General features: G+C 64.4%; 50 protein-coding genes (2 of these 50 cut by a window edge). 26 read left to right on the plus strand and 24 right to left on the minus strand.

Annotation, left to right across the window (positions count from 1 at the left end):
* From ACU4IU_RS02025 to ACU4IU_RS02035, 3 genes are all read left to right on the plus strand, one after another.
* On the plus strand, positions 1-1,027 hold the 3' end of the coding sequence (locus tag ACU4IU_RS02025) for a bifunctional acetate--CoA ligase family protein/GNAT family N-acetyltransferase (protein WP_139907458.1). It extends 1,646 nt beyond the left edge of the window; only the last 1,027 of its 2,673 coding nucleotides appear in the window; its start codon lies beyond the left edge, outside the window; the stop codon is at positions 1,025-1,027.
* Positions 1,028-1,304: 277 nt separating this feature from the next.
* Positions 1,305-1,859: a TetR/AcrR family transcriptional regulator gene (locus tag ACU4IU_RS02030; protein ID WP_139470258.1), complete on the plus strand. Its 555-nt coding sequence runs from the start codon at positions 1,305-1,307 to the stop codon at positions 1,857-1,859.
* A 147-nt stretch (positions 1,860-2,006) separates the two neighbouring features.
* Entirely contained in the window at positions 2,007-4,757 is a 2,751-nt protein-coding gene (locus ACU4IU_RS02035; protein WP_139907457.1) for a DNA topoisomerase IV subunit A, read from the plus strand.
* 136 nt (positions 4,758-4,893) lie between these two features.
* On the opposite strand, the gene ACU4IU_RS02040 is transcribed toward ACU4IU_RS02035, so the two are convergent.
* The gene (locus tag ACU4IU_RS02040) at positions 4,894-6,591 is read right to left on the minus strand and encodes an adenylate/guanylate cyclase domain-containing protein (RefSeq protein WP_139907456.1); all 1,698 of its coding nucleotides are present in this window, start codon (positions 6,589-6,591) and stop codon (positions 4,894-4,896) included.
* Positions 6,591-7,463, minus strand: coding sequence for a biotin--[acetyl-CoA-carboxylase] ligase (locus tag ACU4IU_RS02045; protein WP_259356613.1), 873 nt, complete (start codon positions 7,461-7,463; stop codon positions 6,591-6,593). The genes ACU4IU_RS02040 and ACU4IU_RS02045 overlap by 1 nt, the downstream gene beginning before the upstream one ends.
* A 67-nt stretch (positions 7,464-7,530) precedes the next feature.
* On the opposite strand from ACU4IU_RS02045, the gene ACU4IU_RS02050 reads away from it, so the two are divergent.
* Both ACU4IU_RS02050 and ACU4IU_RS02055 read left to right on the plus strand, forming a co-directional pair.
* Positions 7,531-9,111 carry an acyl-CoA carboxylase subunit beta gene (locus ACU4IU_RS02050; RefSeq protein ID WP_139470250.1) on the plus strand — a complete coding sequence of 527 codons (1,581 nt, stop codon included), beginning with the start codon at positions 7,531-7,533 and terminating at the stop codon, positions 9,109-9,111.
* Complete coding sequence (locus ACU4IU_RS02055; protein ID WP_446655759.1) at positions 9,108-9,488, plus strand: hypothetical protein; 381 nt, start codon at positions 9,108-9,110, stop codon at positions 9,486-9,488. The genes ACU4IU_RS02050 and ACU4IU_RS02055 overlap by 4 nt, the downstream gene beginning before the upstream one ends.
* A gap of 46 nt (positions 9,489-9,534) precedes the next feature.
* Here the strand turns inward: ACU4IU_RS02055 and ACU4IU_RS02060 are convergent, their stop codons facing one another.
* From ACU4IU_RS02060 to ACU4IU_RS02070, 3 genes are all read right to left on the minus strand, one after another.
* Entirely contained in the window at positions 9,535-10,230 is a 696-nt protein-coding gene (locus tag ACU4IU_RS02060; RefSeq protein ID WP_139470248.1) for a TetR/AcrR family transcriptional regulator, read from the minus strand.
* A 60-nt stretch (positions 10,231-10,290) separates the two neighbouring features.
* Positions 10,291-11,088 (minus strand): carbon-nitrogen hydrolase family protein, encoded by a 798-nt coding sequence (locus ACU4IU_RS02065; protein WP_172168832.1) that lies wholly within the window; start codon positions 11,086-11,088, stop codon positions 10,291-10,293.
* Between the two features lie 110 nt (positions 11,089-11,198).
* Complete coding sequence (locus tag ACU4IU_RS02070) at positions 11,199-12,395, minus strand: MFS transporter (protein WP_139907453.1); 1,197 nt, start codon at positions 12,393-12,395, stop codon at positions 11,199-11,201.
* A gap of 118 nt (positions 12,396-12,513) precedes the next feature.
* Between ACU4IU_RS02070 and ACU4IU_RS02075 the strand changes: the two genes are divergently transcribed.
* Positions 12,514-14,187, plus strand: a complete 1,674-nt coding sequence (locus ACU4IU_RS02075) for a DUF885 domain-containing protein (RefSeq protein ID WP_446655760.1) — start codon at positions 12,514-12,516, stop codon at positions 14,185-14,187.
* A gap of 13 nt (positions 14,188-14,200) precedes the next feature.
* Positions 14,201-14,980 carry a GntR family transcriptional regulator gene (locus tag ACU4IU_RS02080; protein WP_446655761.1) on the plus strand — a complete coding sequence of 260 codons (780 nt, stop codon included), beginning with the start codon at positions 14,201-14,203 and terminating at the stop codon, positions 14,978-14,980.
* Here ACU4IU_RS02080 and ACU4IU_RS02085 read toward each other — a convergent pair.
* The 6 genes from ACU4IU_RS02085 to ACU4IU_RS02110 all read right to left on the minus strand — a co-directional run bounded on the left by ACU4IU_RS02085 (position 14,866) and on the right by ACU4IU_RS02110 (position 23,307).
* Positions 14,866-15,696: an aspartate/glutamate racemase family protein gene (locus ACU4IU_RS02085; protein ID WP_139469562.1), complete on the minus strand. Its 831-nt coding sequence runs from the start codon at positions 15,694-15,696 to the stop codon at positions 14,866-14,868. The genes ACU4IU_RS02080 and ACU4IU_RS02085 overlap by 115 nt on opposite strands.
* Before the next feature lie 13 nt (positions 15,697-15,709).
* Positions 15,710-17,227, minus strand: a complete 1,518-nt coding sequence (locus tag ACU4IU_RS02090) for an NCS1 family nucleobase:cation symporter-1 (protein ID WP_172168819.1) — start codon at positions 17,225-17,227, stop codon at positions 15,710-15,712.
* 333 nt (positions 17,228-17,560) lie between these two features.
* Entirely contained in the window at positions 17,561-19,051 is a 1,491-nt protein-coding gene (locus ACU4IU_RS02095; protein ID WP_139469564.1) for an MFS transporter, read from the minus strand.
* Between the two features lie 113 nt (positions 19,052-19,164).
* Positions 19,165-20,448 carry an MFS transporter gene (locus tag ACU4IU_RS02100; RefSeq protein WP_446655762.1) on the minus strand — a complete coding sequence of 428 codons (1,284 nt, stop codon included), beginning with the start codon at positions 20,446-20,448 and terminating at the stop codon, positions 19,165-19,167.
* An 89-nt stretch (positions 20,449-20,537) separates the two neighbouring features.
* Entirely contained in the window at positions 20,538-21,917 is a 1,380-nt protein-coding gene (locus ACU4IU_RS02105; RefSeq protein WP_446655763.1) for an LLM class flavin-dependent oxidoreductase, read from the minus strand.
* Positions 21,918-21,975: 58 nt separating this feature from the next.
* Positions 21,976-23,307, minus strand: a complete 1,332-nt coding sequence (locus tag ACU4IU_RS02110) for an MFS transporter (RefSeq protein ID WP_172168810.1) — start codon at positions 23,305-23,307, stop codon at positions 21,976-21,978.
* 312 nt (positions 23,308-23,619) lie between these two features.
* Here ACU4IU_RS02110 and ACU4IU_RS02115 point away from each other — a divergent pair, with 312 nt between their 5' ends.
* The 3 genes from ACU4IU_RS02115 (at position 23,620) to ACU4IU_RS02125 (ending at position 26,057) form a co-directional block, all read left to right on the plus strand.
* Positions 23,620-24,150, plus strand: coding sequence for a flavin reductase family protein (locus tag ACU4IU_RS02115; protein WP_172168807.1), 531 nt, complete (start codon positions 23,620-23,622; stop codon positions 24,148-24,150).
* 61 nt (positions 24,151-24,211) lie between these two features.
* Positions 24,212-25,288 carry an Rv2578c family radical SAM protein gene (locus ACU4IU_RS02120; RefSeq protein ID WP_139907445.1) on the plus strand — a complete coding sequence of 359 codons (1,077 nt, stop codon included), beginning with the start codon at positions 24,212-24,214 and terminating at the stop codon, positions 25,286-25,288.
* Positions 25,289-25,334: 46 nt separating this feature from the next.
* Positions 25,335-26,057 (plus strand): DsbA family oxidoreductase, encoded by a 723-nt coding sequence (locus tag ACU4IU_RS02125; protein WP_446655764.1) that lies wholly within the window; start codon positions 25,335-25,337, stop codon positions 26,055-26,057.
* 109 nt (positions 26,058-26,166) lie between these two features.
* Here the strand turns inward: ACU4IU_RS02125 and ACU4IU_RS02130 are convergent, their stop codons facing one another.
* The gene (locus ACU4IU_RS02130) at positions 26,167-26,823 is read right to left on the minus strand and encodes a TetR/AcrR family transcriptional regulator (RefSeq protein WP_139469571.1); all 657 of its coding nucleotides are present in this window, start codon (positions 26,821-26,823) and stop codon (positions 26,167-26,169) included.
* 133 nt (positions 26,824-26,956) lie between these two features.
* Here ACU4IU_RS02130 and ACU4IU_RS02135 point away from each other — a divergent pair, with 133 nt between their 5' ends.
* Together ACU4IU_RS02135 and ACU4IU_RS02140 are read left to right on the plus strand one after the other, a co-directional pair.
* Entirely contained in the window at positions 26,957-29,353 is a 2,397-nt protein-coding gene (locus ACU4IU_RS02135) for an ABC transporter permease (RefSeq protein ID WP_446655765.1), read from the plus strand.
* A 105-nt stretch (positions 29,354-29,458) separates the two neighbouring features.
* Positions 29,459-30,205, plus strand: a complete 747-nt coding sequence (locus ACU4IU_RS02140; protein ID WP_446655766.1) for an MgtC/SapB family protein — start codon at positions 29,459-29,461, stop codon at positions 30,203-30,205.
* A gap of 13 nt (positions 30,206-30,218) precedes the next feature.
* On the opposite strand, the gene ACU4IU_RS02145 is transcribed toward ACU4IU_RS02140, so the two are convergent.
* Positions 30,219-30,788: a TetR/AcrR family transcriptional regulator gene (locus ACU4IU_RS02145; protein WP_446655767.1), complete on the minus strand. Its 570-nt coding sequence runs from the start codon at positions 30,786-30,788 to the stop codon at positions 30,219-30,221.
* Between the two features lie 124 nt (positions 30,789-30,912).
* Between ACU4IU_RS02145 and ACU4IU_RS02150 the strand changes: the two genes are divergently transcribed.
* Both ACU4IU_RS02150 and ACU4IU_RS02155 read left to right on the plus strand, forming a co-directional pair.
* A complete protein-coding gene (locus tag ACU4IU_RS02150; protein ID WP_446655768.1) occupies positions 30,913-32,097 on the plus strand; it encodes an ABC transporter permease in 1,185 nt (394 codons plus the stop codon).
* A 105-nt stretch (positions 32,098-32,202) separates the two neighbouring features.
* Positions 32,203-33,030 (plus strand): hydrolase, encoded by an 828-nt coding sequence (locus ACU4IU_RS02155; RefSeq protein ID WP_446655769.1) that lies wholly within the window; start codon positions 32,203-32,205, stop codon positions 33,028-33,030.
* A 46-nt stretch (positions 33,031-33,076) separates the two neighbouring features.
* On the opposite strand, the gene ACU4IU_RS02160 is transcribed toward ACU4IU_RS02155, so the two are convergent.
* The 5 genes from ACU4IU_RS02160 to ACU4IU_RS02180 form a co-directional block, all read right to left on the minus strand.
* Positions 33,077-34,234: a fatty acid desaturase family protein gene (locus ACU4IU_RS02160; protein WP_219922145.1), complete on the minus strand. Its 1,158-nt coding sequence runs from the start codon at positions 34,232-34,234 to the stop codon at positions 33,077-33,079.
* Between the two features lie 123 nt (positions 34,235-34,357).
* Positions 34,358-35,008 carry a response regulator gene (locus ACU4IU_RS02165; RefSeq protein ID WP_139469577.1) on the minus strand — a complete coding sequence of 217 codons (651 nt, stop codon included), beginning with the start codon at positions 35,006-35,008 and terminating at the stop codon, positions 34,358-34,360.
* Positions 35,005-36,285, minus strand: a complete 1,281-nt coding sequence (locus tag ACU4IU_RS02170; protein ID WP_446655770.1) for a sensor histidine kinase — start codon at positions 36,283-36,285, stop codon at positions 35,005-35,007. Before ACU4IU_RS02170 ends, ACU4IU_RS02165 begins: the two co-directional genes overlap by 4 nt.
* Before the next feature lie 145 nt (positions 36,286-36,430).
* The gene (locus ACU4IU_RS02175) at positions 36,431-37,720 is read right to left on the minus strand and encodes a purine-cytosine permease family protein (RefSeq protein WP_446657571.1); all 1,290 of its coding nucleotides are present in this window, start codon (positions 37,718-37,720) and stop codon (positions 36,431-36,433) included.
* Between the two features lie 80 nt (positions 37,721-37,800).
* Positions 37,801-38,280 (minus strand): YybH family protein, encoded by a 480-nt coding sequence (locus ACU4IU_RS02180; RefSeq protein ID WP_446655771.1) that lies wholly within the window; start codon positions 38,278-38,280, stop codon positions 37,801-37,803.
* Between the two features lie 311 nt (positions 38,281-38,591).
* On the opposite strand from ACU4IU_RS02180, the gene ACU4IU_RS02185 reads away from it, so the two are divergent.
* Complete coding sequence (locus ACU4IU_RS02185; protein WP_446655772.1) at positions 38,592-39,857, plus strand: SLC13 family permease; 1,266 nt, start codon at positions 38,592-38,594, stop codon at positions 39,855-39,857.
* 39 nt (positions 39,858-39,896) lie between these two features.
* On the opposite strand, the gene ACU4IU_RS02190 is transcribed toward ACU4IU_RS02185, so the two are convergent.
* Positions 39,897-41,402 (minus strand): acetyl-CoA hydrolase/transferase family protein, encoded by a 1,506-nt coding sequence (locus tag ACU4IU_RS02190; protein ID WP_446655773.1) that lies wholly within the window; start codon positions 41,400-41,402, stop codon positions 39,897-39,899.
* Between the two features lie 10 nt (positions 41,403-41,412).
* Positions 41,413-42,762 carry an MFS transporter gene (locus ACU4IU_RS02195; protein WP_446655774.1) on the minus strand — a complete coding sequence of 450 codons (1,350 nt, stop codon included), beginning with the start codon at positions 42,760-42,762 and terminating at the stop codon, positions 41,413-41,415.
* A 175-nt stretch (positions 42,763-42,937) separates the two neighbouring features.
* On the opposite strand from ACU4IU_RS02195, the gene ACU4IU_RS02200 reads away from it, so the two are divergent.
* Entirely contained in the window at positions 42,938-43,870 is a 933-nt protein-coding gene (locus tag ACU4IU_RS02200; protein WP_446655775.1) for a LysR family transcriptional regulator, read from the plus strand.
* A gap of 2 nt (positions 43,871-43,872) precedes the next feature.
* Here the strand turns inward: ACU4IU_RS02200 and ACU4IU_RS02205 are convergent, their stop codons facing one another.
* Positions 43,873-44,865 (minus strand): formylglycine-generating enzyme family protein, encoded by a 993-nt coding sequence (locus ACU4IU_RS02205; protein WP_446657572.1) that lies wholly within the window; start codon positions 44,863-44,865, stop codon positions 43,873-43,875.
* A 121-nt stretch (positions 44,866-44,986) separates the two neighbouring features.
* Positions 44,987-45,130, minus strand: a complete 144-nt coding sequence (locus tag ACU4IU_RS02210) for a GPGG-motif small membrane protein (protein ID WP_172168774.1) — start codon at positions 45,128-45,130, stop codon at positions 44,987-44,989.
* A gap of 219 nt (positions 45,131-45,349) precedes the next feature.
* Between ACU4IU_RS02210 and ACU4IU_RS02215 the strand changes: the two genes are divergently transcribed.
* Both ACU4IU_RS02215 and ACU4IU_RS02220 read left to right on the plus strand, forming a co-directional pair.
* On the plus strand, positions 45,350-46,093 hold the full coding sequence (locus tag ACU4IU_RS02215; RefSeq protein ID WP_446655776.1) for a 3-keto-5-aminohexanoate cleavage protein: 744 nt from the start codon (positions 45,350-45,352) through the stop codon (positions 46,091-46,093).
* Positions 46,094-46,137: 44 nt separating this feature from the next.
* Positions 46,138-46,926 (plus strand): fructosamine kinase family protein, encoded by a 789-nt coding sequence (locus ACU4IU_RS02220; protein WP_446655777.1) that lies wholly within the window; start codon positions 46,138-46,140, stop codon positions 46,924-46,926.
* A gap of 2 nt (positions 46,927-46,928) precedes the next feature.
* Here ACU4IU_RS02220 and ACU4IU_RS02225 read toward each other — a convergent pair whose 3' ends face one another.
* Positions 46,929-47,732, minus strand: coding sequence for a DUF4352 domain-containing protein (locus tag ACU4IU_RS02225; protein WP_446655778.1), 804 nt, complete (start codon positions 47,730-47,732; stop codon positions 46,929-46,931).
* A 159-nt stretch (positions 47,733-47,891) separates the two neighbouring features.
* Here ACU4IU_RS02225 and ACU4IU_RS02230 point away from each other — a divergent pair, with 159 nt between their 5' ends.
* From ACU4IU_RS02230 to ACU4IU_RS02240, 3 genes are all read left to right on the plus strand, one after another.
* Positions 47,892-49,313: a sensor histidine kinase gene (locus tag ACU4IU_RS02230; protein WP_446655779.1), complete on the plus strand. Its 1,422-nt coding sequence runs from the start codon at positions 47,892-47,894 to the stop codon at positions 49,311-49,313.
* Between the two features lie 150 nt (positions 49,314-49,463).
* Positions 49,464-50,129, plus strand: a complete 666-nt coding sequence (locus ACU4IU_RS02235) for a response regulator (protein WP_446655780.1) — start codon at positions 49,464-49,466, stop codon at positions 50,127-50,129.
* A gap of 108 nt (positions 50,130-50,237) precedes the next feature.
* Positions 50,238-50,972: a phosphatase PAP2 family protein gene (locus ACU4IU_RS02240; RefSeq protein WP_446655781.1), complete on the plus strand. Its 735-nt coding sequence runs from the start codon at positions 50,238-50,240 to the stop codon at positions 50,970-50,972.
* A gap of 6 nt (positions 50,973-50,978) precedes the next feature.
* Here the strand turns inward: ACU4IU_RS02240 and ACU4IU_RS02245 are convergent, their stop codons facing one another.
* Entirely contained in the window at positions 50,979-52,835 is a 1,857-nt protein-coding gene (locus ACU4IU_RS02245; protein WP_446655782.1) for an acyl-CoA dehydrogenase, read from the minus strand.
* Between the two features lie 174 nt (positions 52,836-53,009).
* Here ACU4IU_RS02245 and ACU4IU_RS02250 point away from each other — a divergent pair, with 174 nt between their 5' ends.
* The 5 genes from ACU4IU_RS02250 to rraA form a co-directional block, all read left to right on the plus strand.
* Positions 53,010-53,237: a hypothetical protein gene (locus tag ACU4IU_RS02250; protein ID WP_096641259.1), complete on the plus strand. Its 228-nt coding sequence runs from the start codon at positions 53,010-53,012 to the stop codon at positions 53,235-53,237.
* 168 nt (positions 53,238-53,405) lie between these two features.
* Positions 53,406-54,716 (plus strand): dicarboxylate/amino acid:cation symporter, encoded by a 1,311-nt coding sequence (locus ACU4IU_RS02255; RefSeq protein ID WP_446655783.1) that lies wholly within the window; start codon positions 53,406-53,408, stop codon positions 54,714-54,716.
* Between the two features lie 211 nt (positions 54,717-54,927).
* Positions 54,928-55,368, plus strand: coding sequence for a hypothetical protein (locus ACU4IU_RS02260; protein ID WP_446655784.1), 441 nt, complete (start codon positions 54,928-54,930; stop codon positions 55,366-55,368).
* An 83-nt stretch (positions 55,369-55,451) separates the two neighbouring features.
* The gene (locus ACU4IU_RS02265; protein WP_446655785.1) at positions 55,452-56,474 is read left to right on the plus strand and encodes a D-cysteine desulfhydrase; all 1,023 of its coding nucleotides are present in this window, start codon (positions 55,452-55,454) and stop codon (positions 56,472-56,474) included.
* Between the two features lie 38 nt (positions 56,475-56,512).
* A protein-coding gene (rraA, locus tag ACU4IU_RS02270) for a ribonuclease E activity regulator RraA (protein WP_139907421.1) crosses the window boundary here: on the plus strand, positions 56,513-56,843 show its 5' portion. Its footprint extends 137 nt past the window's final position; only the first 331 of its 468 coding nucleotides appear in the window; it begins with the start codon at positions 56,513-56,515; its stop codon lies beyond the right edge, outside the window.

Here is a 56,843-nt window from a genome sequence, read left to right on the forward strand (position 1 = left end):
CACCCCGTCGGCCGGTGCGGAGGAGACGGAGATCGCCGGCCTGCTGTCCGAGTCGGCCGCACGCTCGGGGAAGACCACGGTCGCCTGCTTCCTCGGCATCCACGGTGTCCAAGACGAACTGACCACGTACCTCACCGATGAGGCCGGCAGCCGGGTCTCCCACACCGTCCCCAGCTATATCGGTCCCGAAGATGCTGTGTGGGCTCTGGCCAGGGCCACGGACTATGCCCGGTGGAGGGCCGCCGACCACGGGCGCTACACCGAGCTCGACGACATCGATGACAAGAAGGTGCGGACGATCATCGACGCAGCCCTGGAGGGGGCACAGCCGGGCTCCCCCGTCAGGCTCGAACGCGACGACGCCCGCGACCTGCTCAGCGCCTACGGAATCGAGGTGCTTCCCTACGTCACGGCCTCCTCGGTGGACGAAGGAATCGCCGCGGCTGAGAAGATCGGGTATCCGGTCGCCCTCAAGGCCGTGACCACGGTGCTGCGGCACCGGATGGAGCTCGGCGGTGTGCGCCTGAACATCGACACCCCAGAGGAGCTCGCCGAGGATTTCACCGCGATCCAGGAGACCATCCGGCAGCTGGCCGGTGAGGATGAGCCGCTCGTCGACGTCCAAGCTATGGCCCCGCATGGTGTCCCCTGCGTCCTCCGCGCCGGTGAGGATCCGCTGCTCGGTCCGCTGCTGGCGTTCTCTTTGGCCGGGGACACCACGGAGCTGCTCGGCGATGTCGCTCATCGGGTCGCCCCGATCACCGACAAGGAGGCCGGGGACATGATCCGGTCGATCAAGGCCTCCCCGCGGCTGTTCGGCTATCGCGGTCTGCCGCCGATGAACATCGAACCGCTGCGCAATGTGCTGGAGAGGCTCGCTGTGCTGGTGGAGAACCATCCGCAGATCCTCGAGCTCGTCATCCACCCGATGGTCGCCACAGAGACCGAGTCGCATGTGCTCAGCGCCCACGTCGACCTCCTGCCCGACCCGACTCGGATCGACAGCACCCGTCGACTGCTGAGCTGAGACGGATCGGAGCAGACGCCCGCCCAGCTGAAAGGAGAATCCACACCCGCCGCAGGCCGTCTTCGAATTTCACTGTCACAGCGGCATATTGGCGCGTCCTATACCAATTCGCAGACTTGACGGGTAGTGTCTGTATCCGTTCACCACGAAATGTTATGAATTCGTGTTTTAATGAATGGCCGCTCCGGCGGCCATTGTCTGTGGCCAGTCACTGGTCATCCACCGTCCCAGGCGCCCGCGTTCAGCAGGTGTCCCATGAGAGCGAGGCCTCACAGTCATGATTTCGCGCAGAGACGTCGTCACCGACTCCGCGATCGCCGTAGTCGCCGAACAAGGAGTCCGCGGACTCACCCATCGGGCAGTCGATGCACTGGCCGAACTGCCGGTGGGGTCGACTTCGAATGTCTACCGCACCCGCGATGCCCTGATCACCGGAATCATGGAACGCATCGGAGAGCTCAACTCCCAGCAGCTCGAACGCCTGCCGGAGCTGGTACGTGCTCCGGGCGCTGACCCGATCGAGGTCGCCATCGACTTCTGCATGAACTGGCTGACCACGGACCGCAACCGGTTCTACACGATGATGATGCTCAGCCTGGATCCGGCTCTGCCGCCTGAGGCAGTGATCGCCAAGGAGAAGAACCTCCGCGCGATCAGGGAATTCATCATGCGCTTCGCCGGCATCGACGCCGAATACGCGCAACGGGTCAACAGCTCGGTCGCGGGCATGATGGTCAGCGAACTCGTCGCCGGCACGGCTGAGCGCTCGCATGTCGAGGCATACCTCAAGGAGTTCTTCCAGTGGCTGCGCAGCGGCCGCGACGATGCCTGAGCTCCGACACGAACCCTCCGGGGACGCCCGATTGAGCAGGAGTTCGCAAATCGAACGCTAGAATCGACGGGTGCCCTCCCCCGCTGAGGTCTAGCCTCGGCGCGGGCGGGTGTTCGAATCGAACAGTTCGTGCGTCAAAGGAGTTCCATGCCCGAAGGCAGAGTCATCGAAGTCGACGTCTCCTCAGAGATGGAGAGTTCGTTCCTCGAATATGCGGTCTCGGTCATCCACTCCCGCGCACTGCCCGACGCCAGGGACGGCCTCAAACCCGTCCAGCGGCGCATCGTCTACCAGATGGGCGATATGGGGCTGCGCCCTGACCGCGGACATGTGAAGTCCTCGCGCATCGTCGGCGATGTCATGGGCAAGCTCCACCCGCACGGCGACACCGCGATCTACGACGCCCTCGTGCGCCTCAGCCAGGGCTTCATCATGCGTGTGCCCCTGGTCGACGGCCACGGCAACTTCGGCTCCCTCGACGATGGTCCCGCTGCCCCGCGCTACACCGAGGCTCGACTCACGACCGCGTCGATGCACATGATCGCCGGGCTCGACGAAGACGTCGTCGACTTCGTGCCGAACTACGACAACACACTCACCCAGCCCGAAGTCCTGCCCAGCGCTTTCCCGAATCTGCTCATCAACGGCGCCTCGGGCATCGCCGTCGGCATGGCCACGAACATGGCCCCGCACAATCCCGGCGAGGTCATCGCCGCCTGTGCCCACCTCATCCGCAATCCCGATGCCGGACTCTCGGAGCTCATGCGCTTCATCCCCGGCCCGGATCTGCCCACCGGCGGACGGATCATCGGCCTCGACGGAGTGCGCGAGGCCTATGAGACCGGTCGCGGCACCTTCCGCACCCGCGCCACCGTGTCCATCGAGAACATCAGTGCCCGCCGCAAGGGAATCGTCGTCACCGAACTGCCCTACCTCGTGGGACCGGAGAAGGTCGTGTCGAAGGTCAAGGACGCGGTCGGGGCGAAGAAGCTGTCCGGAATCGCCTCGATCGATGACTATTCGGATCGCAAGAACGGCATGCGTCTGGTCATCGGCGTGAAGAACGGCTTCAACCCCGAGGCGGTGCTGGCGGAGCTCTACCGCCAGACTCCCCTCGAGGAATCGTTCAGCATCAACAACGTCTGCCTCGTCGAGGGACAGCCGCGGACCCTGGGACTGCGCGAGCTGCTCATGGTCTACCTCTCCCATCGCATCGACGTGGTGCGCAGGCGCACGGTCTTCCAGCTGCGCAAGGCCAAGGACCGGCTCCACCTCGTCGAAGGTCTGCTCATTGCGATCCTCGACATCGATGAGGTCATCCAGCTCATCCGCTCCTCGGACGATGCGGCCACGGCCCGCACCCGCCTCATGGACGTCTTCGAGCTCTCCGAGCTGCAGGCGACCTACATCCTCGATCTGCAGCTGCGTCGGCTCACGAAGTTCTCGCGTCTCGAGCTCGAGGCCGAACGCGACGAGCTGAAGAAGACGATCGACTACCTCGAATCGCTGCTCGCCGATGAGGCGAAGCTGCGGGAGCTCGTCGCCTCGGAACTGGAGTCCACGGCCGAGGTCATCGGCTCTCCGCGACGCACCGTCCTCATCGAAGGCTCGATGAAGGAGCTGACGGCCAAGGGCAAAAAGGCTCCGACGAACCTCAAGATCGCCGATTCTCCCTGCCGGGTGCTGCTGTCGACCTCCGGACGCATTGCGCGCACCTCGGATGCCGCTCCGCTGGCACGTGAGGGTCGCCGCTCCAGCCATGATGCGCTGGTCTCGGAGATCGTCACCACCACTCAGGGCAAGGTCGGCGCCATCACCACCACCGGTCGACTGCACATGGTCGACGTCGTCGATCTGCCCGCCCTGCCGCCGGCCGCGGCACGGCCCAATGTCGCCGGCGGTGTGAAGATCGCCGAATATGCGGCGTTGGAGAAGAACGAGAAGATCATCGGTCTGATCGACCTCGACCGGGAATTCGTCCTCGGCACCGCCGACGGCGTCGTCAAACGCGTGTCGGTGGCCGGTCGGCCGAACAAGAACGAGTGGGAAGCCATCACCCTCAAGGGAAAGGACTCCGTCGTCGGGGTCGCCCAACCCGAGGACATCGACGATTCCCTCTCCGTATTCGTGACCTCGAATGCTCAGCTGCTCGCCTTCGACGCCTCCGGTCTGCGTGCACAGGGCTGGAACGCCTCGGGTGTGGCCGGAATCAAGGTGGCCGCCGAGGCGAAGGTGATCTTCTTCGGAATGACTCCGAAGGCGGCGAAGACCGACGAGGACGGTGCCGCGGATGCCGAGCTCGGCAGCTTCGCGGTCGTCACGATCGCCAGCGGTGAGAACTTCTACGGCGCCCCATCGTCGTCGATCAAGGTCAGCGAATTCTCCGAGTTCCCGACCAAAGGGCGAGCCACCTCCGGGGTGCGCGCCCACAAGTTCCTCAAGGGCGAGACCGAACTGTCACTGGCCTGGGTCGGCGACTCTCCGCAGGCTGCTGCCACCGCCGGCGGTGCACGCACGCTTCCGGCCGAATTGTCCCGTCGCGATGGGACGGGATCGCCGTTGGAATCGAAGATCGATGTCATCGGCACCCTGCCCCGCCTCGGCGGTGCCGAATCCGCCGACCGTTCCCCGGCGGCCGACGGCGACGAATCGGCTGAGGCATCAGCCGAAGCTGACGCTGATTCTGCATCCGGCACCGGCGAAGAGAAGCCGAAGTCCGGCGGAAAGCGATCCGCGGGCAAGGAACAGCGGGGACAGCAGGGATTGGCGACGAGTTTCGATGAGCTCGATCTCGACCTCGATGAGGCCAAGGACGAGATCGCGCGGTCGAAGTTCGACACCGAAGGCGCCGTGATCGTCTCCCATGACGACGAGGACGACGACTCCGCCCTGTTCTGAGCTCGGACCGGCCCTGACGGAGGGCCCTGCTCTGGCGAACCACTCGGCCCGTCGGCCGTTTCAGCAGCTGAGCCCAGCACCTCGGTGCTGGGCTCAGCTGTCTGCCGCCTCTGCTGTCAGCGGCCGCTGCAGCCGCTCACTGGTCTGAGTTCTCGGGATCGTCGTCGAGGTCGAGGCGCATCTTGGCGGCGGTGCCGCGCTTCATCTCACCGATGGCGGTCTCGCCGAGTCCGTGCAGCGAAATCGAATCGCGCGGTTCGAAGACGTAGTCGTCCGAGGCCGAGAGCACTCGTGCGGTCTCCTCGTCGGTGAAGATCGTCCCTGGGTCGGCCACGGCCGTCAGGCGGGCGGCGAGGTTCACGCTGGAGCCGAAGATATCGCCGAGGCGGGAGAGCACCCGTCCCCAGACGAAGCCGACGCGCGCCTGGGGCAGGTCCTCGGCGGCGGTCACGCGCTCCATCAGCGTCATGGCGATCTCGGCCCCGGCCAGAGGGGTCGACGCGGCGAAGAACACTTCATCGCCGACGGTCTTGATGACCCGTCCGCCGCCGGTGGCGACGATGTTGTAGGCCATGCCCTGGAACTCCTGGACCATGTCCGCCAGCTGCCGTGGCTCCATCTTCTGCGACAGGCGGGTGAAGGAGACGAGATCGATGAATCCGACGGCGCGGGCCAACGGCATCGAGGAGTCGTACCAGCCCTGCCTGTTGTCCATGGCCAGCCCGTCGGAGACATTGACGTTGAGACGGCCCATGACGTCGGCGAGGTTGCGCCGCCAGGAGTAGGTGAGCATCTTCTGCAGCGGGTCGATCATCTCTTCGACGACGGCCAGGGCATCCCGGCGTGCTTCCGGGTCGGTCAGTCCCTTCTCCTCGGTGAGGAATTCGACAAGGGTCTCCATCTGCCAGACGACGAGGCGGTCCGTCGTCTGGCCGATCGCCCTGGCCAGGGACAGCGCGGTGGTCTGGTCGATGAGACCGTCGGCGACGGGCTTGGCCCAGATCCGCAGGGCGTGCGCATCGCTGACGGTGTAGGCCTTATCCGTCGGCTTCGCCTGGGACATGCCGAGGGCCCGCCACATCTTCCGGGCCGAGACCGTGGAGATCCCGCCGAGTTTCGCGGCCTCCCGTCGGTCGAGGACGCGCTTGCCGTCGAGCAGGATCTCTTCGAGTCGTTCGGCCGCGGTTCGGGTCTCATAGATCGTGTCGTCGAAGTCGGGACCGTCCGCGTCGAGAGCTCCGTCGGCGTCGTCCTCGTCGATGATCGGCAGCGCTGTGGTGCGCGGATCCTCACGCAGTCCGCTGAAGAAGTCCTCATCGACGTCGATGTCCGGGTCGGCCGCATCCGCATCCGCATCGGCAGCATCCGCGGGGGGTGCGCCAGGATCAGCCGTGACCTCGTCGGCGAGCTGCGCGCCGACCTCTCCTGCCTGAGGAGCGGACCCCGTCAGGCCGCCGACAGGCTCGTCATCGCCGTCGACGTCATCATACGGATCGCCCGCACTCGACTCGGCCGCCTCCTCGGGGAGGGTGTCCGGGGAACGATCGTCCGCCTCGGCGGTCGACGAGGTCTCACCGTCGTCCTTCGGCTCCGGGCTCGGCGAAGAATCGGGGGCGGACCGGCTATCCGACTCCGTCCGGGGTACGGCATCGGACTGGGACTGAGCGGTCGGCTGCGATGCGTCGGCGGACCGGGGCGCGTCGCTGTGCGACTGGGTGCCGGCGTCGGCCGGCCGAGTCTCTGCGGAGGTGCCTGCGGCTTCTCCGACCTCGGGTGTGCCCAGCCGTTCCGGTTCGACGATGTCGAATCCGGCGGTGAAGTCCGAAACCGCCATCAGTCTTCGCTCCTCTCCGCAGCGGTCGGGGCCGCGGCCGGACGCAGATGGTGGACGTCTCCGGCGCTTAAGCACACCTGATCGTCGATGATGAGGTCGGCTCCTGCGTCCAGCCCCGTGGCGGTGCCGATGATGTCGGAACCGTCGGGCCTCTCCACTCGAACCCGCGACCCGAGCGTCACCATATGATCACGCACTCTCCGCGCTGTGCGGCTGTCGCGGAAATCCTCATCTCCATAGTCGATCAGCTCTCTGTAGCAGGGGATCAGTGTGCCGAGAATCGAGATTAGCAATGCTTCATGATCAATTTCTGAACCGTCGGCTCCGGTTTCGATCGCAATTGAGCTCGCGTCTTCGCGCGGCAGATCAGCAGGCTCCAACCGGGTGTTCAGCCCCATCCCCAACACGATCCGCGGTCCGCCGGCCAGGGGTTCGACGCGTGCGAGGATCCCGCACAGCTTCCTGCCCTCGGCGGTGAGCACGTCGTTGGGCCATTTGATCGCGGCGGGCACTCCCGCCTCGGTGACAGCGGAGTGCACGGCCTCACCGGCGATGAGCGGGATCCATCCCCATTGGGAGAACCCGGCCGGGGGTGTGAGCAGAATCGACCACGTCAGCGACCGGCGGGCGGGCACCGTCCAGGTCCGGCCCAGTCGGCCGTGTCCGGCGTTCTGGAAGTCGGTGCCGCGGATGGTGAATTCGGCCACGGGCGAACCGGCGTCGGCTCCTTCCCGGACCACTCGCGCAAGTTCGTCATTCGTCGACGTGCAGCTATCGTCCCAGATCAGCGGCGGGAGCGAGAGACCTCGGTCCGCAGCGGTGCGGCGCACTGAGTCGACGTCGACGAGGAGGGAATTGTGTTGGCTGTTCACCAGACCACTCTAGATTCTTTTGGTGAGAGTGCACAACGAAGTCTCACGTCATCGTTATTGTGGAGACATGACGGATACCCCACGGACCACAGCCGAGCGCATCGACGCATTCACCCAGCGCCGAGAAGCAGCCCACACGGGCAATCAGCGCTCGGTGGACAACCAGCACAAGCGCGGCAAACAGACCGCCCGTGAACGCATCGACGCTCTCCTCGACGCCGACTCCTTCCAAGAGATCGACGAATTCGCCCGCCATCACAATCACCAGTTCGGGATGCAGGACAACCGCCCCGACGGTGACGGAGTCGTCTGCGGACTGGGCACGATCGAAGGCAAGACCGTCGCGGTCTTCGCTCACGACTTCACCGTCCTCGGCGGATCCCTCGCCGAAGCCAACGGCCGCAAGATCGTCAAGGTGCAGAAGCTCGCTCTCAAGCTCGGCTGCCCGATCATCGGCATCAACGACTCGGGAGGCGCCCGGATCCAGGAAGGCGTCGGATCGATTGCGCTGTTCGCCGAGATCTTCCGCCTCAATGTCGCCTCGTCCGGAGTGATCCCCCAGATCTCGCTCATCATGGGCCCCTCGGCCGGCGGCGCCGTGTACTCCCCCGCACTGACCGACGTCACGATCATGGTCGATCAGATCAGCCACATGTACATCACCGGCCCCGACGTCATCAAGACCGTCACGGGAGAGTCCGTCGGCCATGAGGAGCTCGGCGGCGGACGGACGAACAACACCGTGTCCGGAAACGCGCACTACCTGGCCTCGGATGAGGACGATGCGCTCAACTATGTGCGCGACCTGCTCTCGTTCCTGCCGCAGAACAACCTCGACCCGGCCGATGCCGACGAATTCGAGTCCGATCTGTCGGTGACTCCCGAGGACGAGGCGCTGGACACGCTCATGCCGGATTCGCCTTCGCAGCCCTACGACATCCTCGACGTCGTCACCACGATCCTCGACGACGGCGACTTCCTGCAGGTCTCCGAGCTCTTCGCTCCGAACGTCGTCACCGGCTTCGGCCGCGTCGAAGGGGTGAGCGTCGGCGTCATCGCCAACCAGCCCATGCAGCTGGCCGGCACCCTCGACATCGACGCCTCGGAGAAGGCCGCACGCTTCGTGCGCCTCTGCGATGCCTTCAACCTGCCGATCCTCACCTTCGTCGATGTGCCCGGGTTCCTGCCGGGCACCGACCAGGAGTACGGCGGCATCATCCGCCGCGGCGCCAAGCTCATCTACGCCTACGGCGAGGCCACCGTTCCGCTCGTCACCCTGATCACCCGCAAGGCCTACGGCGGCGCGTACTGCGTGATGGGGTCGAAGCAGCTCGGTGCCGATATCAATCTCGCCTGGCCGAGCGCGCAGATCGCGGTCATGGGCGCCCAGGGTGCGGCGAACATCGTCTATCGCCGTAAGCTCAAGGCCGTCGAAGAGGCCGGAGAGGACGTCGAAGCGGCGCGTGCCGAACTCATCCAGGACTACGAGGATGCGCTGCTCAACCCGTACCTGGCCGCCGAGGAAGGCTACATCGACGCCGTCATCAAGCCGAGCGAGACCCGCAGCCGGATCGTGCGTTCCCTGCGTGCGCTGAAGAACAAGCACGTCGACGCTCCCGCGCGCAAGCACGGTAACATCCCCCTATGAGCGATGATCTGCAGACCGACGCCGAGGCGGACCTGCCCGGCGAAGTCGACGCCGAGGTGACCGGCCCCGGCGAGGACGCGGCCGCCGAGGAGGGCGAGGCCACAGCCTCAGACGGGGCGCTGCGGGTGCCCTCCGTGGAGGGACGCTCACAGGTGCGCGCCGATGACGGCGAACCGATCAGCGACGAGATGGCCAGTGCGGCGGCTGTGGCCGCGGTCGTGGCGATCCGTCAGGTGGCGATCGCCTATGCGGCCCAGCAGGCCAGCGCGGAGGCCGAGTCCGAAACCCGCAAGGGCGATCGGGCGGGTTTCCGGGCTCCACGCCGCAATGTGCGCAAGCGCCTCCCCCAGACCTGGGACCAGCACCTGGGTCGCTGAGGCCCCGCCGGACCCGGCCCTCGACGGACTCCCGTCTGCTGTTTCTCTAGTCGGCTTCTTCGCGGAAGAGCGCACGCAGTTCGTCGAAGAGTCTGTCGATCACTGGTCCCGGATCTCCGTCGACTCGTCGCATCCGGGTGAACGTCGCCTTGAGCGCCATCATCGCCAAGGCGGCGACGGCTTCGGCTCGCGGGGAGACTTCGATATCGTCGTCGGCATAGTCACCGGAGTGAGCCCCCATGACGTCCACCGGCGCCGAGGAGGTCCCGTCGAGTCGGCGTTGGATGATCTGCCGGAAGAGCCGTTCGTTGTTGCCCATCCGCGACATCTGCAGCGGTATCAGCGACGGGTCCTTTTTCAGCATGAGATGGTACTGGTGCATATCGTCGCGCTTCTCCATCCGAGTGGCGACGATGAATGCGAGCAGATGTTCGAGGTCGGCGACGAGACGCCCGTGGGGTCCCCCGGCTTCGAATTCCTCGATGGCCGGTTGGTCCTCTTCGTCGAAGACGGTGTCCGCGCGACCGAGCAGCGCCTCGTCCTTCGATGAGTAATAGTTGAAGAAGGTTCGTCGGGAGACTCCGCAGCGCTCACAGATGTCTTCGACGGTGACGTTGTGATAGCCCTTCTCCAGGGCCAGGTCGATGGCGGCACGGCGGAGAGCCTGCCCGCGTTCACGCTTCTTGCGTTCGCGCAGTCCCTCGACCGGCGGTGACGTTTGGACCTCTGAACCAGAACTCATGGGAACAGTATTGCAGTCGCTGCATTTTCACCGGAAATGCGTTGAGCGCCCGTCTCAAGCTCAGTACCCGAGTTTCGCGTTCGTGAGCACCGGAACCGTCTCCGCTGCGGTATCGGCGGCGCTGAGGTCGATCTCGACGATCTCGAGTCGTTCGGCACCGTCGAGTGAGTTCAGCACCTTCCCGAGGGGGTCGGAGACCAGACTGTGGCCGACCCCGGTCGGCCCCTTCTTCGGAACCGGGACGCCGGTCACTTCGGGATCGGCTTGGCCGAGGGCGGCGATGAACATATTCGAGTCCAGGGCACGGGCGCGGGCGAGGATCTCCCACTGTTCGGCCTTGCGCGGTCCCGCACCCCAGGAGGCGGCGACGACGGTCAGGCGTGCGCCCCGCCGACTGAGTTCGGCGAAGAGCTTCGGGAACCGGATGTCGTAGCACAGGGCCAGGCCGATGTCCTCGCCGTCGATGGTGAAGAGCACCGGCGCCTCTCCCGCCTCGACGGTGTCGGACTCCTTGAATCCGAAGGCGTCGTAGAGGTGGATCTTCGCATAGTCGCTGCGCCGGCCGTCAGGGGAATAGACGGCGAGCAGGTTGATGACCTTGTCGTCCGTGGCCGCGAATTCGCCGACGACGACGGTGATTCCGGTCTCGGCGGCGAGCTCGCTCAGCGCGGCCCGCCACGTCTCGGAGTGCTCCTCGGCGATGGTGCGCAGGCCGGATCCGAACGCCGACATCGTCGCTTCGGGGAAGACGACGAACTGTGCGCCTGCCGCGGCGGCCCGGCGGGAATAGGAACGGACCTTCTCAAGGTTGTCGGCCACCTCGGTGGTGGTGTTGATCTGAGCGAGCGCGAACTTCATTCTCATCCTCCAGTCGTTCCCTCCACCCTATCTCCCCAATTACTACCTGACGGGGGCCCAGCAACCTGGCGCGAGGTTGCTGGGCCCCCGTCAGGTAGTAATTAGCGGGATCAGGTGAGGTATTCGCGGCCGGGGCGACCGCCTCGGCGACGTCCGTGCACCCACACGTACACGCCGATGGCGACCACGACGAGCCCGGCACAGACCAAGAACATTCCGTTTCCGCCGGTGAACGGGTAGAGGAATCCGAGGACGACCGGGCCGATGCCGGACCCTGCGTCGAGGAGGAGGAAGAACGACGCCGTGGCCACGGGAACGCGGCTCATCGGCACGGATTTGACGGTGATTGCCTGCATGCACGGCATGAGGGAGCCGAAGCCGAGGCCGATGAGCACTCCGGCGAGGACGATCCCCGTCATCGTCGGCCACAGCGCCAGCAGGACATTGCCGGCGATATCGGCGATGAAGACGGGGAAGATCACCGCATTGTCGCCGAAGGTGTCCTGCAGCCGTCCCACGAACAGACGGGCGAACAGGGAGGCCACGGCGAAGGCCACGAAGAACAGGGACGCGGCGGAGGCGACGCCGTGTTCGGCCGCATAGCCGGCGAGGAACACCAGCGCCGCCGCGTAGGCGATGCCGGCCAGAAGCATGACCGAGCCGATCCGCAGCCCGTCCCGATCGACGAGGGTGCCGAGTTTGAGATGCCATTTCGTGCGCCGCTGATAGTCGCTGATCTCCTGCAGGGGCAGCCGGATGAGGAAACAGCAGATGAGGGCGAGGACGGACATGAACGCCGAGGCGACGAAGAGCATGACGAAGTCGAACTCGCGGGGCAGAATGACGCCGAGGTACGGTCCGAGCGCCGTCGACAGGGTCGTCGCCGTGCCGAAGTATCCGGTGCCCTCTCCCCGGCGGGAGGCCGGGATGATGCTTTGGATGGCCGTCATGATCGCCGTGTTCCCGGCGCCGAAGGCGATTCCGTGGACGATGCGCAGCGTCAGGAGCAGAGTGAGGTCGCCAGCGAAGATATAGGCCAGTGAGGCGAGCACGGAGACCGCCATGGTGATGATGAGCAGTTTGCGCCTGCCGATGAAGTCGAGATACTTCCCGGTGAGCACGCGAGCGACCACGGCACCGACGACGAACGATGAGGAGGCGAAGCCGGCTGCGGCCTCACCGGCGGAGAACCGCGCCACCGCATACCCGGCCATCGACGTCATGAGCAGGTAGAAGACCATCGACATCGAGAGGTTGAGCCCGATTCCGACGATGAAGTCCTTCGTCCACAGCTTCGCTCGTGCCACTGGAGATCGGTCTCACTTTCTGCTGCCTGCGGGGAACAGTGACACATTAGCGGGTTCTCAGCGATTGCGTGGTCCGGTCCACCACGGATGTGACTCAGCTCGCGATAGGGTGGTCATCATGACTGTGAAGAGAACCCCTTCCGCCGTCGATGCGGTCGCTGAAGACTACGTCGATGACATGCTCGCCCTCTCCCCCTCACTCGCCCTCTACCTCGGTCTCGACGGTGCACAGGGCTTCGACGACTTCTCGCCGGCCGGACTCTCCGCGCTCAATGACGTCACCGTGCGGACGCTGGCTCGCCTCGATGATGTCGCGGACTCTTCCGACCTCGACGATGTCGACCTCGTGACCATCGATGCGATGCGTGATCGCCTCGGCGTCGACCGGGACTACTTCGCCGCCGGGATCAAGCACGCCAGCCTCAATGTCATCGAATCGCCGCTGCAGCAGGTCCGCGACGCCTTCGACCTCATGCCCACGGATACCGTGGCCGATTGGGAGACGATCTCGACCACCCTGGCTGCCGTGCCCGGCTCGCTGGCCGGATACCAGGAGTCCCTGGCGATGGCGCGTGACAACGGTCGCGTCGCCGCCCGTATCCAGGTCGAGAAGGTCGTCGAACAGGCCCGCGCCCTGGCCGAGCCCGGCAGCAACTTCGATCGTCTCGTCGCCGGTGCCGATGTTCCCGACGCTCTGCGTTCGGATCTCGACACCCACGCCGAGGCGGCCCGCAAGTCCGTCTCGGACCTGGCCGAATTCCTCGGCGAACAGGTGCTGCCCACCGCCGGAGAAGACGAAGCGTGCGGTCGCGAAGCATACGCGCTGTATTCCCGCGACTTCCTCGGCGCCGAAGTGGACTTCGATGAAACCTATGCATGGGGTCTCGAAGAACTCGAGCGCATCGACGCCGAACAGCGAGAAGTGGCAGAGAAGATCGTGCCCGGCGCCGACCTGTTCGAGGTCATGGACGCTCTCAACAACGACCCGCAGCGGACCCTGCACGGCACCGAGGCGCTGCGGGACTGGATGCAGGGTGTGGCCGATGAGGCGATCCGCGAACTCGGCAAGTCCCATTTCGACATTCCCGAACCCGTGCGCACGATCGAATGCATGATCGCGCCTTCGGCCACCGGCGGAATCTACTACACCGGCCCGACCGACGACTTCTCCCGCCCCGGCCGCATGTGGTGGTCGGTGCCCGAAGGCGTCACGGACTTCGCCACCTGGCAGGAGAAGACCACCGTCTACCACGAGGGTGTGCCCGGCCACCATCTGCAAGTCGGTCAGGCCACCTACGTCTCCGACACCCTCAACCGCTGGCGCCGCCTCATGTGCTGGGTGTCCGGCCACGGTGAGGGGTGGGCTCTGTACGCGGAGAAGCTCATGGCCGATCTCGGGTTCCTCGACGATCCCGGCGACTATCTCGGCATGCTCGATTCGCAGCGGCTGCGTGCCGCCCGTGTCGTCCTCGACATCGGATTCCATCTCGGCCTCGAGGCACCTGAGAGCCTCGGCGGTGGGATCTGGAACCGGGAGAAGGCGTGGCAGTTCCTCACCGACAATGTGGCCATGGACCGGTCGTTCCTGGCCTTCGAGCTCGACCGCTACCTCGGCTGGCCCGGGCAGGCACCGAGCTACAAGATCGGTCAGCGACTGTGGGAGCAGTACCGTGACGAGGCGAAGGCTGCGGCGGGTGCCGATTTCGATCTCAAGGACTTCCACACCCGGGCGCTGGGTCTCGGCTCGGTCGGGCTCGATACTCTGGGCCGTGCCATGAAGCGCTCACAGTGAGGTGAGGGACCGGATGAAGTCTGCCGAGAGTCCCCAGTCGGAGACCATGCGCGTCACCGAGGCGCTGCGCAATGAAATCATCGAAGGCCACCGCCGACCGGGTTCACGGCTCGTCGAACGCAACCTCGCCACCGAGCTCGGCGTCTCCCGGGTGCCCATCCGCGAGGCGCTGAAGAAACTCGCCTCGGAAGGGCTGGTGACGAACCGGCCCAACACCTGGTCGACGGTCAGGGAGTTCTCCCCCAGCGACATCGCCGACCTCAACGAGGTGCGCACAGTCTTCGACGTCCTCTCGTTCGAACTCGCCGCTCAGCGCCATACCCGCGAGGGCCTGGCTCGACTGGAGGCCACGATGCTCAAGGGCCGAGAGCTCGCCGATGCCGGGGACGTCGCCGGTGCCCATCGCTGTGCCGCGGAATTCCACGCCATCGTCACCGAGCTCTCGGGCAATGAGCTCCTCGGCGAGATCGGTGCCCTGCTGGATTCACGGATGCGGTGGCAGCTGAGTCAGCATGATGACCTTGCCGTCGTCGCCACCGAGCATGCCGAGCTCTTCGACGCCATCGCCCGCCGGGATCAGACGCTGGCCGGGTCGCTGGCCGGTCGTCATCTGGGAACGAGTCAGGAGCAGCACGACAAGCATTCGAAGCGGTTGGCCGAGACCGGACCCGAAGAAGCTCAGGCCGAACCTGCCGCCGCCGATCCCGCCGAACCTGCTGCGGCCGAGTCCGTCGCGGTGCCTGCCGCCGAGGAGGCAGAGCCTGCCGCAGCGGATCCGGCCGACGTCGACTGACCGAGCGGCCAGCCGCTGAGCTTCTTCTCACGGGCAGGCGCATAGGTGCGCACCTTCGATGTGCTCAGCCCCAGACCGACGAGAGATTCGGCCACGCGCACGGCGGCAGCGACCCCGTCGACGACGGGCACGGCACAGCGCTCCGTGATCGTCGCCCCGAGCTCGGCCATCCCACCGCAGCCGAGCACGATGACCTCGGCACGGTCACGGTCGACCGCCTCGGCGGCCTGATCGGTGATCGCCTCGATCGCAGCCTGCGGATTCTCTTCGAGCTCGAGCACGGCCATTCCCGAAGCCCGCACGGACACGCAGTGGGAGTCGAGACCGGCCAACAGCAGTCTGTCCTCGATGAGCGGGAGGGTCCGGTCGAGCGTGGTGACGACGGAATAGCGGCGGCCGAGGAACATCGCCAGGGCCGCCCCCGCCTCGGTGATGTCGACGACGGGCACATCCAACAGCTCCTGCAGGCCCTCGCGGCCGTGCTCTCCGTACCCGGCCTGGATCACGGCGTCGAACTCGCCGGGATATTTCAGGACGGCGTCCATGACGCCGAGCGCCGCGAGATGGCTTTCGACGTTGCCTTCGCAGGATTCGGCTCCGAATTCGGGGGTCAGACCGATGATCTCGGTTCCCGCCGAGGCGGCCTGCCGTGCCACGCGGGCGATGCCCTCGGTCATGGACTCGGTCGTATTGACGTTGACGACGAGGATTCTCACGATTCGGCTCCGATCAGTGATGGGTCGGGACGGCGATCTCCTCACCGTCGACCTCACGGAAGGTGAAGTCGCGGCGGGCGATGACGAAGTAGATGAGCGCGGCGATCGCGGCCCCGGAGAACCAGGAGAACTCGGAGATGCCGGAGAACGCGGGGACGAGTGCGAAGACCAGTGAGATCGCCGAGGCGGGGATGAAGGCTCCGATGGCTCGCCAGTTGACTCCGCGGTGGTAGAAGTACTCACCGTCGCCGGCTTCGGTGTAGAGCTGAGGCACATTGACCTTCGTTCTGCGCACCACCCAGTAGTCGACCATGATCACACCGAACAGAGGTCCGAGCAGGGCACCGAGTCCGCCGAGGAAGTAGACGATGACCACCGGTGAGTCATACAGATTCCAGGGCAGGATGACGAAGCCGATGACGGCTGAGATGATGGCGGCGCTGCGGAAGTTCAGGTGGCGCGGGAACAGGTTCGTCAGCGCATAGGTCGGGGCGACGAAGTTCGCCATGAGGTTGACTGCGACGGTGAGCAGGAGCAGCGACAGGGACGCCAGCACGAGCAGGACCGGGCTGCCGATCGACTGGACGATATCGGCCGGTGAGGTGATGACGGTGCCGTCGATCTTGTACTGTGCGCCGGCCAGCGAGATGACGACGAGCCCGAAGACGAGCATGTTCACCGGGATGCCCCAGAAGTTGCCGACGACGATCGAGCCGCGCTTCTTCGCGGCCCTCGTGAAGTCGGAGAAGTTGAGCACGAAGGTGCCGTAGATGGACACCCACAATGCGCCTCCGCCGAAGATGTGCGCCCACATCTCCCAGCCGCTGAGCGCCTCGTCGGTCGACCACGCGATGGAGAAGTCGACGCGGATGAGCATCCAGACGGCCAGGGCGAGGAAGGTCACGAGGATGATCGGTCCGGCGATGGCTTCGTAGCGGCGGATCATCTCCATCCCGTAGCTGACGATGATGACTTGGATGACCCACAGCAGGGTGAAGGAGAACCAGCCGAGCCCGGAGAGTCCGAGGAATTCGGCATCGGCCCATGACTGCAGTCCGGGGAACATCGTCAGCAGCATGACGTTGAGGACGCTCGAGGCCAGGTAGGTCTGGATGCCGAACCAGGCGATGGCGACGATGCCCCGCACCGAGGCGGCCAGCTGGGCCCCGTGGATGCCGAAGGAGATCCGGCTCATCACCGGATAGGGCACGCCTGTCTTGTAGCCCATGAAACCGGAGAGGGTGAGCAGGAAGAACAGCAGGGCGGCACCGACGAGGAGGGCGACGAGGATCTGCCAGGCGCCGAGGCCGAGTGCGAAGAGTCCGAGTGCGAAGCCGTAGTTGCCCAGAGAGTGCACGTCGTTGGCCCACAGGGTGAAGACGCTGTAGGCCGTCCAACTGCGCCCCTCCTTGCGGGATGGGGCGAGATCGGCATTGTAGAAGCGCGGACTGATGCGATGAGCCGCCAACTGTTCGGGGCTGGGCCCCAGGCGTGTGGGCACTGGTGCCTCCGCCGATTCGGTCTTCCTCATGCAGTCAACTCCTTGGATCCGGTCAGCGCCCAAACTGGGATACCAAAAAAATAAACACAGCTCTGTGACACCGTTCATCTGACCGATTCAGAGTAACCCAGCTCACACCCCGCTGGCAATGAGTCAGGCCGGGCGATTTCGCTGCAGCCTTACATATGCGACTCGCAACCGCATCCGGGTCGCTCGGGGACGCGGCCGGGGAACGGCCGAACGAGCATTTCACTCGATGGCATACCATTCATGATCAACTTGACCGTTCCCGCTGGTCGTGGCCGCTCCGCCTCGTCATACGCGCAGTGCACTGCTCTGGGCAGTCACCGCCGGTCGCGGGCCTCAGTCTTCGTGCTCGACGTCCTTGGCCGTCGGATCCCAGGCGACGATGCCGACGGCGATCGCACCCGCCAACGGTGCGCAGGCGACGATCCAGAACACACCGGTGCCCAGCGAGGCCGCAAGGATCGGGAACATGATGAGTGAGACGATCGAGAAGGCACGCAGGACCGACTGGTTGAAACCGATGCCGATACCGCGCAGACGGGTCGGATACGACAGGGTCGCATAGTTCATGAGGTTCGCTCCCGGTCCCCCGGCTTGAGCGAAGACGAACGCAGCGAGCATGGCTACCGCGACGAGGACGAGAGCCCCGTTCGGGATGCCCACGATCGCCAGCGTTCCCAGCGCCAGGGCTTGGATCACGAATCCGAACAGGGTGATCCTCCGGGTCCCGAAGCGGTTGACGATGCTCATGCCCAGGAGTCCCCCGAGCGTGCCGAAGCCCAGATTGATGACCAGTGAGGCGATGATCGTGATCAGCGGAGTCTGGTGGAAGAGCGTGGTGATGATGAGCGGGGTGCCGTAGGCGACGGCGTTGTAGCCGAACGTCGAGAACACGGAGACGCAGAGAGCGACGATCGTACGGACCCGGTAGCGCGGGGAGAAGAGTTCGGCGAACCCGGCCCACCGTCCGCCCTTGGCCGAACTGTCCGAGGCGTTCGCGGTCTCGCGTTCCCCCTCGGGAGCGAGTTCGACATTGAGGTTGTGATGGCTGCGCATGACTTCGACGGCACCGCGCAGATCGCCCTGGTTGGCCAGCCATTCGGGTGATTCGGCAAGGTAGCGGCGACGAACGAGGAGGACGATGAGGGCGGGCACGGCACCGAAGCCGACGACGATGCGCCACAGAATGGCATGTTGGTCGTAGGGCAGGGTGATGAAGATGATGAGCACGATGACGTAGCCCATACCGGTGGCGAAGTACCAGGCCGGCGACCAGGCGTTGACCCGCTGCGAGCGGTTCCCCTTGCCTTTGAGCTTGGAGAATTCGGCGAGGAAGGCCATCGCCACCGGCAGGTCGAGACCGACGCCGATGCCCATGACGAAGCGGAAGGCGATGAGGACCCATTCGTTCGGTGCCACGGCGCAGCCGATGGCTGCGACGACGAAGAAGACCATATCGGCCATGAAGAGTCGGTACCGCCCGAACCGGTCGACGAGGTATCCGCCGAAGAGAGCGCCGATGACGGCACCGACCATGATCGAGGCGTTGACGAGTCCGGTCATGAAGCCGTTGAGGCCGAACTGCTCCTGGATGGCGGTGATGCCGAAGGCCAGGGACGAGAAGTCGTAGGCGTCCATGAAGATCCCGCCGAGCGCGAGGATGATCACCGCCGTCGTCTTCGTCCCCTGAGAGCCGAATTCAGCGAGGATCGAATGGATATCGGCCGCCGAGGAGACGATGCGCGGAGTCTGCGTTCCGGCCTGCCTGTTCTGAGCGGCCGCGGAGGGTGTCTGCGCCGCGTTCGCGGCGGGATCTGTCGAAGTCACAGTCGACAAGTATGGTGTCGCGGCGGCCGCGCGCTGTCACCTGCCGTCACAGTTCGTCACGAACGCCGGTGCAGGCACAGCGCACCCGGAAACGCTGCAACCGGACTCACAGCTCAGTCGAGGCGGTGGCCGCGGCGCTCCGGAATGAGGAACATAGCGAGGAATTGGATGAGGTAGATGATCGGCAGCAGCGCCAGAGCGAAGCCGAAGCCGAGATGCCCCGCAAGAAGGGCGATGACGACCGGTGCCAGCCCCCCGATGGCACGGCCGATGTTGAAGATGACGTTCTGCGCCGTCGCCCTGATCGCCGTGGGATAGAGCTCGGCAAGCAGCGCCCCATGGCCTCCCAGCATTCCGTTGGCGAAGGCGCCCATGAAGAATCCGCCGGCCAGCAGAGCACTCGGATCGGTGAGCTGGCTGTAGGCGAGGATGGTGACGATGGCTCCGGCCTGGAAGATCCAGAAGGCAGGACGTCGACCGAGGCGGTCGGCGACCTGGCCGAAGATGAGGATCCCGGCGAGCATTCCCATGACCGTCACCGCTGTCCACAGCGAACCCTTGGTGACTCCCAGATCCATCTGCTCGGACAGGTAGTTCGGCAGCCAGGTGATGATGCCGAAGTAGCCGAAGTTCTGCACGCTGGTGAGAATCGTCAGGGCCAGGGTGATCTTCACCGTGTCCCGATCCTTGAACAGCGCGGCGATCTTCGCACCGAAGGAGGTCGGCACTCCGTCCGTATCGAGGTTCCCACGGGCGACTTCGGCCTCCGTCTCCTTGTGTTCCCGGGCCCGGATGAAGGTCTCCGGCTCCTCGACTCCGCGACGGATGACGAAAGCGAAGACAGCGGGGACGAGTCCGATGACGAACAGTGCCCGCCAACCCCACAGGGCGATGACGGGAGCCGAGACGACGGCTGCGGCGAATACGCCGAGTTGGAACCCTACTCCCACCCATGATGTGGCCCGCGCTCGCTGGTCGGCACGCACCGCCTCGGCGGCCAGGGCCATGCCGATGCCGAACTCACCGCCGATTCCGATTCCGGCGATGAACCGGTAGGCCGCGAGATCCCAATACCCCTGTGCCAGCGCCGACAGTCCGGTGAACACCGCGAAGATGAGGACCGTCCAGGTGAGCACCCGTACCCGGCCGTGACGGTCAGCGAGGGCACCGAAGACGATTCCGCCGACCACTGCGCCAAGCAGAGTGATCGTCGACAGGGACCCGGCTGCGATGTCGCTGAGCCCGAATGAGGCGATGATGCCCGATAGGGCGAAGCTGAGAATGAGGAGGTCGAAGCCGTCGAGTCCGTAGCCGACAGCCGCGGCGACGAGAGCTCTGCGCCGGTATCCGCGATCGCCCGAATCATCAGTGGTGGTCAGCGGAGTCGATGCACTCATTCGCGGTCTCAGTTCGGTTCACGGATCGGAAAACGGCCGCAGATCATTATGCCCCACGGCCGTTCCCCGATTCGTCGGACCCCGTGTGATCAGACGCGGGCACCCTCGCCGAGGCGGAACCGGGCACCCGTGTGGTCCTCGGCCAGGCGGGGGCCGGCCCCGGTGAGCTGCTCGCGCACCGTGGCACCTGCGGTCGGTTCGGGCAGGAGTCCGCGGCGGCGCAGTTCGGGCGAGACGTACTTCGTGAAGCGTTCGGCATCGGCCGGGCGCACGGCCGCGGCGATGTTGAATCCGTCGATATCGGCGTCGGTCATCCACCGTTCGAACTCGTCGACGATGGTCTCCGGCGATCCAGTGATGACCGGTCCGCGTCCGCCGAGGGCGACGAACTCCGCGAGGTCCCGAATCGTCCAGGGTTTGTCTCCGGCCATGGTGGTGAAGGAGGCGAGCGCGGATTGGTTGGCTTCGGTCGAGACGTATTCGAGGGTGTCTTCGGGGTCAGCTCCCGAGAGGTCGACTCCGGTCCATCCGCCGAACAGGGACAGCGCGGATTCGGTGTCGACGTAGCGGCGATAGTCGGCCAGGCGAGCCTCGGCGGCTTCGTCAGTGTCGTCGACGATGACGGTGGCCAGAGCGAAGATCTTCACCGCGTCACGGGCGCGTCCGCGCTCTTCGAGTCCGTCACGGACCTTGTCGACCCAGCTGCGCAGGATCTCCGGGGTCGGTCCGGAGAAGAAGATCGCCTCGGCGTGGTCGAGCGCGAATTCCTGGCCGCGTTTGGATGCGCCGGCCTGGAAGAGCAGCGGGGTGCCCTGCGGTCCGGGGACGGCGAGCGCCTGACCGGGGACGGTGAAGAACTTGCCGTCGTGGCCGATGTCGTGGACCTCGTTCGGGTCGACGAAGACGTTGGCGTCGGCATCGGCTTTGAGTGCGTCCGGAGTGATCGAGCCCTCGAACAGCTTGTACATGACCTCCATGAACTCATCGGCCCGGTCGTAGCGCTCATCGTGCGGGATCTGGCCCTTGAGCCCGAGGTTGCGGGCAGCGGAGTCGACATAGCTGGTGACGATGTTCCAGGCCACACGTCCGTTCGTGAAGTGATCGAGGGTGGTCAGGGTGCGGGCGAGCAGGTAGGGCTTCTCATAGGTCACCGAGGCGGTCACGCCGAATCCCAGCGTCGTCGTGGCTGCGGCCATGGCGGGGACGGCGACGAGGGGGTCGAGCAGTGGGAACTGCACTCCCCCACGGTTCGTGACATCCGCGTTGCCGCCGTACACGTCATAGACGCCGAGGATGTCGGCGAGGAAGAGGGAGGAGAATCCGCCGTCCTCGAGGGTCTTGGCCAGGTCCGTCCAGAAGGACAGTTGGGTGAATTCGTCGACTCTCGATTCCGGGTGGCGCCACAGTCCGGGTGACTGGTGGACCGGGGTCATCATGTCGAAGGCGTTGAGCAGAATCGGTTTCGTCATAGGAGTCTCCTAATCATGGTGGTGCGATGGGTGCGGGCCGACGTACCGGCGGGTGTGTTCAGGCCGCGGTGCGCGCGAGCGCTCGGGCAGGATCTTTGGCGCCGATGGCGGCGATGAGCGAGAGGACGCACAGCAGGGTGAGGTAGCCGCAGATGAGCCACGGCGAGTGGCCGCCGGCGACGTAGAGCAGGGCCGCGACCATCGGCATGATTCCGCCGCCGATGACGGTGCCCAGCTGGTAGCCCATGTTCACACCCGAGTAGCGGACCTCGATGGGGAACTGTTCGGCGAACCAGGCCGCCTGGGGACCATAGACGGCATCGTGGGCGAGATTCATGCCGAGGATGACGACCAGGGGCAGCAGTCCCAGCGGACCTGCGTCGAGGAAGGCGAAGAAGAACCAGCCGAATACTGCGATGCCGATGAGTCCGAAGATCGTCACGGGCTTGCGACCGATCCGGTCCGAGGCCCACCCCCAAGCCGGTCCGGTCACCAGTCCGACCGCCGAGGCGATCATGACGGCTGTGACTCCCGAGGTCGAATCGCCGCGATTCTCCGCCAGGTAGCTGAGCATGTAGACGGTGATGAGGTAGAAGACGCTGTTCTGTGCCAGGCGCAGTCCGATGGTGACGAGCAGGACCCGCGGATGAGCGGTCAGCACCTCCCGCAGCGGTGCTTTGGCGACCTTTCCGGAATCCTTGAGCTCCTGGAACTCAGGCGCATCGGAGACGCCGAGGCGGATCCACAGTCCCAGTGCCACGAGCAGCGCGGAGGCGAGGAAGGGGATGCGCCAGCCGAAGGCCTCGAACGCTTCATCACTCATCAGGTTCTGGACGAGGAAGAAGGAGCTGGTGGCCAACAGCATTCCCGCCGCAGATCCGATCTGGGTGAAGGATCCGAAGAGACCGCGTTTGCGGGCGGGTGCATGTTCGACGGACAGCAGAGCCGATCCGCCCCATTCGGCACCTGCCGACAGGCCTTGGACGATACGCAGAACGACGAGGGAGACAGCGGCCCACCAGCCGATGGCGTCGAAGTTCGGGACCAGGCCGATGAGCGTCGACGCCGTCCCCATGGACAGAAGGGAGACGACGAGCAGAGCCTTGCGACCGACACGGTCGCCGAGGTGGCCGGCGACGATTCCGCCCAAGGGCCGAGCGAAGAATCCGACGGCGAGAGTAGCGAAGGACGCGAGTCGGCTGCCGAGCTCACTGTCGGAGGGGAAGAACTGGACGTTGAAGATCAGGGCCGCGGCGGTGCCGTAGAGGTAGAAGTCGTACCACTCGATCGTCGTCCCGGCGAAGGCCGAGGCCAGCACCCGCTTCTTTCCGGACAGGAGCCGCTGCGGCGGGTCCTGGGTGCTCGGTGCGGTGGCCGGCGTCTGCGTCATAGGGTTCTCCTCTGCGGCGGGGTTCGGGCGGCTCGCTGCCTGACGAGCGCATGATTCGCTGAGCAATCTATGCCCGAACCCCGTCACCGGCCGCACGCTTCCGTCACGCCCCGACTCTCAGCGTCATATGCGGTCATAAGTCGTCTTCATATGACCTCGGCCACGACACCGGCGCCTCCGCTTTGCAATGATCGACCTCAACGACCCCGACAGACGGACCCATACTCTTGGATTGCTCAACGGAACAGCGAGCGTCATCGCATCAGCTGGCATCTGAGACACCGACGACCACACGAACGCAGAGGTGAAGGAATGACACTCTTGGCAGACCGCACCGCACAGTCACCGGCCCCGGTGACCCCCGCAACACCCGAGGCTCTCCGCGAGGCCTTCTCCCATTTCCCCCAGGGAGTCGCCTTCATCGGCGCCGAAATCGATGCGGCGCCCCTGGGTCTCGTCGCCTCCACCCTCACCGTCGGCGTCTCCCTCGACCCACCCTTGGTCAGCGTCGCCGTCCAGAACACATCGACCACCTGGCCCACCCTGCGTCGAGCTCCCGAGCTGGGGATCTCACTGCTGGGCACTGACCAGGAGCACCTGGCCAGGCAGTTGGCGGCGAAGGATCGCAGTCGACGATTCACCGGCGTCAGCCCTGAGGTCACTGCCGGAGGCGCACTGACGATCCCCGGCAGCTCAGCGTTCCTCTGGACCCGGCTCTACGATGAGGTCGCGGCCGGCGACCACACCGTGGCCCTGCTCGAGATCCTCGGCACTCGCAATGACGACGGACCCGAGGCCCTGGTCTTCCACCGCAGCGAGTTCAAGGGACTGCGCGTTTCCTGACCTCGCCTAAGTGTCACGCCCCACCCTTGACTCACATTCGAACTCGTGTTCGAATGATGTCATGCGGTGGAACGAAGCGAGCGCCAGCACCGACCCCAGCACACCTGTCCTCTTCGGGACGAAGGGACTGGTCCGGTCGGTGCAGACGCCGGAATTCTCAGGAATCACCTTCCACGAGGTGCTGGCGAAGTCGGCGCTGAACAGGGTTCCCCAGTCCAGCTCGATGCCCTTCTCCTGGACCGTCAACCCCTACCGCGGCTGCTCACACGCCTGCGTGTACTGCTTCGCCAGGAACACTCACCGTTACCTCGATCTCGATTCCGGGACCGACTTCGATCGCCAGGTAGTCGTCAAGATCAATATCGCCGATGTCCTCGCCGCCGAGGTGGCGCGTCCGACATGGAAGCGAGACCATGTCGCACTCGGCACGAACACCGACCCCTATCAGCGCGCCGAAGGCCGCTACTCCCTCATGCCGGGCATCATCAGCGCACTGGCCGAACAGTCGACTCCGATGTCGGTTCTGACCAAGGGCACGCTGCTGCGACGGGATCTGCCTCTGCTGGCCCGCGTCGCCGAAGACGCTCCTGTTGAGATCAGCATGTCGATCGCCGTTCACGACGACGCTCTGCAGCAGAGCCTCGAACCCGGCACGCCGACGGCGAAGGCCAGGCTGGCCACCGTGCGCGCGGCCGCAGAACTCGGGTTCGATGTCACCGTTTTCATGATGCCGATCATGCCGAAGCTCACCGACTCCCGTGACCACCTCGAATCCGCTCTACGGGCGATCAAGGACGCCGGAGCCGCGCGAGTCGTCTACGGGGCGCTGCACCTGCGCCCCGGCGCCCGCGAATGGTTCTTCGAATGGCTCGAACACAACCGCCCCGAGCTGCTCCCCCGCTATCGCAGGATGTACGCCGGCTCATCCTACGCATCGAAGGAGTATCGGCGGTGGCTCGGTGAGCGCATCAACCCCCTTATCGACCGATATGACCTGCGCGGACGCAGCGATGACGACTACCCTGCGACCTCGCGGATGCGCGGTCGCCCAGAGTCGAGCCGAAACCGGCAGACGGTGGGCGTGCCAGCGGCTCCGACGCAGCAGCTCACCGCCCCATCGCAGCAGGCTCTGTTCTGAGCCGGACCTGCGGAATAACCATGAGATGGACACGGTTGGCAAAGATATGAAGATTGAGATCTGGTCGGACATCGCCTGCCCCTGGTGCTATATCGGAAAACGTCGCTTCGAGGATGCCCTCGACGGCTTCGCTCACAGGGACGACGTCGACGTCCAATGGCGCAGTTTCCAGCTCGATCCGAGCCTGCCCGATCACTTCGACGGCACCGAGACCGAATACCTCAGTCAGATGAAGGGCATGCCCGCCGCTCAGGTGCGGCACATGTTCGACCATGTCACAGAGCAGGCTGCCGGAGTCGGCCTGAACTACGACTTCGACTCGATCGTCGTGGCCAACAGCTTCACCGCCCACCGCTTCCTCCACTTCGCCAAGACCCACGGACTCATGTCCGAGGCCAAGGAGATGCTGCTCTCGGGCCACTTCGAGAAGGGTCGCGACATCGGTGACGTCGACTACCTCGCCGAGGTGGGACGTGAGATCGGCCTCGATCCCGACGAGGTCCGCCGGATCCTCGCAACCGATGAGTTCTCGGACGAGGTGCGGGCCGATATCAGTGAGGCCCGCGCGCTCGGCGCCAATGGAGTCCCGTTCTTCGTCATCGACCGCAAGTACGGGATCTCCGGAGCCCAACCGGCGGAGGTCTTCTCTCAGGCACTCGAGACGGCCTGGGACGAAGGGCAGAAGCTCACGGTGCTCGGCGGCACTCCGCAGTCAGCGGGCAAGGACTTCGCCGTCGGCGCCGCCTGCGGCCCCGACGGCTGCAACTGACCAAAACACCCCCTATTGCTACCTGACGGCGGCCCAGCAACCTCGCGCGAGGTTGCTGGGCCGCCGTCAGGTAGCAATAGCAAGAGGTCCGGGCGGGGCTGCCTGCTGATCAGAGCAGGGGAACGCTCGGGTAGCGCACGGCACCGTCCGGGTCGGTCACCGGTGCCCCGAGCATTCCCGCCGCCGCATCGATGAGGAAGCGGCCGACCTGTTCCCAGCTGCCCTTATTGGCGTCTTCATTCATCTTCGCCTCTTGGTCGGCGCAGACGCCGACGACCATGCTCCCCAGCAGATAGGCGCGACCGCGCAGAACCCCTTCGGGGATCCCATCGACCGCTCCGTTGATGAATCGCAGGTCATCGGGCAGGTCCGCGTCCCCGATCACCTCTTTGGCCACCTCGACGGCGGAGGGGACAGCCGAGATCTGAGACATGAACTGCGCCCGCCAGCTCGGCTTCGGAAGACTGTCGAGCAGCTCGATGAGCGGGCGCAGACGAGTCGTGACGAGCTCGTGGATGTTCGGCGTCTCGCCCAGCTGCTCCGTCAGCTCACGCCTGCGCCGAGCCATTTCGTCATGGTGGCGCTCGACGAGTGCGCGCAGCAGCCCCTCGCGGCCGCCGAAATGGTAAGCGATCGCCGAGTGATTCGCAGCCCCCGCGTGTTCGACGATGCGCCTGTTCGATACCGCATCGATCCCATTGCGCGCGAACAGCTCTTCGGCGGCGTCGAGCAGGGCATCCCGCGCCCGGTCACTCTGGATGGTCATTCCCTCATCTTTCCATTCGCTCTCGAAATCACAAGTTCTCGATTTCACAATTTTAAGTCACGTGTCTTAAACTGGCGAAGTTCACCGTGGTCGACGAGGATCACACGATTTCCGATCCTTGAAGGGGACGACAATGTCCGATAGCCAACCGCGAACGAGAAAAGAGGCCCTCGAGTCCGAGCACCCGACATCGCACCCGGCTTCCGACTCCGAGGCCGGCTCGACTGCGACCACCGAGGACCAAGCAGCGGCCAAACGCGCGAAGGCCGAATTCATCGGCCGCACCGTTGCGATCTTCCTCATGCCGCTCATCTTCGTGGGCATGATGATCACGAGCTACCTGGGGACGATGCACTCCCCCGAAGCCAACGACATGCCCATCGTGGTGGCGGGGTCATCGGCCAAGGCCGATGATGTGACATTTGCGATCAACGGCGCCGAACCCGACGCCTTCGATATCGAGACGACCGATGATGTCTACGACGCCCGCCAGGACGTCTATGACAGGGAGGCCTCGGCGGCGATCATCGTCAAGGGCGATACCGCGACGATCGTCACCGCCAGCGGAGCCGGGGTCCAACAGTCGACCACCGTCGAGCAGCTCGTGCGTCCCGCGCTCGCTGAAGACGGTTTCACGGTCAAGACCGACGACATCGTCCCGTTGCCGGACAACGATCCGTCCGGGATGGCGGCGATGTTCCTCATGACTTCCATCGTCATGGCCGGCTACATGCCCTTCAGCGTTCTGCGGTCGAATTCGCCTGAACTGCTGAAGTTCAAACGCATCGTGCCGATCCTCGCCGGGTGGTCGGCTGCCATCGCCGGCCTCGTGTGGACCGTGGCCTGCCCGATCCTCGATGTCGTCGATGTCAAGGACACGGCGGCCGTCCTCGGCATCGCCTGGCTGGGCGTTTTCGCCATCTCCTCCGTCCAGCTCTTCATCACCCGCCTCGTCGGGGCACTGGGTGTGATTCTCGGGATCCTCTTCCTCATGGTCCTCGGCATGCCGTCGTCGAATATGGCGATGCCGGTCTACAGCATGCCGAAGTTCTTCCGCTTCACCCACGAGTTCCTGCCGATGCCGGCGATCGGCGAGTCTCTGCGCTCCGTGCTCTACTTCGACGGCGACGGAGTCACCGGACACCTGTTCGTCCTCGCCCTCGGCGCGGTGGCCGGTCTGCTGCTGACGAAGGTCTACGACCACTTCTACGCCAAGCGCAATGAACACCCTGTGCCGCTGGATGTCAATGTGGCAGCGATCCACGGCGGCCGGCGGCCGGATACGAAGCTCATGCGCTACATCTCGCTGACCCTCTTCCCGCTGGCGATGGTGACCATGATGATCACGTTCATGCTCGGAGCGATGCATTCGCCGACGCCGAAGGACATGCCGGTCGCGGTCGTCGGGTCCTCGGTCGAACAGGCCGAAGACACGATCAAGCAGCTCGATGAGCAGATGGACGGAAAGTTCGAGTTCACCGCGCTCGATGACAAGGGCGAAGCCCGTCGGCTCGTGGAGAACCGCGATGAGGTCGCCGCGCTCGTCCTACCCAGCGAGAAGAATCCGGATTTCGAGCTCTTGGCCAACCAGGCCGGCAACAACGCTTCCTACCGTGTGGCCGTACAGGTCTTCGAACAGGTGGCTCAGGCGCAGGACTCCGATCTCACGGTCGACGACCTGAAGCCCTTGCCCGATCGGGACAAGAACGGCGTGGTTGTGATGTACGTGGCGATGGGATGGATCCTCGCCGGCTTCATGGTCGTCATCGTTGCCGCTAACGCCAACCCGTGGACCAGGCCGCTGAAGCGGATGCTGCCGATCATCGTCGTCTACGCACCGTTTATGTCGCTGGTCGTCGCGACCATCGCCGGTCCGATCACAGGAGCCGTCGACGGGCATTTCGCGGCGCTGTGGGGCGCCGGCATCATCGCCATCGCCTGCATCTCCATGTTCGCCATGGTCTTCGAAAGGCTCTTGGGCATGTTCGCGATCATCCCGGTCATCGGCACGCTCATGTTCGCCGGCGTGCCGTCGTCGAACGGAGCCCTCTCGCAGTATATGGTGCCGAAGTTCTTCGCCACATTGCACGATTTTCTGCCGATGGCCGCCTCGGTCGAGACCATCCGCTCGATCCTGTATTTCGACGGCGACGTCGTGACCGAACATCTGCAGGTCCTCGGCCTGTGGGGACTGGTGTCGCTGGCTCTCGTCTTCCTCATCGATGGCATCAAACCGCCGCGCACGGCCCATGATTTCGGCAATCTCCACCTCGAACGCGAGCGAGAGATCGCCAAGGAACAGCGGAAGCAGGCATTGGCGTTGGGCATGTCCCCGGATCATGCGAAGTCCGACGCCGAGGCGGCCGATCAGGACTCCGCGCCCGGCCAGGAGTCGTACCAGACCGTTCAAGGATCCATCGTCGACGACGGCACCGACGCGCAGGAGTCGGATCGCCGAGCCCCGACAACCGGCGACGGCCAGGCCCGCAGCCGCAGACCTCACGAGGAGTCAATCCCCTCCACAGTCTGACCTGCTACCTGACGGCGGCCCAGCAACCTCGCGCGAGGTTGCTGGGCCGCCGTCAGGTAGTAATTGAGGGTTGTTCGTTGGGGGTGGGGCTATGGTGAAGGCACTATGGTCAACTCCGCGTCGCTTGAGAACATCATGAGCAGCACCGGCCTGGTGGAAGCCGGCCTGCTGCTGGCCAGCTTCGTCCTATGCTCCCTCATCGGCTTCGAGCGGCAGTTCAGGCAGAAGGCCGCCGGGTACCGCACCCACGTGCTCGTGGGCATCGGCACCTGCGCTTTCACCCTGATCTCCGCGTATGGATTCGCCGGAGTGCTCGAGAACGACGTCCGCCTCGACCCTTCACGGATCTCCGCGCAGATCGTCTCCGGAATCGGCTTCCTCGGCGCTGGAGTCATCTTCAAAGGACGCAACATGGTCCGCGGACTCACCACCGCCGCAACGATCTGGGTCACCGCGGCCGTCGGAATGGCCTGCGGTGCAGGAATGCTGCCCTTGGCCGCGATGCTCACTGCCCTGCACCTGTTCACGCTGTTCGTCATCGCGCCGCTCATCCGCAAGATCCCCAACAGCGACCACCGCAAACTCCTGCGCATCACCTACCACGACGGAGCCGGTGTCCTCCGCGAGATCCTCGCTCTGGCCGGCCGAATGGGTTTTGCGAATACCATCGTCGATTCGCGCCGCTTCGAGTCCCCCGACGAGACGCGGATGGTGCAGGTCGATGTGAGGTTCGACGGAAAGCGGCCTCTGCACCTGCTCGTCGCCCCGCTCATGGAACTGAACGGCGTCGATACGGTGAGCATGCGCGAAGATCGCGTCCACTCGGTCGATGACGACGGCGATTCCGTCTGAGCAGCCGACGAACTCAGAAATCGACGCTGGAGATCACTGCTTCGATTCCGGCCCGGACCCGCAGCCGGGAGGATTCGCCGAAGACGGTCGACTGGACGACGGCCCCCTGGATCATTGCCAGCAGCCCGGGCACCATTGCCGCGGCACGAGCTCGCGCGCCTTCAGCGTCCGCTCCCCGCTGATCCTGCAGATAGGCAGCAAGATAGACGGTGAATTCTTCGATGAGCGTCTCGAAGACCCCACCGGCGAAACTCGCGAACTCCTTGTCGTAGGAAGACTCTCCCCAGACCTGAACCATGACCGAGGCGAACGGATTGTCGATGAGCAGGGAATCGATGAGCTCGACGAACACCTCGGCAGGAGCTGTCACCTCACTTCCGGACTTGGCCGCCTCGAGCACCGCCATGCGCGGCGCCATCACCCGGCGGGCGACGTCGATCATCAGGTCGGCCTTCGACGCATAGTAGACATAGACCGCTCCGGCCGACAGCCCCGCTTCCTTGACGATGTCGGCCATCGACGCACCGGCGAACCCCCTGCGCGCGAAACAGGCCAGCGCCGCATCCTGAATCCTGGCACGCATCGCACTCCTGTGCTCCTCGGTGACCTTCGGCACATCTCCCCCAAAAAACGAATGACCATTCTTGATATATCCTAGCGGATGGATTCATAATGAACGAGTATTCGTTTTCGATGATTGGACAGACATGCCGACCCAGATACTCAGCAGAGAAGACAAGGCCGACCACTCGGCGGTGAGCGAGACACCGGAGAAGGCGGCGCAGGCCGCTCCCCCACAGTTCGGACGCGCGATCCTCGTCGCCGTCCTCGCCGCCGCCGTCGTCAGCCTCGTCATGCTCGCCTTCAGCTGGCCGACCGTGACCTCGGACCCCGAAGACCTGCCGATCGCAGCGGTCGGAGACGAAGAGCAGATCGACCAGATCGCTGAGAACGCCCCGGACGGCATGCTCGATCTCAAGACCGTCGACTCACGCGCCGAGGCGGTGAACCTCATCGAACAGCGAGAGGTCTACGGCGCCTTCGTCCTCGAGGACGAACCGGAGATCTTCATCGCCAAGGCCGCCTCCCCTGCTGTCGCGCAGCAGCTCAGCGGAATCGGCACCCAGATGCAGCACAACATCGACCAACAGGCGATCTCGGGCCTCCAGGAAGGCACGAAGAAGATGCAGGAGCAGATGCAGAAGGCTCTCGAGGCCGCTGCCTCCGGTCAGGCCCCGCCGCAGAGCAACCCGGCCGGAGACGGTGCCGATCCGGCCGCCTCGGCGACGGAGGTTCCGCAGGTGAAGATCACCGACGTCGTGCCGCTCTCCGACGACGATCCCTCCGGTGCGGGACTGGCCATCGCGGGTCTGCCGTTGACCCTTGGCGGCATCGTCGGCGGTGTGCTCACCAGCATGGGCATCCGTTCACGGCGGATGCGCCTGGTCGGCACCATCGTCTACGGAGTCGTCGGAGGACTGGCACTGGCCCTGATCATGCAGACCTGGTTCGGGATCCTGCAGGGGAACTTCGCGATCAATGCCCTGGCGATCGGCTTGTCGATCGCGGCCACGGTCGGCCTGATCAACGGCTTCGTCTCCCTCATCGGACCTGCCGGCATCGCGTTCGGTGCAGTGCTCACCATGCTCATCGGCAATCCGATCGCCTCGCTCAATCAGCCGAAGGAGTTCCTCGCCGGCTCCTGGGGCGATATCGGTCAGTTCTTCGTGCCCGGAGCGGCGGGCACGCTGCTGCGCGATCTCTCCTACTTCCCTGACGCGCCGTCGGCTCTCCAGTGGTGGGTGCTCACCGCCTGGCTCGTCGTCGGCATCGCGCTCATCCTCGTCGGCCACGTCCTCGCCCACAGGAAGGCGCACACGGCCGCCCACTGACAAGCTGCCGCGTCGTTGGACTCCCATCGATCCTGGTCTTCACTTCATGTGAGGACTAGGCTCGGTGGGAGTCTGTGGTTTCCTCTGTGGAACCGAGAGGATGACATGGTGGCATTTTCCGATGTGACGATCTGCCGCACCTGCGGGGTGGAGACGACGACGCCTCCACCACAGCTGTGTCCGATCTGCGAGGACGATCGGCAATGGGTTCCTACCTCCGGCCAACAGTGGACGACTCGGGCAGACCTCGAATCCGAGGGCCACCGCATCGCCACCACGGAGAGGGAACCCGGTCTCTTCGCCATCCGCGTCGAACCGAAGCTCGGGATCGGGCAGACCTGCTATCTCGTGTGCACCGATTCCGGCAATGTGCTCTTCGATGTTCCCGCCTATATCGACGCCGAGGCGGTCGCGGCGATCCGGGACCTCGGCGGAGTTGCGGCGATCGCCTCCAGCCACCCGCACATGTTCGGCACCCAGTTGGAATGGAGTGCCGCATTCGATGGAGCTCCCGTCTTCGTGTGCCGAGCCGACCTCGAATGGGTGCAGCGGACCGGCCGGGCCGTCTGCCCCTATTTCCACGAGGCGGAGCCGGTGCCTGGGGTGAGGCTCCGGAGGACGGGAGGTCATTTCCCCGGCAGTGCGGTGGCAGTCTGGACGGGCGCCGACGGCGCCGGGGTCATGCTCAGCGGCGATTCGATCGGTCCGGTGGCGCGATCGGGGTGGGTGACGTTCATGCGCAGCTTCCCGAACTATCTGCCGTTATCGGCCACGGTCGTCAGGCGCATCGCCGCCTCGGTGATCGATCTCGACTTCGACCGCATGTACGGCAACTTCGGTCAGTCGATCGGTTCCGGGGCACACTCTGCAGTGCAGACCTCAGCAGAACGCTATGCCGAATGGGTCTCCGGCGACCACGATCACCTCACCTGAGTTTCCCCCGACGGTCCCTCGGTGCGAACCGAATAAGGCCCGCCGGTCAGCGCGACCGGAACTGCGCGGTGACGGGACAGTCGAAGGGGTCTGCTTCGCCGAGGCCCACCCGGTTGAGGTAGGCGATGATGATCTTGTAGGACTCGAGCAGAGTCGTCTCGGTGTAGGTGATGTCCTTCTGGCGGCAGTATTCGCGGACCATCGGCTGCACCCGGTGCAGGTTGACGCTCGGCATGCTGGGGAACAGGTGGTGTTCGATCTGATAGTTCAGACCGCCCATGAGGAATCCCATGAAGCGACCGCCGGAGATATTGCGTGACATCAGCGTCTGACGGCGCAGGAAGTCGATCTTCACATCTTTGGGTACGATCGGCTGTCCTTTGTGGTTGGGGGCGAATGATCCGCCCATATGCACGCCGAAGACGGCGAGCTGGACGAGGAAGAAGACGCTGCCGATGAGAGGACCTGCCGCCCAGATGGCGAGCGCGGGGAACCCGATGAGGCGGATTCCGATGAAGACGCCTTCGATCCAACGGCGTTTGATCGACGACTGTCCCCGGACGATGGCTTTGACGGATTCGACGTGCAGCTGGAGGCCGGCCAGGGTCAGCAGCGGCAGGAAGAACCAGCCCTGACGTGCGGCGAACCATTTGGCCAGGCCTGTGCGTTCACGTGCATCCTCGGGAGTGAAGACGAGGGCGCCAGGAGCGATGTCTCCGTCGACTCCGGCCTTGTTCGGATTGGCGTGGTGAAGCGCATTGTGCTTCTTCAGCCACCATCCGTAGCTCAGTCCGATGAAGAGGTTGCCGATGATCGTCGACACCCACTCCCCCACTTTTCCGCTGGTGAAGATCTGCCGGTGTGCTGCGTCATGGGCGACATAGGCGGTCTGGGTGAACAGTGCACCGAAGACGACTGCGGTCGCCATCTGCCACCAGCTCTCACCGATGAGGAAGAGCATGGCGAAGGATGCGACGTAGCCGAGTCCGAGGAGGACGAAGCGCAGGGTGTTCCAGCCCGGCCGTCTGGCCAGCAGGCCCGCTTCTTTTACCTGCGCCATCAGCGCGCTGAAGTCGCTGGTGAATTCCTGTTCGGCGGTTCCCCTCTTCGCTCGCCTGCGTTCGAGCACTGCGGCCCGCGTGGCCCGATCCGGTGCCGGAGTCGACAGTTCGGTCGCAGTTGGGGAAGACGGTTCGGAAGTCATGAGGTCAGACGGGTTCATGGTTCCCACCGTATGGATGCCCGCGCCGTTTTTCGTCACCCCTGGGAGCCGTTCTTCACCCCCTACTCGGGTAGGGGGGGTCCGAGGTGAGGACAGGTGCAGAACTCAGCTGTTGGGGACGATGAGACCTGATTCGTAGGCGGCGATGACTGCTTGGGCGCGATCTCGGGCATCGAGTTTGTACAGGATCCGGGAGACGTGGGTCTTCACGGTCTGCACTGCGATGTGCAGACTCGCCGCGATCTCCGTGTTGGACGCTCCGCGGGCGACTTGGATGAGGATCTCGCGTTCTCGGTCGGTGAGTTCGGGCAGCGCTGTGCGGTTGGGTTTCTGTCCTCCGGTGGCGAAGTGTTCGATGACCCGTTTCGTCACGCTCGGCGCCAGGAGCGCTTCGCCTCCGGCGACGATGCGGACCGCCTCGGCGAGTTCACTGGGCGGGGCATCCTTGAGGAGGAAACCGCTGGCCCCGGCGCGGATGGCATCGAAGACATAGTCGTCGATGTCGAAGGTGGTGAGCATGATGATCCGGGTCTCGGCATTCGCGGCGACGATCGTGCGGGTTGCTTCGATTCCGTCCATCAGCGGCATTCGGACGTCCATGAGGACGATATCGGGGCCAAGGTCGGCGACGAGCTCGACGCAGTGTGCACCGTCTTCGGCCTGTCCGATGACCTCGATATCTGCATGAGCGCTCAGCAGCGCGGCGAAGCCGGCGCGGACCATCGCTTGGTCATCGGCGATGACGATCCTGATCATGGGGTCTCCTTGTCCGTGGCCGAAGTGTCCGTGACCGGTGTGTCGGCGCTCGGATCACCGTCGTCGGTCGAGCGTTCGCGGGGCGAAAGCGGCAGCACTGCTTCGACTTCGAAGCCTCCGTCGGCAGTGGCTCCGCTGCGGATCTCCCCACCGACGGAGGCTGCCCGTTCGCGCATGCCGATCAGTCCCTGCCGGCTGTGCTTCTCGTGTTTCGCGGCCTCGCCGGGACCGTCGCCGTGGTCATTGGTGACGCTGATCCAGACGGCTGAGCTGCCACCGCGGATACGGATGGCGATGGCGGAGTTGCGGGCGTGGCGGATCGCGTTGCTCAGGGCTTCTTGGATGATGCGGTAGCCGGCGAGTCCGGTGCTGTCGCGCATGAGGTGGTCGATCGGTTCGCCGCTGCGTTCGACGGTGACCTGCACTCCGGCCTGTCGGGCCTTCTCGATGAGCGGGTCGATCTCGGAGAACTTCGGCTGCGGCGCCAGTTCGCCTCCGCCTTCATCGTTGCGCAGGACGCTGAGCAGTCCGCGCATCTCGGTCAGCGCTGTGCGGGCGGAGGTGGATATGTCTTCGAACTCTTTGGCCACTTCTGAGTCGATCCCGGCGTGGCGGAACGGTGCGCTGGAGGCTTGGATGTTGATGATCGACATGCTGTGGGCGACGATGTCGTGGAGTTCCCTGGCGATGCGGGCCTTCTCCTCGATGGTCACGCGTTTGGAGTGCTCCTCCGCGGTGTTCTCCTTCTCCTGGACCAGTTGGGAGCGGATGAGCTGCCATTGCTGGATGATGACCGCGGCGAGGTAGACGCCTCCGGCGATGCAGGAGTAGATGAGGATGTTGACGATGGCACCGTCTGTACGGGTGTCTGCGACGAGCAGATGAGTGATGAGCACCGCGGCCGCCGAACCTGCGATGCTGCCGAGCAGTGCGGCCAGGGCCACTCCCCAGTGGGCGCGGAGGCCGATGATGAGGATGATGACGATCTGAGTGATCATCATCGGAACCATCCACGGCCACGGCACACCCGACACGAGCGGCCCCAGCAGCGGCAGCACAGTGCAGGCGGCGATCGACATGATCGTGCCGAAGAGCGGTCGCAGCATGGACAGCGGCATGGACCCGACATGGACGATGGTGACCACGAAGGCCAATGCGACGGGGGCCTCGTTGACCGAGACGGCGATCGACGATTCCACCGCGAGCATGACGATGGCAAGCACGATCACCGCGACCCAGGCCAGCGCCTCGGGGTTGAGTCGACGGTTCGGGGGCATGAACCTGTCGAAGACTACCATCACAGACACCCGGTTCCCTTCTGTGATTCCGGCCGACCGTTGCGATCATAGCGCCTGTGCTGCTTCATCACCTGTGAACGGCACATAGTGGTCAGTTCCCGGCCCGGAACCGAGAACTCCCCGTTCAGCTTCCGCGGATCCCGTCGGCCAGGTGCGCATGCCGAGTTCCCGCGAACTTCGCTCGGCTGCCCCAGGACAGCACGAGGTAGAGCACGAAGGAGATGGCGAAGGACGGGATCGTCGCTCCGATCGGGCTGGGATAGGCGTAGGTGAGCACATAGGACGCCAACGCCCCGAGGACCCACACCCCGACGGCCACCCAGTTGACTCCGCGGGTGTAGGAGTAGAGGCCGCCGGAGTCCTTGAGGATGTCGGGTGAGTAGGCACCGCGTTTGATGATGTAGTAGTCGACGATGAGGATGGCGAAGACGGGGACGAAGAACGCCCCGATCATCGTGAGGAAGTCGGTGTACTGGTCGAGCAGGGCCAGCCAGGTCGATCCGATGATCGAGATCGCGCCGAGGATGAGGGCCGTCGGCAGGAACTTCAGCTTCGTCCTGCTCTGTGCGCCGACGACGGAGTTGACCATTCCGTAGACGACCATCGTGTTCGTGGCCATGACGGAGAGGAAGATGACGATGGCCAGCGCCCATCCGAATTCCGCGGCTAGGGCCGTCGGGTCGAATTCGGCCGGGTCTCCCCCGTCGAGCAGGATGAAGCTGAACGCGGTGAGACCCAGCAGCATCGCCAGCACGGTCGAGGTCAGGTAGCCCAGACCCGATCCGACGATTCCGGCCTTCTGAGTCCCGGCCAAACGGTTGAGGTCGCCGGAGAGCACGGTCCAGGAGATGGCTGTGGAGATGACGATATCGAGTGCGAGGACCGGAGTGAACTCGAGCTCCGGCAGGCTCTCGATTCCTGCATATTCGGCGGGTGAGTGTCCCGTGAACGCGATGACGAAGACATAGGCCATGACCAGCAGGATGAGAAGAGCGAACCAGGGTTCGGCCTTCTCGATCCCTTCGTGGCCGAGGATCGCCAGTCCGACGACGAGCGCCTGGCAGAGCACTGAGAAGAGGATCGGGTTGGAGAATCCCGTCGTCTGGGCGACGACGTAGTTGACGCTGATTCCCGCCAACATGGCCTGCACCCAGCTCCAGCCCATGAGGATGATGACGTTGGCGGCGACCGGCAGGAAGCTGCCCTTGGCGCCGAAGGCACCGCGGGTGATGGCCATGGTGGCCAGGCCCGTGCGGGTGCCGATGTTGCCGATGAGCGTGAGCACGACGGTGCCGATGAGCGTGCCGACGATGATGACGATGACCGCTGTGGTGAAGTCGACGCCGGGGACGAACAGGGTTCCGGTCAACAGGGTCGTGACGACGAGGTTCGCGGCCAGCCAGATCATGAACATCCGTCCCCCGCTCAGGGTTCCGCGGATGACTCCGGAATCGTGGCCGGATTCCAATCGCTGTTCCAAACGGCGGTACCAGTTCACTGCGCGCCCTCCTCGGCGCCGGGCTTGCTTTCGGCGGCACTGGGACCAGCCGCCGACGAGCCGTCGGCAGGGTCCGGGACCGTGGAGAGGTGTTCGTGGATGGCGATGAGTTCACCGTCACCGAGGCGGCGGAAGACGATCGATTCGCGTTCCCGGTATGATTCCCGCCCGTCTGCGGTGTTCACGGTCGTATCAACGGTGTGGGAGAACACGGCTCCGCCGGGGAAGGTCTGGACGAGCTGGTCCGATGAGGCGCAGGCGGCCACTGACCAGCCGTCGGCCAACCACGAAGCCCACTCCCTTTCATATTCGGCACGAGTGTTCAGGCGTCGCGCTTCGGGGTGGAAGACGAACGAGGCGTCCTCGGCGAATCGGGAGAAATACGACTGAGTGTCCGTGGCGGCGAAGGCATCGACGATCGCCGAGGCGGCCGTGAGCACATCGGATTCGCTGGGCTCCGGTGTGGATTCGTTCATGATCGACGGCGACCTTTCGCAGACTGAGAAACGGAGGATGCCGCGCTGAGTCCAAACGACTCTCGTGCGGCCCGATGAAGCTGAATGACACACTAACGAGTCTGTGATCGTCCGCACTATCCGCGATGGACGAATTCTGCCCTCAGTTATACGAAGCGGCGAATCGGCAACTGAGTCCTTCCGCTGAACGTCGCTGTGAGTTCATATGCCGAATGGACCTGATCGCACCAGGTGACATGCATTAATTTGAGTCGCATGCCCATGTGCCGCCGGACATTCCGCGGCTGACGTTCGAAGGAGAAGCTGAACCCATGAGTGCAGAACTGATCTGCGTAATCGTCCTCGGACTGATGTTCGTCATCGGAACCTGGCGGGACATCAATATGGGCCTGCTCGGCTTCATCGCGGCCGCGGGCGTCGGCGGCCTCGTCCTGCACCAGATGCCCGAAGAGTTCCTCGCAGGATTTCCCGTCGACCTCTTCCTTACGCTCGTCGGCCTGACCTACCTCTTCGGCTTCGCCCAGAACAACGGCGCGATCGAAGTGATCGTCCGCTGGTGCGTGAAGCTCGTCGGCGGGCGCATCGGACTCATGCCCTGGATCTTCTTCGCGCTGACAGCTGTCCTCATCTCGCTCGGGGCGCTCTTCGCCGTGGCCATCATCGCGCCGCTGGCACTGTCGTTCGCGCGGCGTCATGGGATCAATCAGTTCATGGTCGGTCTGCTCGTCGTCCACGGCGCCCTGGCCGGCGCGTTCTCGCCCATCAGCGTCTACGGCATCTTCATCAACGACTATCTGACGAAGAACGGCCTCACCCCTGCGCCGCTGACCTTGTTCCTCGCCCCGTTCATCTTCAATACCGTCTTCGCGGTCGTTGTCTGGTTCGTCCTCCGTCGCCGGCCAGGACTGCGCGCGGAGGCAAATGGGGCTCACCCCCACCCAGGGTCCGAATCCGACGGCGGAACGACCATCCGTCTCACACGCTCTCAGATCCCGACCCTGATCGGGCTCATCGCGATGGCGCTGTCCGTGATCATCTTCAGCTGGGATGTGGGCCTGGTGACCATCACGATCTCGGTAGTGCTCGCCGCCATCGACCCGGCCGCAGGCAAGGCCGCGCTGTCGAAGGTCTCATGGTCGATCGTCATCCTCATCTGCGGAGTGCTCACCTACATCGCCGTGCTGCAGGAGGCCGGAACCGTCGAATGGGTCTCGGCCGGCATCTCAGCGATCGGCGTCCCCCTGCTGGCAGCGCTGCTGCTGTTCTACATGTCCGGCCTGATCTCCGCGCTGGCGTCGTCCTTAGCGATCATCGGTGTCGTCATCGCCCTGGCGGTGCCGTTCCTCGAGTCGGGCGACGTGCATGTCGGAGGGTTCGTCGCGGCGCTGGCGATCGCCGCGACCATCGTCGACATCAGTCCGTTCTCGACCAACGGCGCGATGCTCCTGGCCAATGTCCATCCGAGCATCCGCGACCGCTACTACCGACAGATGATCGGCTACGCCGGCCTCATGTGCCTCATCGGGCCAGGACTCGCCTGGGTGGCCGCCGCAGTGCCGACCGTGGTCAGCGGCTGAGCAGCCACTGCGGCAGGGCCGAGCGGCTGGCGCTGCCGCTCACATATGCCCCGTCGACAGGAACGTCTCGTGCCAGGACAGGGCCTCGGCGAGGATGTGCGGGGTATGCCGACCGGTCGGATTCGCGGCGATCGCACGTTCGAGGTAGTCGGTGAGACGATCGCGGTAGTCCGGGTGGGCGCAGTTGTCGATGATCTTCCGTGCCCTGGCCACCGGCGGCAGTCCGCGCAGATCGGCCAGGCCCCGTTCGGTGACCAAGATCTGAGTGTCGTGTTCGGTGTGGTCGATATGGCTGGCGAACGGCACGATCGCAGAGATCGCTCCCGCTTTGGCCTGCGAATTCGACACGAAGAAGTTGAGGTAGGCGTTGCGGGCGAAGTCACCGGAGCCGCCGATGCCGTTGATGATCGACGAACCGGTCACATGCGTGGAGTTGACGTTGCCGTAGATATCGGCCTCGACCATCCCGTTGATGGCGATGATGCCCAGGCGACGGATGGCTTCCGGGTGGTTCGACATCTCCTGGGTGCGCAGCAGGATCCTGCCCTTGTACGACTCGATCCGGTCATTGAAGTCCGCTGCCCGTTCGGCCGAGAGCGAGAACGCCGTCGCCGACACCGAGGTGAGCTTTCCGCTGTCGATGAGGTCGAGCATTCCGTCCTGGATGACTTCCGTATAGGCCGTCAGTCCCGCGAACTCGCTGTCGGCGAGATTGCCCATCACCGCATTGGCGACATTGCCGACTCCCGACTGCAGCGGCAGCAGCTCCGGCGGCAGCCGATCTGCGGCGATCTCATGACGGAGGAAATCAACGAGGTGACCGGCAATCTCCTTCGAGTCCTCGTCGGCAGGTTTGAACGGCAGGTTCCGGTCCGGAGCGTTCGTCTCCACCACGGCGACGACCTTCGCCGGGTCGACACGCAGATAGGGGTCACCGATGCGCTGCATCGGCTCAAGCAGCTGAATCGGCAGCCGCTCGGGCGGACGCCGGGTTCCGTAGTAGACATCGTGGAAGCCTTCGTACCCGCGCGGATGCCAGTCATTGACCTCGAGGATGACCTTATCGGCCAGGTCGAGCCATGTCTTCGAGTTCCCGACCGAGCTGCCGGGAACCAGCAGACCGTTGGGCAGGATCGCCGCGACTTCGACGACGGCGACGTCGAGGTTGCCGTAGAACCCGAACCATGCCTGCTGAGCCGAATGGCTGAGGTGAGTGTCGACATAAGCGGTGTCACCCGAATTGATCGAGGCCCGCATAGCCGGATCGGATTGGAACGGCAGCCGTTTGCTCACCACGTTCGCCTCGGCGAGTACCCCGTCGAGTTCCGGCGCCGTCGATGCTCCCGTCCACAGTTCGATCCGGAAGTCCTCACCCCGATCATGGGCGGCCTGAGCGCGTGCGGCGACCGCCCCCGGCACTGCTTTCGGGTACCCGGAACCGGTGAAACCGCTCATAGCCACGCGTTGGCCATTGTCGATATGGCGGGCTGCTTCCTCAGCGGTGACAGTCTTCGTGCTCAGTTCGGGGCAGGTGATTCTCGACATGACTCGCAGTCTATCGGGCGGCCGAGTGCCCGGCCGAGGCGGTCCCGCTGTCGCGGCCGGAGCCGCCGTAAACGCTGTCGAACCATTGCGCTTCAACAACATTGAGAGCCGGCTCCGGCTCGGTCTCCGTTACCGCGACCGCGGCCTTCGACTGCCGAATCACCGTCTGGGAGAGGCTCGGAACCGGAATCGTGACGATCGTCGCCAGCAGCAGGGCCAAGGTGAAGATCATCGTGCCGATGACCAGCGGCATGCTCAGCGCCAGCACTCCGACGACGACAGCCGGAGCACCGGCCCCGGCGTAGAAGGCGAGATAGAGTGCCGCGGAGATGCCGGCTCGGTTCTTCGGCGGAGTGAGCACGTCGATCTCCCGATTTGCTCCCCAGTAGCTCAGCCCGTGCCCGATGCCCGTGGCCACGGCCGCGAACACCATGATGATCTTCACCGCCGCGGGACCGATTTCGGGCAGATTCGATGACAGCAGGAGTGCCGCCCCGAGTCCCATGAGCGTCAGACCCAGGGTCTGGGCCGCCCGAGGTTGGAGCTTCGGGGCTATCAGTTGGCTCGCGGCCGAGACGACGAGCACCGAGCCGACGATGAGGCCGGAGGTCAGGGTGCCCGAGTTCGGAATGATCGACTGTGCCATCGAAGGCAGCAGGGCAAGGAAGAGGCCGAGCGCCGTCCAGCCGATGAAGCCGGTCAGAGCGGCGATGTTGAAGCTTGTGCGCATGGCGCCGGGCACTGACGGCCAGGTCGGCCTCCACCGCTGCCGAGTGATCGGCCGCTGCAGCGGCATCATCGCGATGAGGACCATGACGATGACGATCAGGACCACCATGACGAGGAACGGCAGAACGAGCGGCGCGGTCGACAGCGATGACACGACACCTGCAAGTATCGGGCCGAGTCCCGACCCCAAGACGAACGAGATCGTCGCCAGAGTCGACCCCAACCAGACTCGCCGCGCCGGTGAGGCCTCGACCATGAGAGCGATTCCGGCGCCGGTGCCCAGCCCGAGTCCGATGCCGACCAGGGCCCTGCCGATGAACAGACCGGCGATTCCCGCCGTGTCGATCCCGAAGACCGCAGTGCCGAAGCCGACCAGGGCGATCGCCGCCAGCAGCACCGGCTTGCGGCCGAACGCGTCAGCTGCCGAGCCGAACAGCAGCAGCGACGGCAGACAGCTGAAGACGTAGGTCGCGTAGAGGGAAGTCATCATGGACTCCGACACTCCGTGGGCCTCTTGCAGCAGCGGATACAGAGGGCTGGCCATATTCGCGGCTGCCGAGAGAATGAGCAGGACCAGCGCGCCGAACCACAGCTGTCGCCTCGTTCCTCTGATACGTGCGTTCTCGGCCAAACGGAACCTCCATCTCTTCGCGTCGTCTGTTCCCTCGGTGACTGCGGCTGCGTCTCCGAGTCTGCTCTGCGACCTCCTGGTGACTGTTCGCATTGCCCTGTCGATTCCATGATGGGGCCACGAGAGTATTGTTGTCTATCGTAAGAAACCCCACGAAACCATTCGATAGGATCACATGATCGACAGTCGGCTCACCATGTTGAGCATGATCCAGCGACACGGCACGGTCACTGCCGCGGCACACTCGCTGCGCTACTCGCCGTCGACTGTGTCCCACCAGGTCAAACAGCTCGCTGCCGAGCTCGGAGTGACACTGCTCGAACAGCACGGGCGCAATGTCAGGCTCACCCCGGCTGCCGAGGCACTGCTGCGCCATGTCGATGTCATGTCGGCGGAGTGGGAGATGGCGCTGGCCGATCTCGGTCGCTACTCCGAGACTGTGTCCGGCTCGCTGGGACTGTGCGGTTTCTCCACCGCCGCCAGTCTGCTGCTGCCGCCAACGATGCGGGCTCTCAACCAGCAGTTCCCGCATATGCAGACTCAGACGATCGAAGCCGAACCCGGCGAATGCTACGACTACCTGCTCTCCGGAGATGCCGATATCGGCATCGTCGTCGCGGCTCCCGACATCCCCGCCGGCGGTGATGATCGGTTCAGCCACCACTTCCTCATCGACGACCCGCTCGACCTCATGGTTCCCCTCGACCACCCCTTGGCGGACCGCGCAACGGTCACAATCGCCGACACCGTCGATGAGATATGGATTCTGGGCAGGCCGGGCACGGGCTACCACCAGCTCGTCATGGCCAGCTGTGCGGCGGCCGGGTTCGCACCCCGCATCGGGCATTTCGCCGATGACTGGAACACGGGAACCGCCCTCGTCCACGGCGGCTTCGGAGTATGTGTGGCGTCTAGGATGTCGCGCTCGCAGGATCTTCATCCGGTGCGCCGAATCCCCATCAGCGGTGACAATGCCCCGTCACGGCACATCACGGCCGTGACCCGGACCGGAGCGGATGCCCGTGAGACTGTGGCGTTCGCTCTCAAGACGCTGTCGGTCGAGACGGAGTGTCTGATGAGCCGCCTCGGTGCGGAGCTCCGGGACTGAGCTCAGTGTGCTTTTCGGACGACTCGGAATCCGATGTTCGACGCCGAAGAGTCCGGAGTGTTCGAGGAGCGGGCAGCCACCCGGTAGCGATTGCAGTAGGAGTCATGGCACAGGAACGATCCTCCGCGCATGATCCGCTTGTCTCCGATGTCGGGGCCCTGGGGATCGGACTGCGGGGAATGCTGGTAGTAGTCGCGGGTGAACCAGTCGGCGCACCATTCCCATACATTGCCGACGGTGTTGAACAGGCCCAGCCCATTGGGCGCGAAGTGTCGGGCCGGTGCGGTGCCGATGAAGCCGTCGTCGAGGGTGTTCATACGCGGGAACTCGCCCTGCCAGATATTGCAGTTCCATCCCCCGTCGGTCAGCAGCCGATTGCCCCACGGATAGCGGCGGCCCTTGAGGCCCCCGCGAGCGGCGAGCTCCCATTCGGCTTCGCTCGGCAGCCGCGTCCCGGACCACGCGCAATAGGCATGGGCGTCGTCCCAGCTGATGTGGACGACAGGATGGTCTCTTCGATTGTCGATGCTCGATCCCGGACCTTCGGGTGCGGCCCAGTTCGCCCTGGAGACTTCGACCCACCAGGGCACGCCTGGAGCCTGACCGAGAATGTGAGCTTCTGCTCCCGGATTGGTCTCCAAGAGCATGGCGAAGACCGCTGAGGTCCCCAGACGCTCCGCGGTGGTGACGAACCCCGTGTCAGCGACGAACCGGGCGAAATCATCATTCGTCACGCTTGTCGTCGCGATCTCGAATTCGGTGAGGTTCACACGGTGACGTGGCCCCTCACCGTCGGCGGGATGCCCGTCGCCGAAGGGATCGCCCATGTCGAAGGTGCCGCCGGCGGTGACGAAGTCGAAGCTGAACTCGGGCTCCGACTCCGAATTCACGGCAGGATCAGCACCAGGGCGCGAAACATGACTGTCCACCGCCTCGGCGCGGCTGGTCGCCGGGGCGCAGCACGAATGGCCGTTCTGCGCCCCGGCATTACTCAGGTCTCCGGTCTCCGTCACGTGTGGGCGCCCCTTTTCTCTCCGGGTCCGCCTCGATGCTGGGCGGACTCTGGGAACACCCTATGACCTCAGCCGGGGCAGGGGACAGTCCGGGACCTGCCGGTCAGGCGAAGAGGCTGACTCCGCCCGGCCCCACGAGGCAGCCGACGACGATGAGGACGATTCCCCACAGCAGCTGTTTGCGGAAGATCGCAAAGATGCCGGAGATGACGAGGATCGCGGCGATGATCCAGAGAACGAAAGCCATTTGAGCTCCTATTACCATGTGAGACACCTCGGTCGAGGATGGTTCATCCTTGCACGACATCTGCCGTCATTCGGGCTCATTCCGAACAACACGCCGCACCGAACCCCATCATGATCGCGGCGTGCCCGCGCGGTGTCTTCGCAGTGATTCGAGGCTGACTTCTCACGGCCTTGCAGAAGGGACCTGTACTCGCCGTCACGAATGCGAGACAGTGGACAGATGAACGGATCAGCTTCGCACGAACCGCTGCTGCATGCCGCCCTCAACGGTGATCGCGACCACCCGGCGACTCCGCGGACACCGCAGTCCATCGCCGCCGAGGCGGCCGCCGCCGTGGCAGCAGGTGCTCAGGTCATCCACCTCCACCCTTTCGATGCGACCGGTCGGCAGACCTTTCATGCCGAACCGGTCTCGGCCACGATTCGCGAGGTGCGTGCCGCGTGCCCGGGGATTCCGATCTCTTTGAGCACCGCGGCCGAAATCGAACCCGATCCGCAGGTCCGTCTCACGCTCATCTCGAAATGGACCGAGCTGCCTGACTTCGTCAGTGCCAATCAAGGTGAGTCGGGAATTCGCGAAGTCTGCGAACTGCTCTTCGAGCGCGGTGTTCGAGTCGAGGCAGGTCTGCTCAGCCTCGACGATGCAGAGTCATTCGTCGATTCCGGGCTGGCCGACCGATGCGCACGCGTGCTCGTCGAACCCACTGAGACCGATCCGGATCGTGCCCTGGCTGAGGCCGCCGCGATCGAGCGGGTCCTTACCGATGCGGGCATCGAACTGCCGCAGGTCCACCATGGGGAGGGCATCGCCTCCTGGGTCGTCAATGCCCGAGCCATCAGGCGCGGCCACGGCATCCGCACCGGTTTGGAGGACACTCCGGTCCTCATCGACGGCACTCGGGCAACCGGCAATGGCGACCTCGTTTCGGTTGCCGCCGGTCTCCTCGCCGAGCTCGGGAACTGACCCGAGGTCTGACGGACAACGGTTCCCCCGGCTAGCCTGTGGCCATGACTGATTTCCTCAAACTGCGGAAGTCCGCCCCGGACGGCTTCTTCGCCGCCGAGGCCGCCGGGCTGAGGTGGCTGGCCGAACCAGATGTGGTCCCGGTCGTCGAAGTGCTCGAACACGGGCCGGATTTTCTGCGGCTGCACCGTCTCCGGGAGACCGGTCCCGACGCCGAGGCGGCCGCTGCCTTCGGTCGTGCCCTCGCCGGGCTCCACGATGCGGGTGCTCCCGGTTTCGGTTGGTCACCGGCCCCGCAGTCATTCTTCGGCCCCCTCGACAGTCCCTTCGAGGTGCCTGCCGAGCCCGTCGACGATTTCACCGACTATTGGGTCGGGCAGCGCTTACGACCCCTGACCTCTGCGGTTGCCGGGGATCTCAGAGGTGAGGACCGGGCGACGGTCGCCTCGGCGATCGATGCCATCGCGTCTGGCGCCTTCGCCGGCATCTGCGGTGAGGGTGCGGAGACGCCGGCCCGCGTCCACGGCGATCTGTGGGCGGGGAATCTTATGTGGTCACCGACCGGAGTGACGCTCATCGATCCGGCCGCCCACGGCGGTCACCGACTGGAAGACCTCGCGTTGCTCGCCCTTTTCGGTGCCCCGTTTCTCGGGGAGATCTTCTCCGGCTACGAACAGGCCCACCCGATGCCGGACGATTGGCAGGAGGACCTGCCGGCGCACAGCTTCTTCGCTCTGCTCGCTCATATCCGTCTGTTCGGGCGCGGATTCCTCGGGCAGGCGGTCAGCGCCGCCCGGTCGATCATCGCCCGGGCGGAACAGCTGCACCGGTGAGGTCACTTCAAGGAGATCTCCACCGGGTCGGAGAACAGTCCGCCGGCGAAGGTCAGCTTGTTCGGGTCGGCGTCTTCGGGCACGTCGAAGACGAGGACACCCTCGGCGGTGTTTCCGGGGTTGATCTCTTCGAGGAAGAGGATGTTGTTCTCGGCCGCATAGATACCGGCTTCTGAGTCCGCAGAGTAGGTGTTGCCGGACTCATCACCGAGTTTGATGTCGTCTTCGAAGAAGAAGTTCGGATCCGATCCGGTGTTCTTCACCGACAGTTCGATCTGGACGAACTGTCCCTGTGCCTTGGCGTTGAGGAATTCGTCGCCGACCTGTGAGACACCATCCTCGACCTCTGCGACGGTGATCTCCCAGTCATCGGCGGCCACGGTGTCTCCGATACCGTACGAAGCCTCCTCGGCGGGTTTGTCGGCGGCCTCCTTCTTCTTCGTGGACTCCCCCGACTGCTGAGCGTCGGACGAGCCGCCCTCCGCAGTGTTGGTGTCATCTCCCCCGCCTCCGATCGCGCTGGCAACGGCGATGATGACGATGACGACGAGCAGCCAGAACCACCAGCGCTTCAGCAACGGCTTCTTCCGTTTCGGCGGCTTCTGGCCGTATGGCTGCTGCGGGTAGCCGCCGGCTCCGTAGGCAGGTGCGTTCGGTGCAGGTGCCCACTGCTGGGGGTCGAAGTTCTGAGGCGGCTGCTGGTGGTGGGGGCTGTGAGGGGGCTGGTGCTGCGGGGACCATTGGTGCTGAGGCTGTGGTGACTGCGGCTGCTGCGGGGTGTTCTGGGGATTCCGCGAATGGGACATGACGCTCCTTCGAAGCTGGTTCTGGCTGACTGTTCCAGCTTCGTCCCGTCCGCACACCAGCGCGTCCGCAATCGGGCTGGACCGCTCCAGCCGATCGGTTGATCCCGTCCAGCCGAGAGGTGGACTACGTGTGTCAGCCCCCGCGGTTACGATTCTCTTGTGTCAGTACAATCCGTCCCTCGCCGCAGAATCCCGCGAGGCGTGCGCATCGCCACCAGCATCCTCGTCGGCTTCATTCTCTACCTCTTCGGGTTCTTCACCTCGTCGATGGCGGTGACGGCGAACGCCTGGGCCTTCTCCGACGGGGAACTCAACGACACCGGACTCGTCGCCGTTCTGCTGCTGTTCCTCGTGTGGGGACTCGTCTTCCTCCGTCACCGATGGCCGTGGGTGCCCTTCGTCGCCGGTGGACTGCTCACCGCGGGTTGGGGAGATGCGCTGATGCTGCTCATTGCGATCTTCCACCTCGTCATCCGAGCACCCCGGCGGCAGGCGATCACCGCCTCGGCGGTGGGCACTGGACTGATCGCATTCTCCACATTGAGGATGTGTCTGGCACCGGCTGAGCACAATCCCTTCGGCATCTTCTTCCTGCCCGAACCGGCTCAGGTCACCGGACTCGAGGCAACCATCCCACCGGAGGATTCGCACCTGGCGATCAGAATCATCACGGTCGCCGCCGGTGTCATCGCACTGTGTACGGCGCTGGGAGTCGGTGCGCTTCTGCGTCGGACCCGGAGGATGAAGGCGGTCGAGTCGATCGCCGAACGCGAAGCTCAGCGCAATGAGTCGCTCACGGCCGAGATCGCGCGGCAGTCGGAACGAGAGCTCTTGGCACGCGAGCTTCACGACACGCTCTCCCACCGACTGTCGGTGATCTCTCTGCATACCGGCGCCCTTGAGGTCGGGGCCAACACCGACCCCGAGGTCGCTGCGACAGCGTCTGCTCTGCGGGAGGAGGCCCGTGCGTCCATGGAGGATCTGCGTCATCTGGTGGGTGGTGTGAGAAGCGGAGATCTGGCCGATCCGCGGCCGGGCCATGGCGCTTCGTCGCCTCCGAGTCGTGCGACGATGTCAACGATTCCCGAGCTCATCTCCTCTGTGGCCTCCACCGGTACGGTCATCCGCCCGCTCGTCGTCATCCAGGACGTGGACTCATGTCCGCCTGCGCTCGACCGTGCGGCCTATCGCATAGTTCAGGAGGCTCTGACCAACGCGATGAAACATGCACCGAACGTGCCCGTGACAGTGGACGTCGCCGTCTCGGCAGCTCGCGGAATCCAGATCTCGGTGAGCAATCCGCTTCCTCGTGGTTCAGCCCCGGTCGAGGTTCCGCCTCGCCCCCGGTACGCACCGGGGTCCGCGCGAGAACCCGGTGGCGGTGCGCCTGCTCAGAAGTGGGGGCCGCCCGGGACGAATCCTGAGCCGCACGGGGCGCACTTGGCGTCGACCGGGTCGGGATCCGGACTCGTCGGCATCCGGGAGCGCGCCGAGATGTTCGGCGGCGACGCGTCGATCGGGGTGATCGGCAATGAGTTCCACGTCCAGGTGAGCTTCCGATCTTTCTCTCCTCCGAACTGATCCGCAGCTTGTCCGGGCTGTTTCCGATCTTGTCCGGACTGTTTCGCATTCTGCCGAAACGTCTGCCGACATCGGCCGTAGGAGCCCGGCGGAGAAGCGACTTCAGCACCTCGACCAGCCGTGACAGGGGCCTCGGGTATTGTGACGTCTATGAACCAAGCCGCCCCGATCCGAGTCATGGTCGTCGATGACGATCCCATGGTCATCACCGGGATCAGGGGAATCCTCCAAGCGGCCGACGGCGTCGACGTCGTCGCCTCGGCGTTGAGCGGGGAAGAGTCCGTTGAGAAGGCGTCTCTGCATTTTCCCGATGTCGTGCTCATGGATATCCAGATGCCGGGAATCAGCGGGATCGAAGCCACTCAGCGTCTGCTCAACAGTGTACGACCGCCGAAGGTGGTGTCTCTGACGAGCATAAGCAGCGACGATCACCTCTTCAAAGCACTCGAGGCCGGAGCCGCCGGATACCTGCTCAAGGACATCGGCCCTGTGGAACTCGCCGCCGCGATCCGCAAGGTTCACGCCGGTGAGCCCATCCTCTCCCCGCAGTCGATGCGGCAGGTCATCGCCAAGGTCAGATCGAACTCAGACCATCGACTGCAGAGGGAGGCCGTTGAACTGCTGTCCGGACTCACCGATCGCGAGCGGCAGATCGCCGAACTCGTGGCCGACGGTCTGTCCAATCAGGAGATCGCCGAGGAGACGTTCATGAGTCTGGCTACGGTCAAGACTCACCTCAACCGGATCAACGTCAAACTGGACACGAACAATCGCGTGCGCATCGCCACGACGGTCGTTCGCGCCCGCGGGCACTGATTCCGATAGTTCGATCGGCGCGACTTTCAGAGAATCCTCGCAAGAATTCACCGTTTCTTTATCCCCCACAGCAGAAGTGATTGTCGACTCCGTCTAAAATCGACTCTGATGGTTGCTGAACCCTATGTCGAATCCGAGAAGCTGATCAGCAACCCCTCAGATCGCAGTCAGTGGACAGAACGAGCACAGGGGTTGCTGTCCTGGGCAACCTCATTCTGGGTCTTGGCCGCTGCTTTCATCGTCGTCACATTCGCCGCGGCCGGCCCGCTGCGAGTCTGGGACTATAAGCTCAATCGACGGTGGCTCTACCTTTTCGAACCCGATCTCGTCTGGTTCGTTCAGCACGTCCTCGACCCCATCGCAGGCCAGGCAGTCTGTCTTCCCGTCCTGGCGATCACCGCGATCGTGCTGGCACGCAAACGTCGGTCCTGGCGACCGATCGTCTTCGCGATCGCTGTCGAAGCGGCCTTCTACCTCGGCATCGGCTCGCTCAAGGTCCTCCTCGCTCGACCGGCGACCACCCTGCACGACCCGCGGTTCTTCCAAGGCGGTCTCATCGATATCGGCGGCCGCGGAATCAGCTACCCCTCCGGGCACGCGGCCGAAGCCGTACTCATCTACGGAGCAGTCGCTTACCTCATTGCCACTTACGGCAGAGTCTCCACCAGAACCATGCGCCTGCTGTGGTGGGGCGTCGCAGCGGTCAGCGTGAACTCCGTGGTCGTGTCCTTCGCCCTCGGCTGGCACTGGGCCACCGACCTCATCGGAGGTCTGCTGATCGGCGGACTCTTCCTGCGACTGCTCATCATCGCCGACAAGCGAATACCTGACCTCAGAACCTGACGGCTCTCACAGCCAGGAGTCGTCGAGATCCGTGAATGTCGTCTCTCTGCTCTCCACAAGATCGAACCAAGGACCGGTCTGCGGCAGTTCGTGAGCAAAGAAATACCGCGCCGCGGCGATCTTTCCTTTGAGGAAAGCAGAGTCGCCACGTTCACCGATGGTCGTCTCGGCGGCCATGCCCTGCTGCAGCCACAGCCAGGCCATGACCGTGTGGCCCACTGCTTCCAAATAGGTCCACGCATTGTCGAGAGCCACCGTTGGATCCCCGCTCGACCACACTGCGGCGGTCACGGATTCGATCCGATCGACGGCCTTCTTCAGCGCCGCGGTCTCGGCGCACCAGTCGGAGCGGTCGGCCGCCTCGGCGAGGGTCTCCCGCATCTGCTCCAGCAACACCTGCAGACCGGCCCCACCCTTCATGACGACCTTACGGCCGAGCAGATCCTTGGCCTGGATGCCGTGCGTGCCCTCGTGGATCGGGTTGAGCCGATTGTCGCGGTAGAGCTGTTCGACATCGTGATCGCGAGTGTATCCCGCTCCGCCGAGCACCTGAATGGCGTGGTCGTTGGCTTTCAGGCTCCACACACTAGGCCAGGTCTTGACGATCGGGGTGAGCACATCAAGCAGCAGTGCCGCACGATCCCGCTCGACTTCGGAATCAGCAGTTTCGGATTCGTCGAGCAGACGCGCGGCATAGAGGATGAGCCCGAGCCCGCCCTCGACGTAGCTCTTCGACGACAGCAGCATGCGCCGGACATCGGAGTGCTCCGCGATCGGGATCGGCTCACCACCGGATCCCTTCGCACCGTCGGGACGACCCTGACGGCGATCGCGGGCATAGCGGAGGGCATCGAGGTACCCGTGGTACCCCAGTCCGACCGCACCGGCGCCGACGCCGATTCGAGCCTCGTTCATCATGTGGAACATACAGGCCAGACCCTTGCCCCGCTCCCCCACGAGGTAGCCCACAGCACCAGCGGAACCGGCCGGAGTGTGCGTGCCCTCACCGAAGTTGAGCAGAGTGTTCGTCGTTCCGCGCCACCCCATCTTGTGATTGAGCCCGGACAGAACGACATCATTGCGTTCTCCGAGGCTGCCATCGTCGTTGACGAGGTACTTCGGAACGAGGAACAGACTCAGACCTTTGACACCTGGCTGGTCACCCTCGGCACGGGCCAGGACGAGGTGGACGATGTTCTCCGAGAGTTCGTGGTCGCCGCCGGAGATCCACATCTTCGTGCCGTGGACGCGGAACGCATCGTCGCCGCCCTGGGGATCCGGAACGGCTTTCGTGGTGACATCTCCCAGGGAGGATCCGACCTCGGGTTCGGACAGACACATGGTGCCGAAGAAGCGGCCGTCGAGCTCAGGCACTACGTACTTCTCGATCAGTTCTTCAGTGCCGTACTCGAGCAGCAGATTGGCGTTGGCCATGGTCAGCATCGGGTAGCTGGCGGTGCCGATATTAGCCGCCTGGAACCAGGCGAAGCAGGCCTTCGCGACCGTCTGCGGCAGCTGAATTCCGCCGACGCTCTCATCCATCGTCGCCGACAGCAGGCCGATGCCGGCGAACTGGTCGAGCGCAGACTTGATCTCAGGAATCAGCGTCACCGCAGTGCCGTCGAAAGTCGGTTCATTGAGGTCGGACTTCCGTGCATGGGTCGCGAACCGCTCCTTGGCAAGCTCCTCGCTGGCTTCGAGCACGGAGTCGAAGACTTCACGCGAATGGTCGGAGAAGCGAGGTCGGTCGCAGAGTTCGTCGACCTTGAGCCAGTCGTAGAGTTGGAACTCGATGTCCTTGGCGGAGAGGATGGATTCTGTCGCAGTCGTCAAGACGCCATTGCCTTTGCTCTGTTCAGTCACGAGACCAAACTAGAGCTAAACGTTCGTTAAGTAAAGCGATTCGCCCTCTCACAGTGCAAAGGTTTGGCTATTGATCAGTTGTGAGGTCCGCCAAACGCTCCTCATCCCTGGGTTTAGGCCCCCGCGAGAGCTATGATTCTCTCTACAATCTGCGTGGGAATGGGGCGAAGGATCATGACCGCAGAAACGCATCGATCATCGAAGTTGGCAGAGACGATCGAAAAGTTCTCGAAGGCGTTCAAGAGCGCCAACATCGGCCAGGGGCAGAAGGTCGGCTACCGAGAGGACAGCTCCGAAGAACGGCTGCAAGCCACGGCCGAACACGAGGGAGTGAAGCTCTACCGCAATCCCGACGGTTCTCATCTCGCTGTCGACGAATCCCACTCGAGTTACGACGACTGATCATCGATCAGCCTGAGAGCTGATTCGTCGGCTCGAGCGAACATCAGCAGCCCGGTACACGGCCATCCGCGTGCCGGGTTCTGCTGTGCCCCAGGTAGGATCGCCAGGGCCCTGATGCCACGCCGACAAGTCGGCGGAACAACGATGCTGAAATGAAAGGCAGAGCCTATGCCCTCCCCCACTGCCTCGCCGGCGCAGACGTCTGATTCGAAGCCGCAGCCATCGGGTTTCCTGCGGATCCTCCGCAACTACCGCTTTCCGCTCTTCATCCTCACAGGGGTGGTCATCGGCGCGATCATCGGCCTCGTCTTCGGGGAACGTGCCACCGTCATCAAACCGTTCGGCACGCTGTTCATCAACATGATGTTCACTCTCGTCGTGCCGCTCGTGTTCTTCTCCATCGCCTCCGCGGTCGCGGGAATGTCCTCGGCCGCGCGACTGGGCAAGATCATGGGCAGCATGCTCGGAGTCTTCGCCGTCACCGGCATCATCGCTTCCATCGTCATGGTCGCCGCGCTGCGCATCTTCAACGCCACGGACGGCGTCCAGGTGGAGATGCAGGAGCCGGAGAACGTCGAGGACGTCGGGTCCATCGGCGACCAGCTCGTCCAGACCGTCGTCGTCGACGACTTCTCGAAGATCCTCTCCGCCGAGCACATGCTCGCACTCATCGTCTTCGCCGTCATCGTCGGCTTCGCCACCAGCAGGATCGGCGACGCGGGCAAGCCGTTCGCCCAGTTCCTCAACTCCGGCACCGAGGTGTTCCTCAAGTTCACCTCGATCGTGATGTACTACGCCCCGATCGGCCTCGGTGCCTACTTCGCCGCTCTCATCGGTGACCTCGGCTCCCAGCTCGTCGGGGACTATGTTCGCGCTTTCCTCGTTTACTACCCGGTGGCGATCGCCTACTTCATCCTCGCGTTCACGTTCTACTCCTTCCTCGCCGGTGGCCGCCGAGGCGTCTCTCGGTTCTGGGGCAATATCCTCGAGCCCACGGCGATCTCCTTGGGCACGTCGTCCTCGGTGGCGGCGATCCCGGCGAACCTGCGTGCCGGAGAGAAGATCGGAGTCCCCCGCGACATCCGGGAGACGATCATGCCGATCGGTGCCACGATCCACATGGAAGGATCGAGCCTGTCCGCGATCCTCAAGATCGCCTTCCTCTTTGCCGTGTTCCAGCGCGACTTCTTCACCCTGGAGAACATCCTCATTGCTATCGCCGTGGCGCTGCTGGCCGGAATGGTCATGGCAGGAATCCCCTCCGGCGGCTTCATCGGCGAGCTCATGATCATCACCCTCTACGGCTTCCCGGCCGCAGCACTGCCGATCATCCAGATCATCGGAACCGTCATCGATCCCCCGGCCACCACCGTCAACTCCGTCGGCGATCAGGCGAGTTCGATGATGGTCGCCCGTATCCTCGACGGTAAGGACTGGATGGACAAGGCCGACGAGGATGATCACGATTCGGTTCCGTAAGCTCAGTGAATCTGTCACACTCCCGAGCTCGCAGATTCGGTCAAGGCTCCTTCTGGTCGAATGTCTCGGAGATGTCATAGGAACGCAATAGAACTTCCGCATTTGCGACTCAGCGTCTCAGCTTCTGTTCAGATTCAGGCAAACGGCTCTCACCTCGGCTGACGATACTCAATTCCAGCAATGTTCCTGATCTGCAAGAGGAGATGTCACCATGCCCGCCTTCATCAGCACTCACGCCGCAAAGTGGGGCGTCGCCGCATTAGCCGGCCTCGCTTCCCTGGGTCTCGCAGTCGGTCCGGCAGCCGCCTCCGCCGATTCCGCGCCCGCATCCAGTGCCGCTCAGGCACCCCAGAGTTCGGGACACCCGAAGGGTGCTGTCAAGTACGCGGACAGACTGATCACCGCCTACGGCATCGGTGATGCCGTGGTCGTCGATCAGCTCGCCACGAAGAACGTCGTCGCTGCCCTCGCCGAGCACAGCGACGGGCACTCCAAACGTTGGCATCGCACGTCAGCCGATTCCGGCAAGGGATACACCTGGGTGTCCTACACGAACCTGGACACACATGAGGTCATGAATCTGACAGTGAGAAACGCGATCGCCGCGGACAAGGGCCGCGATGCTGTTCGTGAGGTCGAGTTTGTCGGCTGAGTGCGACCTGGTGACATCCCGTTGACCAGATTCTGGTCAGCGTCTTGCCGGCAGGACTGAGCAGATCGGTAGACTCGGGAACCATGGTCGCCCTGAATGAAGTCCCACGCCGCCGCTACACCGCGGGGCCGACGCCTCTCCAACATCTGCGGCGTCTGTCAGCCGAGCTCGGCGGACCGCGGATCTGGATCAAACGCGATGACCAACTGGGGCTGACTCAGGGCGGGAACAAGACGCGCAAGCTCGAGTTCCTCATCGCCGATGCCCTGGAACAGGGCGCGGACACGCTCATCACCGTCGGCGGGGTGCAGTCCAATCACTGTCGACTGACCTTGTCAGCTGCACGCGTCGAAGGTCTCGACTGTCACCTCATCGTCGAAGAGGACCTCGGACCTGACGGCACCGCCCTCGGACCGGCAGGGTCGAAGCCGCCGCAGTACACGGGCAATTTCCTGCTCTTCGACCTCCTCGGCGCGGATTCGGTCACGGTGCTCGGCCACGGGGCCGACCTCCTCGGCGAGGCTGAAGAACTGGCTGAGAAGCTGCGCGGCGAGGGCAGGAAGCCTTACGTCATCCCGGTGGGCGGGTCGAATCCGATCGGTGCGCTCGGGTACGTCGACTGTGCCGTTGAGATGCTCGACCAATTCGCCGAGGCGGGGCTGGATTCGCCCACGATCGTCACGCCCAGCGGTTCGGCCGGAATGCAGGCCGGACTCGTTGTCGGCCTCCACAGAGCAGGAAGCGATGCTCCGGTCATCGGCATCAACGTCAGCCGGACACAGGCGGAGCAGGAGCCGAAGATCGTCGACCTCGTCGATTCCACGGCGCACTTCCTCGATCTGCCCCCGGTCCCTCGCGACGCCACAGTGGGACTCGGCGACTATGTCGGGACGGGATACGCTCTGCCGACTCCCGAGATGGTCGAGGCCGTGCGTCTCTTTGCCCGCACCGAGGGCATCGTCCTCGACCCGGTCTACACCGGCAAGGCAGCGGCCGGCCTCATCGACCTCATCAGATCCGGCCGTTTCTCTTCCGAGGACGAGGTCACCTTCATCCACTCCGGCGGAGTCCCCGGACTCTACGCCCGTACCCGGGCGTTTGCCTGAGCACCACTCAACTCCCACCACCGACGGAAGGCACCCAGATGACAGTTTCGACAGCAGACCTGTGGGACGAACGCGGCGACGAGCTCTATTCGATCGCTCTGAACTTCGGCGATTTCGGAGCCAAAACGTCATTCTCCGGACCGGCCCGCACCATCCGCTGCTACCAGGACAACGGACTGGTCAAGCAGACCCTCAACCAGCCCGGCGACGGCGCCGTGCTCGTCATCGACGGTGACGGATCGATCGCCACCGCCCTCATGGGTGACATGATCGCCGAGGCAGGAGTTCGAAACGGCTGGAACGGCGTCGTCATCAACGGTGCCGTCCGTGACCGTGAGGCGCTGGCCGAGATGGAGTTCGGCATCAAGG

It is taken from the genome of Brevibacterium sp. CSND-B09, assembly GCF_052906525.1.

Bases quoted from the DNA above. Each gene is read 5' to 3' on its own strand.
- ACU4IU_RS02250 (WP_096641259.1), top strand. From the start codon at position 53,010: ATGACCGCAGAAACGCATCGATCATCGAAGTTGGCAGAGACGATCGAA.
- ACU4IU_RS02040 (WP_139907456.1), bottom strand. From the start codon at position 6,591: ATGGCGGTTTCGGACTTCACCGCCGGATTCGACATCGTCGAACCGGAA.
- ACU4IU_RS02125 (WP_446655764.1), top strand. From the start codon at position 25,335: ATGAAGATTGAGATCTGGTCGGACATCGCCTGCCCCTGGTGCTATATC.
- ACU4IU_RS02055 (WP_446655759.1), top strand. From the start codon at position 9,108: ATGAGCGATGATCTGCAGACCGACGCCGAGGCGGACCTGCCCGGCGAA.
- ACU4IU_RS02170 (WP_446655770.1), bottom strand. From the start codon at position 36,285: ATGCCCCCGAACCGTCGACTCAACCCCGAGGCGCTGGCCTGGGTCGCG.
- ACU4IU_RS02190 (WP_446655773.1), bottom strand. From the start codon at position 41,402: ATGTCGAGAATCACCTGCCCCGAACTGAGCACGAAGACTGTCACCGCT.
- ACU4IU_RS02130 (WP_139469571.1), bottom strand. From the start codon at position 26,823: ATGACCATCCAGAGTGACCGGGCGCGGGATGCCCTGCTCGACGCCGCC.
- ACU4IU_RS02260 (WP_446655784.1), top strand. From the start codon at position 54,928: ATGCCCGCCTTCATCAGCACTCACGCCGCAAAGTGGGGCGTCGCCGCA.
- ACU4IU_RS02210 (WP_172168774.1), bottom strand. From the start codon at position 45,130: ATGGCTTTCGTTCTCTGGATCATCGCCGCGATCCTCGTCATCTCCGGC.
- ACU4IU_RS02160 (WP_219922145.1), bottom strand. From the start codon at position 34,234: ATGACTTCCGAACCGTCTTCCCCAACTGCGACCGAACTGTCGACTCCG.
- ACU4IU_RS02120 (WP_139907445.1), top strand. From the start codon at position 24,212: ATGCGGTGGAACGAAGCGAGCGCCAGCACCGACCCCAGCACACCTGTC.
- ACU4IU_RS02090 (WP_172168819.1), bottom strand. From the start codon at position 17,227: ATGAGGAAGACCGAATCGGCGGAGGCACCAGTGCCCACACGCCTGGGG.
- ACU4IU_RS02065 (WP_172168832.1), bottom strand. From the start codon at position 11,088: ATGAAGTTCGCGCTCGCTCAGATCAACACCACCACCGAGGTGGCCGAC.
- ACU4IU_RS02110 (WP_172168810.1), bottom strand. From the start codon at position 23,307: ATGACGCAGACGCCGGCCACCGCACCGAGCACCCAGGACCCGCCGCAG.
- ACU4IU_RS02080 (WP_446655761.1), top strand. From the start codon at position 14,201: ATGAAGTCTGCCGAGAGTCCCCAGTCGGAGACCATGCGCGTCACCGAG.
- ACU4IU_RS02265 (WP_446655785.1), top strand. From the start codon at position 55,452: ATGGTCGCCCTGAATGAAGTCCCACGCCGCCGCTACACCGCGGGGCCG.
- ACU4IU_RS02185 (WP_446655772.1), top strand. From the start codon at position 38,592: ATGAGTGCAGAACTGATCTGCGTAATCGTCCTCGGACTGATGTTCGTC.
- ACU4IU_RS02035 (WP_139907457.1), top strand. From the start codon at position 2,007: ATGCCCGAAGGCAGAGTCATCGAAGTCGACGTCTCCTCAGAGATGGAG.
- ACU4IU_RS02115 (WP_172168807.1), top strand. From the start codon at position 23,620: ATGACACTCTTGGCAGACCGCACCGCACAGTCACCGGCCCCGGTGACC.
- ACU4IU_RS02220 (WP_446655777.1), top strand. From the start codon at position 46,138: ATGACTGATTTCCTCAAACTGCGGAAGTCCGCCCCGGACGGCTTCTTC.
- ACU4IU_RS02240 (WP_446655781.1), top strand. From the start codon at position 50,238: ATGGTTGCTGAACCCTATGTCGAATCCGAGAAGCTGATCAGCAACCCC.
- ACU4IU_RS02165 (WP_139469577.1), bottom strand. From the start codon at position 35,008: ATGATCAGGATCGTCATCGCCGATGACCAAGCGATGGTCCGCGCCGGC.
- ACU4IU_RS02060 (WP_139470248.1), bottom strand. From the start codon at position 10,230: ATGAGTTCTGGTTCAGAGGTCCAAACGTCACCGCCGGTCGAGGGACTG.
- ACU4IU_RS02075 (WP_446655760.1), top strand. From the start codon at position 12,514: ATGACTGTGAAGAGAACCCCTTCCGCCGTCGATGCGGTCGCTGAAGAC.
- ACU4IU_RS02200 (WP_446655775.1), top strand. From the start codon at position 42,938: ATGATCGACAGTCGGCTCACCATGTTGAGCATGATCCAGCGACACGGC.
- ACU4IU_RS02235 (WP_446655780.1), top strand. From the start codon at position 49,464: ATGAACCAAGCCGCCCCGATCCGAGTCATGGTCGTCGATGACGATCCC.
- ACU4IU_RS02030 (WP_139470258.1), top strand. From the start codon at position 1,305: ATGATTTCGCGCAGAGACGTCGTCACCGACTCCGCGATCGCCGTAGTC.
- ACU4IU_RS02180 (WP_446655771.1), bottom strand. From the start codon at position 38,280: ATGAACGAATCCACACCGGAGCCCAGCGAATCCGATGTGCTCACGGCC.
- ACU4IU_RS02100 (WP_446655762.1), bottom strand. From the start codon at position 20,448: ATGAGTGCATCGACTCCGCTGACCACCACTGATGATTCGGGCGATCGC.
- ACU4IU_RS02140 (WP_446655766.1), top strand. From the start codon at position 29,459: ATGGTCAACTCCGCGTCGCTTGAGAACATCATGAGCAGCACCGGCCTG.
- ACU4IU_RS02225 (WP_446655778.1), bottom strand. From the start codon at position 47,732: ATGTCCCATTCGCGGAATCCCCAGAACACCCCGCAGCAGCCGCAGTCA.
- ACU4IU_RS02155 (WP_446655769.1), top strand. From the start codon at position 32,203: ATGGTGGCATTTTCCGATGTGACGATCTGCCGCACCTGCGGGGTGGAG.
- ACU4IU_RS02175 (WP_446657571.1), bottom strand. From the start codon at position 37,720: ATGTTCATGATCTGGCTGGCCGCGAACCTCGTCGTCACGACCCTGTTG.
- ACU4IU_RS02255 (WP_446655783.1), top strand. From the start codon at position 53,406: ATGCCCTCCCCCACTGCCTCGCCGGCGCAGACGTCTGATTCGAAGCCG.
- ACU4IU_RS02145 (WP_446655767.1), bottom strand. From the start codon at position 30,788: ATGCGTGCCAGGATTCAGGATGCGGCGCTGGCCTGTTTCGCGCGCAGG.
- ACU4IU_RS02135 (WP_446655765.1), top strand. From the start codon at position 26,957: ATGTCCGATAGCCAACCGCGAACGAGAAAAGAGGCCCTCGAGTCCGAG.
- ACU4IU_RS02150 (WP_446655768.1), top strand. From the start codon at position 30,913: ATGCCGACCCAGATACTCAGCAGAGAAGACAAGGCCGACCACTCGGCG.
- ACU4IU_RS02050 (WP_139470250.1), top strand. From the start codon at position 7,531: ATGACGGATACCCCACGGACCACAGCCGAGCGCATCGACGCATTCACC.
- ACU4IU_RS02105 (WP_446655763.1), bottom strand. From the start codon at position 21,917: ATGACGAAACCGATTCTGCTCAACGCCTTCGACATGATGACCCCGGTC.
- ACU4IU_RS02215 (WP_446655776.1), top strand. From the start codon at position 45,350: ATGAACGGATCAGCTTCGCACGAACCGCTGCTGCATGCCGCCCTCAAC.